The 54,671-nt window shown below is 70.2% G+C and carries 56 protein-coding genes and 4 tRNA genes (2 of these 60 running past the window's edge); 38 read left to right on the top strand and 22 right to left on the bottom strand.

Features of this window, described 5'->3' with window-relative positions:
* A protein-coding gene (locus B4V04_RS15385; RefSeq protein WP_498232601.1) for a histone deacetylase family protein crosses the window boundary here: on the top strand, positions 1–469 show its 3' portion. It extends 536 nt beyond the left edge of the window; 469 of the gene's 1,005 nt are visible here — the last part of the coding sequence; its start codon lies off the left edge, out of view; it ends in the stop codon at positions 467–469.
* A 367-nt stretch (positions 470–836) separates the two neighbouring features.
* Here B4V04_RS15385 and B4V04_RS15390 read toward each other — a convergent pair.
* Positions 837–909, bottom strand: a tRNA-Asp gene (locus tag B4V04_RS15390).
* Positions 910–939: 30 nt separating this feature from the next.
* Positions 940–1,012, bottom strand: a tRNA-Asp gene (locus B4V04_RS15395).
* A gap of 263 nt (positions 1,013–1,275) precedes the next feature.
* Here B4V04_RS15395 and B4V04_RS15400 point away from each other — a divergent pair.
* The 9 genes from B4V04_RS15400 (at position 1,276) to B4V04_RS15440 (ending at position 11,629) form a co-directional block, all read left to right on the top strand.
* On the top strand, positions 1,276–1,503 hold the full coding sequence (locus B4V04_RS15400; protein WP_094522283.1) for a DNA-directed RNA polymerase subunit H: 228 nt from the start codon (positions 1,276–1,278) through the stop codon (positions 1,501–1,503).
* On the top strand, positions 1,500–3,065 hold the full coding sequence (locus B4V04_RS15405; RefSeq protein WP_123113667.1) for a DNA-directed RNA polymerase subunit B'': 1,566 nt from the start codon (positions 1,500–1,502) through the stop codon (positions 3,063–3,065). The genes B4V04_RS15400 and B4V04_RS15405 overlap by 4 nt, the downstream gene beginning before the upstream one ends.
* Position 3,066: 1 nt before the next feature.
* Positions 3,067–4,896 (top strand): DNA-directed RNA polymerase subunit B, encoded by a 1,830-nt coding sequence (gene rpoB / locus B4V04_RS15410; RefSeq protein ID WP_498232602.1) that lies wholly within the window; start codon positions 3,067–3,069, stop codon positions 4,894–4,896.
* Between the two features lie 6 nt (positions 4,897–4,902).
* Positions 4,903–7,824 (top strand): DNA-directed RNA polymerase subunit A', encoded by a 2,922-nt coding sequence (locus B4V04_RS15415; protein ID WP_498232603.1) that lies wholly within the window; start codon positions 4,903–4,905, stop codon positions 7,822–7,824.
* Entirely contained in the window at positions 7,817–9,031 is a 1,215-nt protein-coding gene (gene rpoA2 / locus B4V04_RS15420; protein WP_498232604.1) for a DNA-directed RNA polymerase subunit A'', read from the top strand. Before B4V04_RS15415 ends, rpoA2 begins: the two co-directional genes overlap by 8 nt.
* Positions 9,031–9,450, top strand: a complete 420-nt coding sequence (locus B4V04_RS15425) for a NusA-like transcription termination signal-binding factor (RefSeq protein WP_144800054.1) — start codon at positions 9,031–9,033, stop codon at positions 9,448–9,450. Before rpoA2 ends, B4V04_RS15425 begins: the two co-directional genes overlap by 1 nt.
* A gap of 44 nt (positions 9,451–9,494) precedes the next feature.
* Positions 9,495–10,334, top strand: coding sequence for a hypothetical protein (locus B4V04_RS15430; RefSeq protein WP_498232605.1), 840 nt, complete (start codon positions 9,495–9,497; stop codon positions 10,332–10,334).
* A 216-nt stretch (positions 10,335–10,550) separates the two neighbouring features.
* A complete protein-coding gene (locus tag B4V04_RS15435; protein WP_004048726.1) occupies positions 10,551–10,979 on the top strand; it encodes a 30S ribosomal protein S12 in 429 nt (142 codons plus the stop codon).
* Positions 10,976–11,629 (top strand): 30S ribosomal protein S7, encoded by a 654-nt coding sequence (locus tag B4V04_RS15440; RefSeq protein ID WP_498232606.1) that lies wholly within the window; start codon positions 10,976–10,978, stop codon positions 11,627–11,629. Before B4V04_RS15435 ends, B4V04_RS15440 begins: the two co-directional genes overlap by 4 nt.
* Before the next feature lie 193 nt (positions 11,630–11,822).
* Here B4V04_RS15440 and B4V04_RS15445 read toward each other — a convergent pair whose 3' ends face one another.
* Entirely contained in the window at positions 11,823–13,808 is a 1,986-nt protein-coding gene (locus tag B4V04_RS15445; protein WP_498232607.1) for an aconitate hydratase, read from the bottom strand.
* 265 nt (positions 13,809–14,073) lie between these two features.
* On the opposite strand from B4V04_RS15445, the gene B4V04_RS15450 reads away from it, so the two are divergent.
* Complete coding sequence (locus tag B4V04_RS15450; protein WP_498232608.1) at positions 14,074–14,547, top strand: deoxyuridine 5'-triphosphate nucleotidohydrolase; 474 nt, start codon at positions 14,074–14,076, stop codon at positions 14,545–14,547.
* Between the two features lie 226 nt (positions 14,548–14,773).
* Here the strand turns inward: B4V04_RS15450 and B4V04_RS15455 are convergent, their stop codons facing one another.
* From B4V04_RS15455 to B4V04_RS15465, 3 genes are all read right to left on the bottom strand, one after another.
* A complete protein-coding gene (locus B4V04_RS15455; protein WP_498232609.1) occupies positions 14,774–16,144 on the bottom strand; it encodes an LLM class flavin-dependent oxidoreductase in 1,371 nt (456 codons plus the stop codon).
* Between the two features lie 102 nt (positions 16,145–16,246).
* Entirely contained in the window at positions 16,247–16,654 is a 408-nt protein-coding gene (locus tag B4V04_RS15460; protein WP_498232610.1) for a CBS domain-containing protein, read from the bottom strand.
* A 56-nt stretch (positions 16,655–16,710) separates the two neighbouring features.
* On the bottom strand, positions 16,711–17,667 hold the full coding sequence (locus B4V04_RS15465) for a DUF5787 family protein (RefSeq protein WP_498232611.1): 957 nt from the start codon (positions 17,665–17,667) through the stop codon (positions 16,711–16,713).
* An 80-nt stretch (positions 17,668–17,747) separates the two neighbouring features.
* On the opposite strand from B4V04_RS15465, the gene B4V04_RS15470 reads away from it, so the two are divergent.
* The 3 genes from B4V04_RS15470 to B4V04_RS15480 all read left to right on the top strand — a co-directional run bounded on the left by B4V04_RS15470 (position 17,748) and on the right by B4V04_RS15480 (position 19,692).
* Positions 17,748–18,131, top strand: a complete 384-nt coding sequence (locus B4V04_RS15470) for a hypothetical protein (protein WP_498232612.1) — start codon at positions 17,748–17,750, stop codon at positions 18,129–18,131.
* Complete coding sequence (locus B4V04_RS15475) at positions 18,128–18,760, top strand: NUDIX hydrolase (protein ID WP_498232613.1); 633 nt, start codon at positions 18,128–18,130, stop codon at positions 18,758–18,760. The genes B4V04_RS15470 and B4V04_RS15475 overlap by 4 nt, the downstream gene beginning before the upstream one ends.
* A gap of 98 nt (positions 18,761–18,858) precedes the next feature.
* Positions 18,859–19,692 carry an NAD+ synthase gene (locus B4V04_RS15480; RefSeq protein ID WP_498232614.1) on the top strand — a complete coding sequence of 278 codons (834 nt, stop codon included), beginning with the start codon at positions 18,859–18,861 and terminating at the stop codon, positions 19,690–19,692.
* Between the two features lie 37 nt (positions 19,693–19,729).
* Here the strand turns inward: B4V04_RS15480 and B4V04_RS15485 are convergent, their stop codons facing one another.
* Together B4V04_RS15485 and B4V04_RS15490 are read right to left on the bottom strand one after the other, a co-directional pair.
* Complete coding sequence (locus B4V04_RS15485; protein WP_498232615.1) at positions 19,730–19,879, bottom strand: DUF7563 family protein; 150 nt, start codon at positions 19,877–19,879, stop codon at positions 19,730–19,732.
* Positions 19,880–20,035: 156 nt separating this feature from the next.
* On the bottom strand, positions 20,036–21,148 hold the full coding sequence (locus B4V04_RS15490; RefSeq protein ID WP_498232616.1) for an anthranilate phosphoribosyltransferase: 1,113 nt from the start codon (positions 21,146–21,148) through the stop codon (positions 20,036–20,038).
* Between the two features lie 341 nt (positions 21,149–21,489).
* Here B4V04_RS15490 and B4V04_RS15495 point away from each other — a divergent pair, with 341 nt between their 5' ends.
* Both B4V04_RS15495 and ahbB read left to right on the top strand, forming a co-directional pair.
* Positions 21,490–21,648 (top strand): DUF7317 family protein, encoded by a 159-nt coding sequence (locus B4V04_RS15495; RefSeq protein ID WP_498232617.1) that lies wholly within the window; start codon positions 21,490–21,492, stop codon positions 21,646–21,648.
* 100 nt (positions 21,649–21,748) lie between these two features.
* Positions 21,749–22,810 carry a siroheme decarboxylase subunit beta gene (gene ahbB, locus B4V04_RS15500; RefSeq protein ID WP_498232618.1) on the top strand — a complete coding sequence of 354 codons (1,062 nt, stop codon included), beginning with the start codon at positions 21,749–21,751 and terminating at the stop codon, positions 22,808–22,810.
* A gap of 35 nt (positions 22,811–22,845) precedes the next feature.
* On the opposite strand, the gene B4V04_RS15505 is transcribed toward ahbB, so the two are convergent.
* The 3 genes from B4V04_RS15505 to B4V04_RS15515 all read right to left on the bottom strand — a co-directional run bounded on the left by B4V04_RS15505 (position 22,846) and on the right by B4V04_RS15515 (position 25,965).
* A complete protein-coding gene (locus B4V04_RS15505; RefSeq protein ID WP_498232619.1) occupies positions 22,846–23,610 on the bottom strand; it encodes a bacteriorhodopsin in 765 nt (254 codons plus the stop codon).
* Between the two features lies 1 nt (position 23,611).
* On the bottom strand, positions 23,612–25,312 hold the full coding sequence (locus B4V04_RS15510; RefSeq protein ID WP_498232620.1) for a methyl-accepting chemotaxis protein: 1,701 nt from the start codon (positions 25,310–25,312) through the stop codon (positions 23,612–23,614).
* A 98-nt stretch (positions 25,313–25,410) separates the two neighbouring features.
* A complete protein-coding gene (locus B4V04_RS15515; RefSeq protein ID WP_498232621.1) occupies positions 25,411–25,965 on the bottom strand; it encodes a DoxX family protein in 555 nt (184 codons plus the stop codon).
* Between the two features lie 116 nt (positions 25,966–26,081).
* Here B4V04_RS15515 and B4V04_RS15520 point away from each other — a divergent pair, with 116 nt between their 5' ends.
* The 3 genes from B4V04_RS15520 to B4V04_RS15530 all read left to right on the top strand — a co-directional run bounded on the left by B4V04_RS15520 (position 26,082) and on the right by B4V04_RS15530 (position 27,849).
* Positions 26,082–26,888, top strand: coding sequence for an aldo/keto reductase (locus B4V04_RS15520; protein ID WP_498232622.1), 807 nt, complete (start codon positions 26,082–26,084; stop codon positions 26,886–26,888).
* A gap of 151 nt (positions 26,889–27,039) precedes the next feature.
* On the top strand, positions 27,040–27,453 hold the full coding sequence (locus B4V04_RS15525) for a DUF5790 family protein (RefSeq protein ID WP_498232623.1): 414 nt from the start codon (positions 27,040–27,042) through the stop codon (positions 27,451–27,453).
* A 186-nt stretch (positions 27,454–27,639) separates the two neighbouring features.
* A complete protein-coding gene (locus tag B4V04_RS15530) occupies positions 27,640–27,849 on the top strand; it encodes a hypothetical protein (RefSeq protein WP_498232624.1) in 210 nt (69 codons plus the stop codon).
* A gap of 21 nt (positions 27,850–27,870) precedes the next feature.
* On the opposite strand, the gene B4V04_RS15535 is transcribed toward B4V04_RS15530, so the two are convergent.
* Positions 27,871–28,626 (bottom strand): creatininase family protein, encoded by a 756-nt coding sequence (locus tag B4V04_RS15535; protein ID WP_498232625.1) that lies wholly within the window; start codon positions 28,624–28,626, stop codon positions 27,871–27,873.
* A gap of 113 nt (positions 28,627–28,739) precedes the next feature.
* On the opposite strand from B4V04_RS15535, the gene B4V04_RS15540 reads away from it, so the two are divergent.
* Positions 28,740–29,072, top strand: coding sequence for a DUF5789 family protein (locus B4V04_RS15540; protein WP_498232626.1), 333 nt, complete (start codon positions 28,740–28,742; stop codon positions 29,070–29,072).
* A 39-nt stretch (positions 29,073–29,111) separates the two neighbouring features.
* Here the strand turns inward: B4V04_RS15540 and B4V04_RS15545 are convergent, their stop codons facing one another.
* Positions 29,112–31,055, bottom strand: coding sequence for an ABC transporter ATP-binding protein (locus B4V04_RS15545; protein ID WP_498232627.1), 1,944 nt, complete (start codon positions 31,053–31,055; stop codon positions 29,112–29,114).
* 130 nt (positions 31,056–31,185) lie between these two features.
* Entirely contained in the window at positions 31,186–31,509 is a 324-nt protein-coding gene (locus B4V04_RS15550) for a DUF7538 family protein (RefSeq protein ID WP_498232628.1), read from the bottom strand.
* A gap of 94 nt (positions 31,510–31,603) precedes the next feature.
* Between B4V04_RS15550 and rnz the strand changes: the two genes are divergently transcribed.
* The 3 genes from rnz to B4V04_RS15565 all read left to right on the top strand — a co-directional run bounded on the left by rnz (position 31,604) and on the right by B4V04_RS15565 (position 33,931).
* Positions 31,604–32,536 (top strand): ribonuclease Z, encoded by a 933-nt coding sequence (gene rnz / locus B4V04_RS15555; protein ID WP_498232629.1) that lies wholly within the window; start codon positions 31,604–31,606, stop codon positions 32,534–32,536.
* A 75-nt stretch (positions 32,537–32,611) separates the two neighbouring features.
* On the top strand, positions 32,612–33,031 hold the full coding sequence (locus B4V04_RS15560) for an HIT family protein (RefSeq protein ID WP_498232630.1): 420 nt from the start codon (positions 32,612–32,614) through the stop codon (positions 33,029–33,031).
* 96 nt (positions 33,032–33,127) lie between these two features.
* On the top strand, positions 33,128–33,931 hold the full coding sequence (locus tag B4V04_RS15565; protein WP_498232631.1) for a P-loop NTPase family protein: 804 nt from the start codon (positions 33,128–33,130) through the stop codon (positions 33,929–33,931).
* Positions 33,932–33,979: 48 nt separating this feature from the next.
* On the opposite strand, the gene B4V04_RS15570 is transcribed toward B4V04_RS15565, so the two are convergent.
* Positions 33,980–34,504, bottom strand: coding sequence for a DUF7858 family protein (locus B4V04_RS15570; protein WP_498232632.1), 525 nt, complete (start codon positions 34,502–34,504; stop codon positions 33,980–33,982).
* Positions 34,505–34,667: 163 nt separating this feature from the next.
* On the opposite strand from B4V04_RS15570, the gene B4V04_RS15575 reads away from it, so the two are divergent.
* Both B4V04_RS15575 and B4V04_RS15580 read left to right on the top strand, forming a co-directional pair.
* Positions 34,668–35,642: a transcription initiation factor IIB gene (locus B4V04_RS15575; protein WP_498232633.1), complete on the top strand. Its 975-nt coding sequence runs from the start codon at positions 34,668–34,670 to the stop codon at positions 35,640–35,642.
* Between the two features lie 132 nt (positions 35,643–35,774).
* Positions 35,775–37,406, top strand: coding sequence for a GTPBP1 family GTP-binding protein (locus tag B4V04_RS15580; protein ID WP_498232634.1), 1,632 nt, complete (start codon positions 35,775–35,777; stop codon positions 37,404–37,406).
* A 36-nt stretch (positions 37,407–37,442) separates the two neighbouring features.
* Here the strand turns inward: B4V04_RS15580 and B4V04_RS15585 are convergent, their stop codons facing one another.
* On the bottom strand, positions 37,443–37,787 hold the full coding sequence (locus tag B4V04_RS15585; RefSeq protein WP_498232635.1) for a dihydroneopterin aldolase family protein: 345 nt from the start codon (positions 37,785–37,787) through the stop codon (positions 37,443–37,445).
* Between the two features lie 143 nt (positions 37,788–37,930).
* Between B4V04_RS15585 and B4V04_RS15590 the strand changes: the two genes are divergently transcribed.
* The 7 genes from B4V04_RS15590 to B4V04_RS15620 all read left to right on the top strand — a co-directional run bounded on the left by B4V04_RS15590 (position 37,931) and on the right by B4V04_RS15620 (position 46,339).
* Positions 37,931–39,262, top strand: a complete 1,332-nt coding sequence (locus B4V04_RS15590) for an amidohydrolase (protein ID WP_498232636.1) — start codon at positions 37,931–37,933, stop codon at positions 39,260–39,262.
* A gap of 212 nt (positions 39,263–39,474) precedes the next feature.
* Positions 39,475–40,803 (top strand): DNA primase, encoded by a 1,329-nt coding sequence (locus tag B4V04_RS15595; RefSeq protein WP_498232637.1) that lies wholly within the window; start codon positions 39,475–39,477, stop codon positions 40,801–40,803.
* A gap of 115 nt (positions 40,804–40,918) precedes the next feature.
* Positions 40,919–42,208: an adenosylhomocysteinase gene (locus B4V04_RS15600; RefSeq protein WP_498232638.1), complete on the top strand. Its 1,290-nt coding sequence runs from the start codon at positions 40,919–40,921 to the stop codon at positions 42,206–42,208.
* A gap of 360 nt (positions 42,209–42,568) precedes the next feature.
* Positions 42,569–43,366 (top strand): endonuclease NucS, encoded by a 798-nt coding sequence (gene nucS, locus B4V04_RS15605; protein WP_498232639.1) that lies wholly within the window; start codon positions 42,569–42,571, stop codon positions 43,364–43,366.
* Positions 43,367–43,452: 86 nt separating this feature from the next.
* Positions 43,453–43,983, top strand: a complete 531-nt coding sequence (locus B4V04_RS15610; RefSeq protein ID WP_144800087.1) for a 50S ribosomal protein L16 — start codon at positions 43,453–43,455, stop codon at positions 43,981–43,983.
* A 130-nt stretch (positions 43,984–44,113) separates the two neighbouring features.
* Positions 44,114–46,168, top strand: a complete 2,055-nt coding sequence (locus B4V04_RS15615; RefSeq protein ID WP_498232640.1) for a DEAD/DEAH box helicase — start codon at positions 44,114–44,116, stop codon at positions 46,166–46,168.
* 100 nt (positions 46,169–46,268) lie between these two features.
* Positions 46,269–46,339, top strand: a tRNA-Pro gene (locus tag B4V04_RS15620).
* A 243-nt stretch (positions 46,340–46,582) separates the two neighbouring features.
* Here the strand turns inward: B4V04_RS15620 and B4V04_RS15625 are convergent.
* The gene (locus B4V04_RS15625; RefSeq protein ID WP_498232641.1) at positions 46,583–46,852 is read right to left on the bottom strand and encodes a hypothetical protein; all 270 of its coding nucleotides are present in this window, start codon (positions 46,850–46,852) and stop codon (positions 46,583–46,585) included.
* A gap of 295 nt (positions 46,853–47,147) precedes the next feature.
* On the opposite strand from B4V04_RS15625, the gene B4V04_RS15630 reads away from it, so the two are divergent.
* Positions 47,148–47,221: transfer RNA gene (locus B4V04_RS15630), tRNA-Phe, on the top strand.
* Positions 47,222–47,588: 367 nt separating this feature from the next.
* On the opposite strand, the gene B4V04_RS15635 is transcribed toward B4V04_RS15630, so the two are convergent.
* The gene (locus B4V04_RS15635; protein ID WP_498232642.1) at positions 47,589–48,839 is read right to left on the bottom strand and encodes a vWA domain-containing protein; all 1,251 of its coding nucleotides are present in this window, start codon (positions 48,837–48,839) and stop codon (positions 47,589–47,591) included.
* 361 nt (positions 48,840–49,200) lie between these two features.
* Between B4V04_RS15635 and B4V04_RS15640 the strand changes: the two genes are divergently transcribed.
* Entirely contained in the window at positions 49,201–49,683 is a 483-nt protein-coding gene (locus B4V04_RS15640; RefSeq protein WP_498232643.1) for a DoxX family protein, read from the top strand.
* Positions 49,684–49,695: 12 nt separating this feature from the next.
* Here B4V04_RS15640 and B4V04_RS15645 read toward each other — a convergent pair whose 3' ends face one another.
* Together B4V04_RS15645 and B4V04_RS15650 are read right to left on the bottom strand one after the other, a co-directional pair.
* Positions 49,696–50,052 carry a DUF7577 domain-containing protein gene (locus B4V04_RS15645; protein ID WP_498232644.1) on the bottom strand — a complete coding sequence of 119 codons (357 nt, stop codon included), beginning with the start codon at positions 50,050–50,052 and terminating at the stop codon, positions 49,696–49,698.
* Between the two features lie 78 nt (positions 50,053–50,130).
* Positions 50,131–50,643 (bottom strand): hypothetical protein, encoded by a 513-nt coding sequence (locus tag B4V04_RS15650; RefSeq protein ID WP_498232645.1) that lies wholly within the window; start codon positions 50,641–50,643, stop codon positions 50,131–50,133.
* A gap of 214 nt (positions 50,644–50,857) precedes the next feature.
* Between B4V04_RS15650 and B4V04_RS15655 the strand changes: the two genes are divergently transcribed.
* The gene (locus B4V04_RS15655) at positions 50,858–51,052 is read left to right on the top strand and encodes a cold-shock protein (RefSeq protein ID WP_004048101.1); all 195 of its coding nucleotides are present in this window, start codon (positions 50,858–50,860) and stop codon (positions 51,050–51,052) included.
* Between the two features lie 210 nt (positions 51,053–51,262).
* Here the strand turns inward: B4V04_RS15655 and B4V04_RS15660 are convergent, their stop codons facing one another.
* Positions 51,263–51,577, bottom strand: a complete 315-nt coding sequence (locus B4V04_RS15660; RefSeq protein ID WP_498232646.1) for a 2Fe-2S iron-sulfur cluster-binding protein — start codon at positions 51,575–51,577, stop codon at positions 51,263–51,265.
* 171 nt (positions 51,578–51,748) lie between these two features.
* Between B4V04_RS15660 and B4V04_RS15665 the strand changes: the two genes are divergently transcribed.
* On the top strand, positions 51,749–52,858 hold the full coding sequence (locus B4V04_RS15665; protein WP_498232647.1) for a DUF7093 family protein: 1,110 nt from the start codon (positions 51,749–51,751) through the stop codon (positions 52,856–52,858).
* A 78-nt stretch (positions 52,859–52,936) separates the two neighbouring features.
* The gene (locus B4V04_RS15670; protein ID WP_498232648.1) at positions 52,937–53,320 is read left to right on the top strand and encodes a DUF5611 family protein; all 384 of its coding nucleotides are present in this window, start codon (positions 52,937–52,939) and stop codon (positions 53,318–53,320) included.
* A 21-nt stretch (positions 53,321–53,341) separates the two neighbouring features.
* Here the strand turns inward: B4V04_RS15670 and B4V04_RS15675 are convergent, their stop codons facing one another.
* Positions 53,342–53,935 carry a histidine phosphatase family protein gene (locus tag B4V04_RS15675; RefSeq protein ID WP_498232649.1) on the bottom strand — a complete coding sequence of 198 codons (594 nt, stop codon included), beginning with the start codon at positions 53,933–53,935 and terminating at the stop codon, positions 53,342–53,344.
* A gap of 115 nt (positions 53,936–54,050) precedes the next feature.
* Between B4V04_RS15675 and B4V04_RS15680 the strand changes: the two genes are divergently transcribed.
* Positions 54,051–54,671: the 5' portion of a hypothetical protein gene (locus B4V04_RS15680; RefSeq protein WP_498232650.1), read on the top strand. Its footprint extends 207 nt past the window's final position; 621 of the gene's 828 nt are visible here — the first part of the coding sequence; its start codon is at positions 54,051–54,053; the stop codon falls past the right edge of the window.

Raw genomic sequence — 54,671 nt, forward strand, 5'->3', positions numbered from 1 at the left:
GTCGATCCACGAGGACGGGCTCTACCCGGACACCGGCGACCTCGAGGAGACCGGCCGCGGCGAGGGGGAGGGGGCCACGGTGAACCTCCCGCTGGCCGCCGGCGCCGGCGACGCCGACTACCGCTACGCCATCGACGAGGCGATCGGGCCGGCGATCGACCGGTTCGACCCCGATCTGCTGATCGTCTCCGCGGGGTTCGACGCCCACCGCCACGACCCGATCTCGCGGATGCGCGTCTCCTCGGAGGGGTACGCGATGATGACCGATCGGATCCGGTCGGTCGCCGACGACGTCGGCGCGGCGGAGGCCTACGTGCTCGAAGGCGGCTACGGGCTCGACACCCTCGCCGAGGGCGTCTCGATGGTTCACGAGACGTACGACGGGCGAACCCCGGTCACCGACGACGAGGAGCCGGACGCGAAGACGGAGACGCGGGTGGCGGAGCTGCGGGAGCTGCTCGACCTGTAGGCGGGGGTCGACCGCGACGGTCGCCCGCGGTGAGGGTACGACCGAATCGACGCTCCGACCGCTCCGCTCGTCGATTGGCGACGACAGAAACGCCCGGAGCGGGATTTGAACCACAGTCGTTCCGCTCGTTTCACTCGCTTCACTCCCTGATTCAAACCCTCAGCGATCGTTTTCGACGAACGGCTCGCTGCGCTCGCCGTGTTGTTCGTCGAAAACGCCCGGAGCGGGATTTGAACCGGGATCAGACGTGCTCGCTCCCGTCGGTCGCTGCGCGCGACTGATAGGGTTCAAATCCTTCTGTCTGAGTTCGTCGTCGCCGGACTCGCTCGTCGCTTCGCTCCTCGCTCGTAGTCGGCGACGACAGAAGCGCCCGGAGCGGGATTTGAACCCGCGTCACGACCGTGACAGGGTCGTATGATGGGCCACTACACCATCCGGGCAAACAGCGACAAAAGCCCCGAACAGGGGGACGCCCGGAGCGGGATTTGAACCCGCGTCACGACCGTGACAGGGTCGTATGATGGGCCACTACACCATCCGGGCTTGTCGCAGTCATTGGTACCCCTGTCTGGCAAATAAGGCTTGTCATCGCCGGCGACGGTGGGGACGGGTGACAGGGGAGAGACGGCCGACCTCGTCGCCGATCGCGGCGGTAGTCTTTTGTACGATACCCGCATGAGTGTGAGTATCGCACGCCCCCGTCGTCGTGAGCCGCGCGCGGCGGAGTCGGTTGGCAAGTCTTATGCCGCTGGCCCATATAGCGATCTGTAGTATCTCGTGATAGCTTCTTTCAATAACCACCACCCATGGTAGACGTAAGCCAACACGAACTCGTCCCGGATCACGTCCTCCTCGACGACGACGAGGTCGACGAGGTTCTGGCGGAGTACGACGTGAAACGGACGAACCTACCGAAGATCAAACGCACGGATCCCGCGATCCCCGACGAGGCCGAGGTCGGCGACGTGGTGAAGATCGTTCGAAACTCCCGCACGACCGAGGAAGCGGTCGTGTACCGATTAGTCGTCTCATGAACAGGCAAGACCGACGCGTGGTCTCACGCGAGTACTTCTCGGACGAACGGCTCGCCGAACATCACTTCCGCTCGTTCAACAACTTCCTGGACCGCGGCATGCAGGAGGTCGTCGACGAGAAGGAGACGATCGAGACCGACATCGGCGACAAGGAGGGCCAAGAGCCCGTCTACGTCGAGCTCGGCGACGTGCGGATGGTCACCCCGCGCGTCCGCGAGGCCGACGGCTCCGAGGAGCTGCTGTACCCCCAGGAGGCGCGGCTCCGGAACATCACTTACTCGGCGCCCGTCTTCATGGAGATGTCCATCGTCCGCGGCGGCGAGGACGAGCCGGAGCAGGTCGTCGACACGACCGAGACGAAGGTCGGCCGGATGCCGATCATGGTCGGCTCGGACAAGTGTAACATGGCCGGCTTCTCCGACGAGGAGCTCATCGACATCGGCGAGGACCCCGTCGACCCCGGCGGCTACTTCATCGTCAACGGCTCCGAGCGCGTGCTGATGACCTCGGAGGACCTGGCGCCGAACAAGATCCTCGCGGAGTACGACTCGAAGTACGGCGACGAGATCCAGGTCGCCAAGACGTTCTCCCAGCGCCGCGGCTACCGCGCGCTGGTGCTGTGCGAGCGCAACCGCGAGGGGCTGCTCGAAGTGTCGTTCCCGTCCGTTTCGGGCTCGATCGACTTCGTGACGCTCGTCCGCGCGCTCGGCTTAGAGTCGGACGAGGAGATCGTCCACCGCGTCTCGGACGACCCCGAGATCGTGAAGTTCATGCTGGAGAACTTAGAGGAGGCGGAGGTGCAGACGACCGAGGAGGCCATCGAGACCCTCGGCGAGCGCGTCGCCTCCGGCCAGGGGAAGAACTACCAGCTCAAGCGGGCGAACTACGTCATCGACCGCTACCTGCTCCCGCACCTCCACGAGGAGGGCGTCGAGGAGGAGGACGTGCGGATCAACAAGGCGTACTACCTCTGCCGGATGGCCGAGGCGTGCTTCGAGCTCGCCTTGGACCGCCGCGAGTCCGACGACAAGGACCACTACGCCAACAAGCGCCTGAAGGTCTCCGGCGACCTGATGCGCGACCTGTTCCGGACCGCCCTGAACAAGCTGGCGCGCGACGTGAAGTACCAGCTGGAGCGCGCGAACATGCGGAACCGGCAGCTCACCGTCAACACGGTCGTCCGCTCGGACGTGCTGACCGAGCGGCTCGAACACCCGATCGCGACGGGGAACTGGGTGGGCGGCCGCTCGGGCGTCTCCCAGCTCGTCGACCGGACGGACTACATGGGCGTGCTCTCGCACCTGCGGCGCCTGCGCTCGCCGCTGTCGCGGTCGCAGCCGCACTTCGAGGCGCGGGACCTCCACGCGACCCAGTGGGGTCGCATCTGTCCCTCCGAGACGCCGGAGGGCCCGAACTGCGGGCTTGTGAAGAACTTCGCGCAGTCGATGGAGCTGTCGCAGACGGTCGAGGACGAACAGGGGCTGAAACGAGAACTGGCGTCGATGGGTGTCGAGGGAATTCCCGGCATCGAGGGCGTCGAACGACAGACGGCGGACGACTAACATGGCACAGGCAGAACGCGAAGCGAAGGTGTACGTCAACGGGAGCCTCGTCGGGACCCATCCGGACCCCGAGGCCCTCGCCGAACAGATCCGCGAGGCGCGCCGCCGAGGCGACGTCTCCGACATGGTGAACGTCTCGGTCAGAGACCGGACCCAGGAAGTGATCGTCAACGCGGACGCGGGGCGGGCCCGCCGACCGCTGATCGTCGTCGAGAACGGCGAGCCCCTGCTGGGCGACGAGGAGGTCGAGGCGCTCGAGCGCGGCGACGTCGAGTTCGACGACCTCATCGACCGCGGCTACGTCGAGTTCATCGACGCCGAGGAGGAGGAGGACATCCTCGTCGCCGTCGACGAGGAGGACGTGACCGAGGACCACACGCACCTCGAGATCGACCCGCAGCTCGTGTTCGGTATCGGCGCGGGGATGATCCCGTACCCCGAGCACAACGCGAGCCCGCGGATCACGATGGGCGCGGGGATGATGAAGCAGTCGCTCGGACTTCCCTCCGCCAACTACCGGATCCGGCCGGACACGCGCCAGCACCTGCTGCACTACCCGCAGCTGGCGATGGTGAAGACGCAGACGTCCGACCAGATCAGCTTCGACAAGCGGCCGGCGGCGCAGAACTTCGTCGTCGCCGTGATGTCCTACGAGGGGTTCAACATCGAGGACGCGCTGGTGATGAACCAGGGCTCCGTCGACCGCGCGCTCACCCGCTCGCACTTCTTCCGGACCTACGAGGGCGAGGAGCGCCGGTACCCCGGCGGCCAGGAGGACCGCTTCGAGATTCCCGACCAGGACGTCCGCGGCGCGCGCGGCGAGGACGCGTACACCCACCTCGACGAGGACGGCCTCGTCAACCCGGAGACGAAGGTGGACGAGTCCTCGGTGCTGCTCGGCAAGACCAGTCCGCCGCGCTTCCTCGAGGAGCCGGACGACATGGGCGGGCTCTCCCCGCAGAAGCGCCGGGAGACCTCGGTCACGATGCGCTCGGGCGAGTCGGGCGTCGTCGACACGGTGACGCTGATGGAGGGCGAGGACGGCTCCAAGCTCTCGAAGGTGAAGGTGCGCGACCAGCGCGTCCCCGAGCTGGGCGACAAGTTCGCGTCGCGACACGGCCAGAAGGGCGTCGTCGGCCACCTCGCCCCGCAGGAGGACATGCCGTTCACCGAGGAGGGGGTCGTCCCCGACCTCGTGATGAACCCGCACGCGCTGCCGTCGCGGATGACGGTCGGCCACGTGCTGGAGATGCTTGGCGGCAAGGTCGGCTCGCTGCGCGGCTCGCGCGTCGACGGCACGCCGTTCCAGGGCGAAGACGAGGAGGAGCTCCGCGGGGGGCTCGAGGAGCACGGCTTCAAGTCCTCCGGCAAGGAGGTCATGTACTCCGGCGTCACCGGCGAGAAGATCGACGCGGAGATCTTCGTCGGGACGATCTTCTACCACAAGCTGTACCACATGGTGTCGAACAAGCTCCACGCCCGCTCGCGCGGGCCGGTCCAGGTGCTCACGCGCCAGCCGACCGAGGGGCGGGCCCGCGAGGGCGGCCTGCGCGTCGGAGAGATGGAGCGCGACACGATCATCGGCCACGGCGCGTCGATGGTGCTCAACGAGCGGCTGCTGGAGTCGTCCGACGCCGAGACGGTCCACGTCTCCGCGGAGACGGGGCTCGTCGCCGTCGAGGACCGCGAGCAGCGCCGCGTGTACGACCCGGTCACGGGCGACGAGGACGACATCCACGAGCTCGAGGTGAGCTACGCGTTCAAGCTCCTCCTCGACGAGATGATCGCGCTCGGCATCCGACCGAAGCTCGAACTGGAGGACGCTATTTAAATGTCAATGCAAACACCGAAAGTGCTCGGCGGCATCGACTTCGGCCTCATGGACCCGGAGACGTACCGGGACATGTCGGCGACGAAGGTTATCACGGCCGACACGTACGACGACGACGGCTACCCGATCGACATGGGGCTGATGGACCCGCGGCTGGGCGTCATCGACCCCGGCCTGGAGTGCCGGACCTGCGGCTCCCACTCCGGCTCCTGTAACGGCCACTTCGGCCACATCGAGCTGGCCGCGCCCGTCATCCACGTGGGCTTCACGAAGCTCATCCGGCGGCTGCTCCGCTCGACGTGCCGGGAGTGCGGTCGGCTCGCCTTGGACGAGGCGCAGCGCGACGAGTTCCGCGACCGCTACGAGCGCGCGAAGGAACTCGGCGACGACGAGCACGACGTGCTGAAGGCCGCCGTCCGGCAGGCCCGGAAGGCGTCGACCTGCCCGTTCTGCGGCGAGCCGCAGGCGGACATCAAACACGAGAAGCCGACCACCTACTACGAGGTCCAGGACGTGCTCTCGGGCGACTACTCCGAGCGCATCGCGGCCGCGATGCAGCCCGACGAGGAGGAGGACGACCCGGGCACCTCGCCGCAGGAGCTCGCCGAGGAGACCGACATCGCCTTAGACCGGATCAACGAGATCATGGCCGGCGAGTTCCGCCCGCGCAAGGAGGACCGCCGCGCCATCGAGAAGGCGCTCGACGTCGACCTCACGGAGGAGGACATGAACAAGCTGATGCCCTCGGACGTCCGCGACTGGTTCGAGGACATCCCGAACGAGGACTTAGAGGTCCTCGGCATCGACGCGGAGGACTCCCGGCCGGAGTGGATGATCCTGACGGTCCTCCCCGTCCCGCCGGTGACCACGCGCCCCTCCATCACGCTCGACAACGGCCAGCGCTCCGAGGACGACCTCACGCACAAGCTGGTCGACATCATCCGGATCAACCAGCGGTTCATGGAGAACCGCGAGGCGGGCGCCCCGCAGCTGATCATCGAGGACCTCTGGGAGCTGCTCCAGTACCACGTCACCACGTTCGTCGACAACGAGATCAGCGGGACGCCGCCGGCGCGACACCGCTCCGGACGGCCTCTCAAGACCCTCAGCCAGCGGCTGAAGGGGAAGGAGGGCCGCTTCCGCGGCTCGCTGTCCGGCAAGCGCGTCAACTTCTCCGCCCGGACCGTCATCTCGCCGGACCCGACCCTCTCGCTGAACGAGGTCGGCGTCCCGGACCGCGTCGCGAAGGAGATGACCCAGACGCTCAACGTCACCGAGCGTAACGTCGAAGAGGCGCGCCAGTACGTCCGGAACGGCCCGGAGGCGCACCCCGGCGCGAACTACGTGCGTCGTCCCGACGGACGTCGCCTGAAGGTGACCGAGAAGAACTGCGAGGAGCTCGCCGAGAAGGTCGAGGCCGACTGGGAGGTCAACCGCCACCTCGTCGACGGCGACATCGTGATCTTCAACCGGCAGCCCTCGCTGCACCGGATGTCCATCATGGCCCACGAGGTCGTGGTGATGCCGTACAAGACGTTCCGGCTCAACACCGTCGTCTGTCCGCCGTACAACGCCGACTTCGACGGCGACGAGATGAACATGCACGCGCTCCAGAACGAGGAGGCCCGCGCCGAGGCCCGCGTCCTCATGCGCGTCCAAGAGCAGATCCTCTCGCCGCGGTTCGGCGGGAACATCATCGGCGCGATCCAGGACCACATCTCCGGGACGTACCTGCTCACGCACTCGAACCCCGAGTTCACCGAGACGCAGGCGCTCGACCTGCTCCGGGCGACCCGAGTGGACGAGCTGCCCGAGGCGGACGGCGTCGACGACGACGGCCGCGAGTTCTGGACCGGTCGGACGCTGTTCTCCGAGCTGCTGCCCGACGACCTCACCCTGCGCTTCTCGTCGTCGACCGGCGACGACGTCGTCATCGAGAACGGCCAGCTGATCGAGGGGACGATCGACGAGGACGCGGTCGGCGCGTTCGGCGGCGAGGTCGTCGACACCCTCACGAAGGAGTACGGCGAGACGCGCTCGCGCGTGTTCATCAACGAGATCGCGTCGCTGGCGATGCGCGCGATCATGCACTTCGGCTTCTCGATCGGGATCGACGACGAGTCGATCCCGCCGGAGGCCGAAGAGCAGGTCGACGACGCGATCGACAGCGCCTACGAGCGGGTCCAGGAGCTGATCTCGACGTACGAGGCCGGTGAGCTGGAGTCGCTTCCCGGCCGCGGCGTCGACGAGACGCTGGAGATGAAGATCATGCAGACGCTCGGGAAGGCCCGCGACTCGGCCGGGGAGATCGCCGACCAGCACTTCGGCGACGACAACCCCGCGGTCGTGATGGCCCGCTCCGGCGCGCGTGGCTCGATGCTGAACCTGACGCAGATGGCCGGCTCCGTCGGCCAGCAGGCGGTTCGGGGAGAGCGCATCAACCGCGGCTACGAGGACCGGACGCTCTCGCACTACAAGGAGAACGACCTCTCCGCGGAGGCGCACGGCTTCGTGGAGAACTCCTACCGCGGCGGGCTCACGCCCGAGGAGTTCTTCTTCCACGCGATGGGCGGCCGCGAGGGACTGGTCGACACGGCGGTCCGGACCTCCAAGTCCGGCTACCTGCAGCGCCGCCTCATCAACGCGCTCTCCGAGCTGGAGGCGCAGTACGACGGCACGGTCCGGGACACCTCGGGCCGGATCGTCCAGTTCGAGTTCGGCGAGGACGGCACCTCGCCGGTGAAGGTGTCCTCGGGAGAGGGCGACGGCATCGACGTCGACGACATCGTCGACCGCGTCGTCGACTCGGAGTTCGACTCCGACGACGAGAAGGAGCGGTTCCTCGGCGAGCGCACGCCGCCGACGAACCTGTCGGAGCACGCGGGGCCCGGCCTGAACAAGGCCTCGGGGGTGGAGTCGGATGACTGAGTACGACCACGTCACCGACGACATGGAGGCGGTCGTGGAGGCGACCGAGCTGCCCAGCCGCCTCAAGAGCGAGGTGTACGAGGCGCTCGAACGGAAGGCCGAGGAGGCCGGCGAGATCACCGTCGAGCAGGCCACCGAGGTCGCGACGGGCGTCGAGAACCGGTACCGCGAGACGCGCGTGGACCCGCTCGACCCCGTCGGCACCGTCTCCGCGCAGTCGATCGGCGAGCCCGGGACGCAGATGACGATGAACACGTTCCACTACGCCGGCGTCGCGGAGATCGACGTCACCCAGGGGCTCCCCCGGCTCATCGAGCTGGTGGACGCCCGGAAGACGCCGGACACGCCGATGATGACCGTCCACCTCGAGGGCGAGTACGCGACGGACCGCGAGAAGGCCCACGAGGTCGTCTGGTCCATCGAGGCGACGCGCATCCTCGCGCTCGGCGACGTGTCGACGAACGTCGCCGACATGCTGGTGCGCATCGACCTGAACGACGACACCCTCCTCGAGCGGTGGCCGACCCACTCCGATCCCTCCGAGGTCGCCGAGATCATCGCCGAGACGATCGAGGACTCGCTCGGCGTCGACGCCCGGCAGTCGGGCACCGTCATCGAGTTCGGTCCGGGAGAGCCGAGCTACCGCGAGCTGCTCCAGCTCGTCGAGCGGCTCCGCGAGATCGTGTTCAAGGGGATCGAGGAGATCGAGCGCGTCGTCATCCGGAAAGAGGAGATCGACGGCGAGGAGGAGTTCGTCCTCTACACCGAGGGGTCGGCGTTCGGCGACACCCTCGACATCGAGGGCGTCGACGCCTCGCGGACGACGTGTAACAACATCCACGAGATCTACCGCAACCTCGGCGTCGAGGCGGCCCGCGAGACGATCATCGACGAGACGAAGAACACGCTCGAAGAGCAGGGGCTCGACGACGTGAACGTCCGCCACCTGATGTTAGTGGCCGACATCATGACGAACAACGGCGAGATCGAGTCGATCGGCCGCCACGGCATCTCGGGGTCGAAGGACTCCGTGCTCGCGCGCGCGGCGTTCGAGGTGACGGTCAACCACCTGCTCGACGCCGCGATCCACGGCGAGTACGACGAGCTCGACGGCGTCATCGAGAACGTCATCGCCGGCAAACCGATCTCGCTCGGCACCGGCGACGTCGACCTGCGGATGGGGTCGCGCGTCGTGGGCGACGACTGATGTACGTCGAGCTCTCCGACGAGGCGCGGCGCTACATCGGTCGCTTCGACGAGCTGACCGGGGTCGCGCCGAAGGACTGCCTCGTGGAGGGCGACCGGCTCGTGTTCCTCGTGCCGGCCGGCGAGATGGCCGCCGCGATCGGACAGGCGGGCGAGACCGTCGAGGAGGCGGAGCGGCGGCTCGGCAAGTCCGTCGAGCTGGTGGAGGACGCGGACACGCCGGAGGCGTTCGTCGCGAGCGCGCTCGCGCCCGCGGCAGTCAACGCCGTGACGATCTCGGAGCAGAACGACCGCGTCGCGTACGTCGAGGTGCCGGAGCCGGACCGCGGTGTCGCCATCGGCGCCGACGGAGTCAACATCGAGACGGCCCGGACGCTGGCGAAGCGTCACCACGACATCGACGACGTGCAGCTGACCTGAGCCGGAATCCGCGCGCTTTTGCCGACGGACTCGCTTTTGAACCCATGAACCGCAGACGCGTCCTCGCGAGTCTCGGAACCGCAGCCGCGGTCGGGATCGCCGGCTGTTCCGGCGACGACGGCGGCGACGGCTCCGACAGCTCCGACGGCCCCGAGCGCCCGTTCGCCGACGCGGAGTGGCGCGACGGCGACGGGCTCGCGCTCGACGCGCTCGCCGAGTCGCACACGCAGGCGTTCGTCGACGCGGGCGGCTTCACGCTGTTCTCGACGGCCGAGACGAGCCACGACGGAGACGGGGAGCCGACGCCGTGGCTCCCGTCGCAGGAGTACGAGTCGAGCTACGACCTCGCGAACGGTCGTCAGTACGTGAGACAGGAGCTGACGGAGACGTCGGAGACGGAGGTCACGGAGCTGTACGTCGCCGACGGCGAGCTGCTGTTCCGCCAGCGGGTCGGCGACGAGACGCGGTACGACCGGCAGTCGGTGGACCGCTCCGAGGCCGAACTGGAGGAGTCGATGCGACAGGAGGCGCTGACGGGGATCCGCGTCGAGGGCGAGACGGAGACCGGCGAGACGCGGTACCAGGGCCTGAGTCAGTGGAATCCGACGAGCGACGGGGAAGGCGAGGTCCGCGGCGAGGCGACCGCCCGGTTCGCCGCCGACGAGTTCGACGGCGACCGGAACATCCCCGAGACCGTCGAGACCGCGTCGGCGACGGCGCACGTGTACGAGTCCGGCGTCGTCCCGGGGCTCGAACAGTCGTGGGCCGGCGAACACGACGAGGGAGAGGCGACGGTCGACGTCGACATCGACTACCGCGATCCCGGCGCGGAGATCGCCGAGCCCGACTGGGTCGCCGAGGCCCGCGAGGCGACGAGCGAGTGAGGGCGACCGGCGGCGACGGCGGCCCGCGGCCGGCGACGAACGACGGGCGCTCGCGCCGGCTTACCGGCTCAGCGGTGACGAGCGGCGGTCGTTTTGATCTTCTTCTCACGAGAAACACTCTCAGAACGGACGAGAGGTACCGCTCGGACGATCTGAGGCCGTTTCGTCGCGTCGAAAGACGACGCTTAAGTAGCTCCGTTCGGAAGTAGACGTACGATGGCGAACGGCAAATACGCGGCCCGTAAGCTCAAGCAGGACCGGCAGAAGCGCCGCTGGTCCGACTCCGAGTACGCTCGGCGAGAGCGCGGGCTCAAGAAGAAGTCCGACCCCCTCGAGGGCGCCCCGCAGGCTCGCGGGATCGTCTTGGAGAAGGTCGGGATCGAGGCAAAGCAGCCGAACTCGGCGATCCGAAAGTGCGTCCGCGTCCAGCTCATCAAGAACGGGAAGCAGGTCACCGCGTTCTGTCCCGGTGACGGCGCCATCTCGTTCATCGACGAGCACGACGAGGTCACGATCGCCGGGATCGGCGGGGCCAAGGGTCGAGCGATGGGCGACCTCTCCGGCGTCAACTACAAGGTCGAGAAGGTCAACGGCGTCTCGATGATCGAACTGGTTCGCGGAAACGCGGAGAAGCCCGTCAGATGAGCGGTGAGGAGACCGAGGCGCCGTCCGACGAGGACGTCGCCGCCGACGAGCCGGAGCCGGACGCGCCCGCCGCCAGCGAGGCCGCCAACGAGAACGCCGAGCTGTTCGGCGTCTGGGACGTCACCGAGATCGCCTACGAGGACCCCTCGACGAAGCGGTACATGACCGTGACGCCCATCGCCCACACCATGGGCCGCCACGCGTCGAAGCAGTTCAAGAAGTCCGAGATCTCCCTGGTCGAGCGGCTGATCAACCGCCTGATGCAGACCGACGAGAACACGGGCAAGAAACAGCAGGCGACGCGGATCGTCCGCGACGCCTTCGACATCGTCCACGACCGGACCGAGGAGAACCCGGTACAGGTCCTCGTGACGGCCGTGGAGAACGCCGCGCCGCGGGAGGAGACCGTCCGCCTGAAGTACGGCGGCATCTCCGTCCCCAAGGCCGTCGACGTCGCCCCCCAGCGCCGCGTCGACCAGGCGCTGCTGTTCATCTCCGACGGCGTCGCCAGCGCGACGTACAAGTCGAGCACCGCCGCCGCCGAGGCGCTCGCCAACGAGCTGATCGCCGCGGCCGACTACGACGCCGACCGCTCCTACTCCATCTCGCAGAAGGAGGAGCGCGAGCGCGTCGCCGCCGCGGCCCGCTGACGCCGGTTCGACGAGCGAACCGACGGGTCGCGTTTTTCCGACCGAACCGTCCGCGCGAGCGACGGCGCCGTCGGTTTCGACGCCGTCCGCCGAGAGCGACGGCGCCTCCGCTCCGCATCGGTGAGCGCGCGAAAGCGGAGAGAAGAACCGGAAGAGAAGAAACGCAGAGAGAGCCGCGGGGCCGCGAGCCGCCTCAGTCGTCGGCCGGCGCCGCGCCGGAGCCGCCGTCCGAGTGCTGCTGTTTGACCCACGAGAGCTTGCCGCCGGCCGCGAGGATGTCGCGCTCGCGCTCGGAGGCGTCGAGGTCGGCGGTGAACTCCCACTCGCCGTTGACGCTCACGGTGAACTCCTCCTGGCCGGAGCGGACGCCCGCGGGCACGTCGTCGACGATCGCGAGGTCGTCGCCCTGCTCGATCTTCTCGTACGTCTCCGCGTCGATCGCCAGCGGGACGATGCCGAAGTTGAACAGGTTCGCCTTGTGGATGCGGGCGAAGCTCTGCGCGAAGACGGCCTCGATGCCGAGGTACATCGGACAGAGGGCCGCGTGCTCGCGCGAGGAGCCCTGCCCGTAGTTCTCGCCGGCGACGAGGACGCCGCCGTCGGCGTCGAGCGAGCGCTGCGCGAAGGTGTCGTCGACGCGCGAGAGCGTGAACTCGGAGAGCTTCTCGATGTTCGAGCGGAACTTCAGGATGTCCGCCGTCGCCGGGATGATGTGGTCGGTGGTGATGTTGTCCTCCATCTTGAGGAGCGCCTCGCCGCCGTCCACGTCGATCCCGTCCTTGAGCGGCACGTCGCCGATGTTCGGGCCCTTGACGAGGCCGTCGTCGATCGCCTCGTCGGGCGAGATGATGTCGGAGTCGGACTCGCCCATGCCGGGGCCGTACTTCGTTCCCATCTCGAAACCGGGCTCTTCGAGGTCGCCGAGGTCGTCCGCGAGGTCACGCGGGTCGACGATCTCGCCGGTGATGGCCGCCGCGGTGGCGACCTCGGGCGAGCAGAGGAAGACGGAGTCGTCCTCGATGCCCGAGCGGCCCTCGAAGTTGCGGTTGAAGGTGCGCAGCGAGACGGAGTCGGAGGCGGGCACGTGACCGATGCCGATACACGCGCCGCAGGTCGCCTCGGAGAAGTTGACGCCGGCCGCCATCATCTCCGCGGTCCAGCCCTCGCGGGCCAGCATCTCGGAGGCCTGCTTGGAGCCGGGCGCGACGATCATCTCGGTCTGCTTGGCGACCTCGCGGCCCTCCAGCATCTTCGCGCTGGGGAGGATGTCCTCGTAGGCGCCGTTGGTACAGGAGCCGATGATGACCTGCTCGACGTCGGTGCCCTCGTACTCGCTGACGGGCGCGACGTTGTCGGGCATCGACGGGGCGGCCACGAGCGGCTCGAGGCCGGAGAGGTCGACCTCGATCGTCTCCGCGTACTCCGCGTCGTCGTCGGGCTGGAGGTCGACGTACTCCTCCTCGCGGTCCTGGCGCGCGAGCCAGTCTTTCGTCTTCTCGTCGGTGGCGAAGATCGAGGAAGTGGCGCCGAGCTCGGTGCCGAGGTTGGTGATCGTGGTCCGCTCGGGGATCGAGAGGTTCTCGGCGCCGGGGCCGGTGTACTCGAAGATCTTGCCGACGCCGCCCTTGACGGTCAGCTCGCCGAGGAGGTGCAGCGCGATGTCCTTCGCGGTCGCCCACTCGGGGAGCTCCCCTTCGAGGTGGACGTTGACGACTTCCGGCATCTCGACGTAGTAGGGGCCGCCGCCCATCGCGACGGCGATGTCGAGCCCGCCCGCGCCGATCGCGAGCTGGCCGAGCCCGCCGGGGGTCGGCGTGTGCGAGTCGGAGCCGAGCAGCGTCTTACCGGGCGCGGCGAAGTTCTCCTTGTGGACCTGGTGGCAGATGCCGTTGCCGGGCCGCGAGAAGTAGGCGCCGTACGTGCCGGCCGCCGAGCGGAGGAACCGGTGGTCGTCGGTGTTCTTGAAGTCGAACTGGTACGTCTGGTGGTCGCAGTACTGCGCGGCGAGCTCCGTCTGGACCTCGTCGAGGTCCAGCGCCTCGAACTGGAGCCACACCATCGTCCCAGTCGTGTCCTGGGTCAGCACCTGGTCGATCTCGATGCCGATCTCCTCGCCGGGCGTCAGCTCGCCCTCGACGAGGTGGTCACCGAGGATCTTCTCCGTAATCGTTTGTCCCATATCATCCGCACGTCGCTCTCCCGTGGATATAAAACCCGCGAGTTTCCCGAAAGATCGACCGTGTAGGATCCGTCTCACCGGCAATTCTTGGCGGGAGATCGGCGAGATACCGTTCCCCGTGGGAGCAATAGTCGTAACGAGAGTATAAGGCTCATAAAGGCCGTATCGGCCGAATTATCCGGGTCTCACGGCGACCGGGAGGGGGTCGGTCCGCACCGCGACGGCGTGCGACACCGTTTAGTCTCGCCCGCGGATTCGTTCGGGCATGTTCGACTCGGGAGCGACGGTCGCGGCGGCGCTGGAAGCCGGCGACGCCGACCTCGACGACGCGCAGCGACAGCCGAACGGCGTCGACCTCACGGTCGGGGAGATATTCGAGCAGACGACCCCCGGACGGATCGGTCGCGACGGGAAGCGCGTGGGCGAGCGCGAGGCGGTGCCGATCGAGGACGGAGCGTACCGGCTGGACCCCGGAACGTACGTGGTCCGGTACGGCGAGCCGGTGCGGATCCCCAGCGAGCGGGTCGGGTTCGTGCTCCCGCGGTCGACGCTGCTGCGGAACTCCTGTACCCTCGACACCGCCGTCTGGGACGCCGGCTACGAGGGCGTCGGCGAGGGCCGCCTCGACGCCGGCCACGCGATCGAGATCGAGCCGGGAGCGCTGATCGCCCAGCTGGTGCTCGCCGAGGCCGACCACGACGGGACGTACGATGGGTCGTATCAGTCGGAGAATCTCTGAGAAGCGGTCGCTCGTCGGTGTGAAAGGACGAACGGCACGCCCGTGCCGGGAAAAGGTGGCACGGGCGTGCCGTTCAGTAGGTCCCCGCTGACGCTTCGGCCCTCCAAGCGAAGCGTCACGCGAAACAAGCGGTGGAACGTACTTAAGCGTAGCGGGGGCGGCAGCGCTGTCGGATTCGGATCCGATGAAGTCGGTCCGGAATCGCCCGACGCGAGCGGGAGGTCAGCTACTTCCTCGCCGGGTGGTCGGCGCGGAGCCGGGCCTGCCCCTCGCCGAGCAGTCGTTCGCGGAGGGTGCCGCCGGAGCGCGCACCGCCCTCGTCCGGGTCGGGGACGAGCCCGCGCTCGCGCAGCTCCGGGACGACGAGGTCGACGAAGTCCGTCAGCGAGTCGGGGCGGACGACCTCCTTCACGTTGAACCCGTGAACGCCGACCTCCTCGTGCCAGTACGCTAACTCGTCGGCGATCTCCTCGGGGGTGCCGACGATCTTCGGTGAAGTGGTGCCGAGCCCGCAGAACTCCGCGACCTCGCGGACGGTCCACTCGCGGTCCGGCTGGGCCTTCGTGAACGCGTTCATCGTCCCCTGGATCGCGTCCGTCTCGATGTGCTCGACCTTCTGGTCGGGGTCGAGCTCCGAGAGGTCCATGTCGAGGAAGCCCGAGAGGAGCGCGAGCGTCGCCTCGACGTCGACGTGGCGCTTGTACTCCTCGTACTTCGCCTCCGCGAGCGCCTGCGTCTCGCCGACGACGGGGACGACGCCGATGAAGAACTTCAGGCTCTCGGGGTCGCGGCCGCGGTCGGCCGCGCGCGACTTCACGTCCTCGATGTACTCCCGGACGCCCGCCTCGGTCGGCTGGCTGGCGAAGACGGCCTCGGCGTTCGCGGCCGCGAACTCCCGCCCGCGGTCGGAGGATCCGGCCTGGTAGACGACGGGGGTCCGCTGCGGCGAGGGCTCGCAGCCGTGGGGGCCGGGCACGGAGAAGTGCTCGCCCTCGTGGTCGATCGCCGAGACCTTCTCGGGGTCGGTGTACCGCCCCGCCTCGCGATCGATTTCGACCGCGTCGTCGTCCCACGACTCCTCCCACAGCTTGTAACAGACGTCGAGGAACTCGTCGGCGCGGTCGTAGCGCGTCTCCTTGTCCATCCGCTCGTCGAGCCCGAGGTTCTCGGCCGCCGACTGCAGGTAGGAGGTGACGACGTTGATCGCCACCCGCCCGTCGGTGAGGTGGTCGAGCGTGGAGAACTCCCGCGCGAGCTGGTACGGGTGGGTGTACGTCGTCGAGCGCGTCACGGCGAAGCCGAGGTCCTCGGTGACCTCGGCCATCGCGGGGACGACGAGCTGCGGGTCGCTCGCGGGGGTCTGGACCGCCTTCTCCACCGCGGTGTGGCGGTCGTCGCCGTACACGTCGTAGATCCCGCGCACGTCGGCGAAGAACACCGCGTCGAAGCCGCCTCGCTCGGCGGTCCTCGCGACCTCGGTCCAGTACTCCCGGTCGGTGTACTCCGGCGACCGGTCGCCGGGGTAGGTCCACGACCCCGGCGAGACGTGCTCGACGGAGGCCATGGTGAAGAGGTTGAGATGCAGGCGGTCGGGCATGGACGCGGATACGGGAGGCCCCGGTAATACCCCACAGAAAGGGGCGTCACTTGTCGGCGTCGCGGACGCGGCGGCGGGTCGACCGCGAGAAGCGGACGAGACCTACGGCGACGCCGTCTCCGGCGAGGAGACGTACGCGGCGAAGTCGGAGGTCGTGATGATCCCGATCGGCGTGTCGCCGTCGACGACGGGCACGTGGTGGAAGCCGTGCTCGACCATGAGCGAGGCCACCGCCGAGACGGAGTCCTGCGCGCCGGCCGTGATCGGGTCTCGCGTCATGTACCGCTCGACGGTCGTCTCCGCTTTCGGCTGGCTCTTCGCGACGATGTCGACGAAGTCGGTCGTGGTGAGGATACCGACCAGCGCGCCGTCGTCGTCGACGACCAGCGCCGAGCTGATGTCGTTGTCGAGCAGCACGGCGGCCGCGTCCTCGACCAGCGTGTCCGGCGTTACCGTGTGGAGCTCGCTCGTCATCAGCCGCGCGACGAACACGTCTTCGATGTCGTCCATACGTGTGAGTCCGTCGCTCGGGGTATAAGGATTCCCACAGCGAGCGTCGACGCCGGCTAGCGGAACCGCGAGAGCCCCGACTGCCGGCGCGGCCCGGTGCCGTCGGGGTCGGCCACCCACGCGGTCCGCGCGGCCCGGAGCCCGTCGCGGTCGACCGCCGGCGGATCGGCGGGGTCGTACGCGTCACAGCCCGCGCCGCAGTCGCGACCCGGGTCGACCACGCGGTCGAACCGCTCGCAGTACGGCCGGCCGTCGGCGGTTCCCGTCGCGTGCGCGCACCCCGGAGGCGACGGTCGCCACCCCTTCCCGTACGCGCGCTCCGCGATCCGGCGCCGCTTACGGGCCAGCGCGTCCGGATCGACGAGCGCAACGTCGGTCCGGAGCGACCGCTCGTCGCGGATCTCGACGCCGGGCGCGCCGGGGTCGAGGGGGGCGGGCTCCCGGACCACCTCGCGCTCGCCCGTGTCGGGGTCGAACCGCCAGACTCCGACCGGGTCGGGGATCCGGTTGAGGTGCGCGCGGGTGACGTACGAGGCGGTGGCGAGGATCGCCTCGTCGAACAGCCCGAGCGCGACGTCGTACCGCAGTTGGGCCGCCAGGTCGCCCGGCGTCCCGAGGTCCGGCTTGTTCTCGATCGCGGTCAGCGAGCCGATCCAGTCGTCGGGGTAGCGGGCGGTCGCGCGCACGACCGGGCGCCCGTCGCGGCGCTCGCGCTCGAGGTAGCCGACCTCGACCGCGCGCTCGACGACCGCGGCCGCGCGCTCGGGCGGGAGGTCGAACGCGTCCGCGACGGGGACCGCCTCGCCGGGACCGACCGCGGCCTCGATCGCGGGGTCCGGGATCCGCTCGGACGCGATCGCCGCCCGCCGGTCGAACCCCGGGCCGGGCTCTACCACGCAGACGTCGACGATCCGCCCGCCGGGGTTCGTGACCCCCGCGCCGAGCTGGCGGGCGACGACCCGGTCCGGCGATTCGAGCGCGGCGCATAAGGCCAGCTCGAACCGAAACTCCATGGGGGAGGGGAGGGGCGTCGACGAGTAAAGGGCATCGGCGCGGTCGAAACCGGTATTCCCCGGCGGCGCCAACGTCGACCATGCGCCGGGTCACCCGGAACCTCCTCGTCGCCATCGCGCTGGTCGTCGTCGCCCTGCTCGCGTTAGGGGCCCTCCCGAGCTACCTCGGCAGCGGCGACCCCTACTACCTGACCGCCGAGCCGATCGAGACCGACGAGCCGGCCGTGGACGCGAACAACGTCTCCGAGCGACGGTGGCCGTTTCTGACGAGCGCGCTAACGAGCGACGACGGCCGCTCCGACCCGTACCGGTCCGACTCCTACGGGATCAAAGAGTGGTTCACCCACACGCCGTTCGACGAGATGGACGCCCTCGCGCGGCAGACTCCCGAGGCCGCGACGGACGATGGGGTGCGCGTGCGGTACGAGGGAACCGTCTACCGCGTGGAGGTGGTGCGGCCGTGAGCGACGACGGGGAGCGATCGGGCGGCGGGGGAGACGCGCCCGCCGCCGACCTCCGCGACCTCCCGGCCTTCGCCGACGGCCGCAACCACTCGCTGCCGGGCGAGCCGGAGTGGCCGGTGCGGGAGGTCGCCGTCGAGTACGACGCCGGCTGGTTCGTCGGCGGGTACGACCGCGTCGAGCAGCCGGACGGGTCGGAGAAGAAGTACTACTGGGCGGAGCTGTCGCCCGCGACGGTCGTGGTCGCGGTCGCCGACGGCGACGTGCTGTTCGTCGAGCAGTACCGCCCGACGGTCCGGAACACCCAGCTGGAGCTGCCCGCCGGGATCGTCGAACGCGGCGAGTCGTACACCGCGGCCGGGGCGCGGGAGCTGGCCGAGGAGACCGGCTTCGCGCCGTCGTCGACGTCGCTGCTCCAGGAGGTGTGGTGTTCGACGGGCGTGCTCCGCCACAAGCGCGGCTACGTGTTCGCCGAGGGGCTCGAGCCTGTCGACGTCGACCACGACAGCAACGAGTTCCTCTCGCCGCGCGCGGTGCCGGTCGAGGAGGCGCTGGCGGTCGCCCGCGACCCCCCGACGAACGACGCGACGCTGGAGGGGCTGCTGCTCGCCGACCGGGAGGGGCTACTGTAGGGGGCGGCCCGACCGGGAGCGGTCTCCGAAACCCGACGAACGTCCAGATCACGGGCGAGAAGCGGAGGTATTAGTCGTCTCGGCCCCTGCCTCCCTCCATGAACCGGACCTCGGAGCAGTCGGTGTTGCTGTCGGACGACCCGCCGCTCGACCTCCGGCTCTCGGAGTCGGAGCTGGAGGCGACCCGCGCGCGCGTCGTTTCGTTCATTCGGGACGTCGTCGACGACGCCGGCGCGGAGGGCGCCGTCCTCGGTCTCTCGGGCGGGATCGACTCGACGCTGACCGCCCACCTCGCCGTCGAGGCGCTCGGCGAGGAGGGGCTCCACGGGATCACGATGCCCTCGGAGGTGAACGACCCGGACGTGATGAGCGACGCCGAGCGCGTCGCCCGCGAGCTCGGGATCGAGTACGACGTGGTCGAGATCCAGCCGATCGCGGAGTCCCTCTTCGACGCGTTTCCGGAGGCCGCGACCGATCAGACGGCGGCGGGGAACGTGTACGTCCGGACCCGCGCGGTCCTCAACTACCTCGTCGCCAACGCGGAGAACCGAGTGGTGCTCGGAACGGGGAACCGCGCGGAGGGGATGACCGGCTACTTCACGAAGTACGGCGACCAGGCGGTCGACTGCAACCCGATCGGGAACCTCTACAAACAGCAGGTCCGCCAGCTGGCGGCGCACGTCGGCGTCCCGCGCGACCTCGTGATGCAGGAGCCGACCGCGGGGATGTGGGAGGGCCAGACGGACGCCGAGGAGATGGGGCTGGACTACGACACCGTCGACGCGGTCCTCGCCGTCCACGTCGACGGCGGGCTCTCCCGGGCGGCGACGGCCCGCGAGCTCGGCGTACCGCTCGAAGCCGTCGACCGCGTCGTCGAGCTCCACGAGCGCAGCGCTCACAAGCGGTCGATGCCGCCGGCCCCGGAGCGGTAGGCGCGTCGGCGGGGGCCGCGAAAATCGGGACCGGGGCTCAGGCGTCGTGCGCCCGTCGTTTCGTGACCTCCGCGATACCGGCGTTGGCCGAGCAGTTCGGGCACGCGTGGATCCGGCCGCGCGCGTCGGAGAACACGCGGGCGAACCGGTCCGAGACGTGCGCGTCGCAGTGTTCACACGTGGGCATGGCGGGGACTCTCCTCGTGTGAGGTGGCGTCGTGTGTCATGGTGTTCTGTGCACGTGCGAGTTGGTCACGAACGCCTAAGTGGGCTTTCCGAACTCCGGCCCAAATTACGCCCAAAACTCCGACCGATCGTCGGAAAAGACGGGTCGCCGCCGCGGTCAGAACGCCCGCAGCTCCTCGAGCACGGCCAGCGCGGAGCCGTCGTCGACGGCCTCGCGGGCGGTCTCCAGTCCCTCCTCGATCGAGTCGGCGTCCTCGCGGGCGTAGATCCGGAGCGCGGCGTTGACCGCGACCGCGTCGGCGAAGGCGCCGTCGCGCTCGCCGGCCAGGACGTCCTCGGTGATGGCGGCCGACTCCGCGGCCACGTCGTCGACGGCGAGGTCCGCCTCCTCTAAGTCCATCCCGTACTCGGCGGTCTCGATCTCGAAGTCGTCGAAGGAGGCCCCCTCGCTGCCGGCCTCGTCGCCGTCGGCTCCTCCTTCCGCGTCGCCGGCCGCGTCCCACTCGGCGACCTTGGTGTAGCCGGGGCGCACGTCGTCGTACCCCTCCATCCCCTGGAACATCAGGACGCGGTCGAGGTCGTGGAACTCGCTTTCGACGAACGTGTCGACCACCTTCTTCGCGAACGCGAGGTGGTAGAAGGAGCCGAGGTGGACGGACGCGCCCGCGGGGTTCGCCAGCGTCTCGATCGTGTTGACGAACGTCCGGACCCCCATCATGTCCCGGCGGTCGAACAGGTCGTCGATCGCGGGGTTGAACGCCGGCTGGTAGTAGAAGCCGAAGCCGGTCTCGTCGACCATGTCGGCGGAGTCGCCGGGCGTCAGCTCGGTGTGGACGCCGAGCTCGTCTAAGACGTGCTTGTAGGCGTCCTGCTTCTGCGTGGGGACGCGGTCGCCCGAGTGCACGACGACGGGCGTCCCGGCCGCGGCCGCGACGACGCCGGCGGCGACGCCGAGGATCGCGGAGCGCCCCTTCCCGTCGTAGTTGGCGCCGCAGTCGACGGGGTCGGCGTCGGGCTCGACGTACTCGACGCGCTCGCACATCACGTCGACGTACGCCCCGAGCTCCTCGGGCGTGTTCCGCTTCCAGCGGTTCGCGAGCCAGAACGCCCCGAGCGTCGTCGGGTCGGGCTCGCCCGCGAGGATGCGCTCGAACGCCTCGGTCGCCTGCGCGCGCGTCAGGTCGTCGGCCGACTTGTGGCCGGAGCCGCAGACCTCGGTCATCAGCCGCTTGAGGGGCCAGTCGCCGAACTCCTGGGTCGCCTGAGCCATACGCGCCGTTCGGGTCCTCGAACGAAAAGTCCCTCGCTCGGCTCCCGTCCGACGGGAACGGACCGCTCGCGGACGGCCGCGGCGAGCGCGCGCGCGACGGGGCAGGCCCGGGCGCGGCGAGCCGGACCGGGCTCGGAAGGCGCGCGCGAGCCGCGGAGGCCGGCGACGGAATCCCTCGCGCCGGTTGCGTGCCAACCGTTCGCATAATACAATAGATCGATTAGAGCTTTCTATGCCAGTTTAGAATCGTATCGTCCAATTTCTATTCTCAGAAGAATTGTACTGGGGTGCAAAAAGCGTTAGAACTATATGTTCGTCTATCCGTTAGAGAAGCGTACCCGATGACGTCCAAATCCGTCGCCACCGCGCTCACGCTGTATCGCGCCCGCACGCTGACGCTCGAACAGGCCGCCACGATCGGCGGCTGCTCGGCGGCGCAGTTAGAGGAGAGCGCCCGGGCGTTCGCGCCGTCGTCGGGGCAGGCCCCCGCTGACGACTGACTCGGCCCGCCCGGAACCGCCTGCCCTCCGACCCGCCGACTCTCCGGAACCGCTGACCCCCTCCGAAACCCGTAGGTACGCGCGGCTCCAACCCGACGTAATGAGTCTGGACGCCGACTGGCGGGCCGACGTCGACGCGGTCGACGCCGCGCTCGTCGACGAGTACCAGAGCGGCTTCCCCGTCGAGCCGCGCCCGTTCGAGCGGGTCGCCCGGGAGATCGCCGCCGAGACGGGCGTCGACGTCGACGCCGACGAGGTCCTCGACCGCGTCCGCGACCTCCGGGAGCGGGGCGTGTTCCGGCGGTTCGGGGCGGTGCTCAACCCGCCCGTCATCGGCTCGTCGACACTGGCGGCGGTGCGAGCGCCCGAGGAGCGGTTCGACGAGGTCGCCGAGGTGATCAACGGCTACCGACAGGTGAACCACAACTACCGCCGCGACCACGCGTGGAACCAGTGGTTCGTCGTCACCGCGGGCTCGCGGGAGCGCCGGGACGAGATCCTCGCGGAGATCGAGGAGCGGACCGGCTGCGAGGTGCTGGCGCTCCCGATGCTCACGGACTACTACATCGACCTGGAGTTCCCCGTCGTCAACGCCGACCGGTTCGCGAGAGAATCCCTCGACGAGACGGCGGTCTCCGCCACCCGCATCTCAGAGGATGCCCGCGGCGACCTCTCGGCGCTCGAGGCCGACCTCCTCCTCGCGATCCAGGACGGCTTCCCGCTGTCGGCGACCCCCTACGCCGACGTGGCGGACGAGATCGGCGCCCCCATCGACGACGTCCTCGCGGCGGTCGATCGCCTGCTCGCGGACGGCTGCATCAAGCGAATCGGTTGCGTCGTCAACCACGTCGTCACCGGGTTCACGAACAACTGCATGGTGGTCTGGGACGTGCCAGACGACGAGCTCGACGAGCGCGGCGAGGCGGTCGGGAGCCTCCCGTACGTCACGCTGTGTTACCACCGCCCGCGCCGCCCCGAACAGGGGTGGGAGTACAACCTGTTCACGATGATCCACGGGCGCGAGGCCGAGGCGGTCGACGCGAAGATCGACGAGCTGGCGGCCGACCACCTCCCCGTCCCCCACGAGCGGCTCTACTCGACGGAGACGCTGAAACAGACCGGCGCGCGGTACGAGGACCTCGTCGCCGACGGGGAGGAGTAGCTGGGGAGAGATCGGAGAGAAACGGCGGGCGAGGCTCAGTCGTCGCCGAGCGACGCCGTCGGTTCGTCCGCGTCGAGCGCGCCGCCGGCGGGCGCGTCGCGGCCGCGAGCGTCCGCACCGAGGCCGTCGAGCGCGTCCGCGCCCGCGACCGCGACGACGACGAAGCCGACCTTCGAGACGACGTCGAGGTAGACGAACACGAGCATCTCCGTGGAGGCCGTCAGGAGCCCGAGGCCGGTGGGCGCCAGCACCCAGACGACCGGGTACAGCGTCCAGAGGACGACCGTGATGTTCCGGAGCGTCCCGAAGACGGCGCGGACGCGGTCGCCCTCGGCCGACGCCGAGCGCGGGAGCACGACGAGCAGGCCGTAGACGAGCGCGGCGTACGCCGTCGCGGCGACGCCGAACAGGGCCCACGAGAGCGTCCCGGCGGTGACGACCGCCGCGGTCCCGCCGGCGATGATCACCACGTCGACCGCGATCAGCCCGGCGAGCAGCCCGCGCGACGGGTGCGCGAGCAGGCCGAGGTACAGCAACAGCAGCGGGGTCGTGATCAGCCAGTCGAGGTAGCGCGCGACCGGGAGGTCGCCGCCGGGCGTCGCCACCGTGCCCAGCCCGAGCGCCATCGCGAGGTACGCGAGCGCCGCGACGCCGGTGACGCCGGCGAGGGTGGCGTAGTACCGCGCGTGCGACTCGCCGGTCTCGGACGACCCCGAGAGCCACGCCCACAGCGGCGGCACCGTCCCCGCGCCCATCGCGAGGACCCCGAGCCACGCCCATATCGTCGTGTCGGCGAGCATCTCAGTTCACCCCCTCCCCGGCGGCGCCGTCGGCACGCTCCCCGTGCGAGAAGTCGAAGGCGGTGTCGGAGTTGCTCCCGCGCCCGCCCGTTTCGGCGTCGGCACCGTCGCCCGCGGTCCCCCCGTCGGAGACCGCCGTGGCGGACCCGCCCGGAGCGCCCGAATCGCCCCCGAGCGCGTCGTCGGCCGCGAACTCGAAGCCGCCGACGGCGTCGCGCAGGCGGCCCGCGCGGTCGGAGAGCGACTCGGCGGCGGTCTCGACCGCCCCGAGGGTGCGCTCCTGCTCGTCGACCGCGCCGGTGACGTCGCCGGCCGCGCCGGCCGTCTGCGCGCTGATCGCGGAGACGTCCTCGACGTGGCCGACGACCGCGTCCACGGAGTCGGCCTGCGTCTCCGTGGCGCGGGTGATCTCGGTCATGCTGGTGTCGGTGCGCTCGGAGGCCTCCGCGAGGCGCTCCAGGGCGTCGATCGACGTCTCGACGGTCTCGACGCCGGCGGAGATCCGCTCTTCGGTGCGCTCCATCGCGTTCGCGCCCGTCTCCGCGCGCTCCTGTACGGAGTGGATCCGAGCCTCGATCTCGCTGGCCGACTCCTGGGTCTCCTCGGCCAGCGCCTTCACCTCCTCGGCGACGACCGCGAAGCCGGCGCCCTCCGCGCCGGACCGGGCCGCCTCGATCGACGCGTTGAGCGCGAGCAGGTTCGTCTGCTCGGCGATCTCCGAGATGGTGTCGACCACCTCGCCGATCTCCTCGACCTCCGCGGCCAGCGCCTCGACCTCGGCGGTCGTCTCCGCGGTCGTCTCCTCGACCGCGTCCATCTCCGCGAGCGCCTCCTCGGCGGCCTCGCGGCCCTCCTCGCCGACGCCCGCGGCGTGCTCCGCGGTCTCGGCCACGTCGGAGACGGTGGCGGCGACCTCCTCGGCCGACGACGCGAGGTTCTCCGCCTCGTCGGTCGCCGCCCGGAGGTCGTCGCGCTGGGTGCGCGCCCCCGCGGCGATCTCCTCGACCGCCTCGCTCACGGTCCCGGTCGTCGCCCGCAGGCTCTCCGTGCGGTCGTCGACGGTGCCCGCGACGTCGGCGGTGTCCTCGGCGACCGTCGCGACCGACGCCACCGTCCCCTCCAGCTCGTCGGCCATCTCGTTGAACGCGGCGCCGACGCGGGCCATCGCCTCGCTGTCGCTCTCGGGGTCGACGCGCCGCGTCAGGTCGCCGTCGGCGAGCGCCCGCATGGCCGATTCGTACTCGCTCGCCTTGCGCTCGACCGTCTCGGCGCGCTCGGTCGCCTCCCGGCGGGCCTCCTCGGCCTCACGGCGGGCGGTCTCCGCGTCGTCGATCTCGGCGCGGAGCGAGCCGCGCATGGCGTCGAACGCCTCGAACAGCCGGCCGATCTCGTCGGTCCGCCCCGTCTCGAGCGTCACGTCGAGGTCTCCGTCGGCCATGCGCTCCGCCTTCGCCGTGAGCTGGCGCAGCGAGATGACCGTGTTCGACCCGACCGTGACGCCGATGAGCGCGAGCCCGATCACCGTCAGCAGCGTCATCCCGACGAGGCCGGAGCGGATCTCCGCGCCGATCGCCCCGACGCCCTCCGTTCGGAGGTAGACGACCGCCCCGTACGCGACTGAGATCCCCGTGACGCCGATCAGCGACAGCGCGAGTTTCGCGCCGTAGCTCGACCGGACGCCGGAGAACGGTCCCTCTTGCATGATGTACCGATCGCCAGGGAAACGGCGACATTAATGACTGGGATGAAAATATCAGTTCTGAAAACCCTGTGCGGCGCGATCTCGGCCGAAGGCGGCGGTCAGCCGAGGAGGTAGCGCGTCCAGGGGTACCGCTCGACGAGCGGCTCGCCGCCGACCTCGTACTGCTCGACGTAGGCGTCGAGCCCGAGGATGCGCCCGGCGCCGAAGGCGGCGACCGAGAGGAACACGAGCATGTACGCGAAGTCGCCGTTGATGTAGCCGTGGCCGATGTCCCAGTTCCCGAGGTAGAACAGCACCATCATGAACGCGCCCCAGAATGCGGCGAACCGCGTGAGCAGGCCGACGATCACTCCGAGACCGATGAGGAGTTCCCCCCACGGCACCGCGACGTTCACGAACTCGACGAACCACGCGGTCTCGCCCATCGCGGTGAACAGCCCGGCGGCCGGACTCCCGTTCCCGGCCGGGGCGTTCAGGAGGTAGCCGGACGCGCTGAACTCCCCGCTCAGGACCTTATCGAGGCCGCTCTGGAAGAACGCCAGCCCGATCATCAGACGCAGCGCGAGGATGAACCAGACGCTGAGCGTGTGGAGTCTCCCCTCCACCGAGACGCCGCCGATCGTGCTCCGCAGTGAGACTTCTTTTGTCGACATACCGATACCGACTCGTCGTCGGGGGATAATTACCGGTCGGGATTCCCGGGAGGGGAGAGACCGACGGGAGCGGGCGGGACCGGTACGTTGACGGGGGCTCCGGCTCCCGACTACGTATGTCGGACGCGTTCGATCGGCTCGGATACGGGACGTACAGGCTGGCCCGCGGCGAGGAGTGCGTCGCCGGGGTCGCCCACGCGGTCGAGACGGGCTACCGCCACGTCGACACGGCGCAGGGGTACGACAACGAGGCGTCGGTCGGGACGGGGATCGACCGCACCGACGTCGACCGCGACGACCTGTTCGTCGCGACGAAGCTCTCGACGGACAACCTCTCGTACGACGACGCGGTCGCGACGGCGCGGGTGAGCCGCGACCGGCTCGGCGTCGACTCGATCGATCTGCTGTACGTCCACTGGCCGATACACACCTACGACCCCGAGGAGACGCTCCCCGCCCTCGACGCCCTCGTCGACGAGGGCGTAATCGACCGGATCGGGCTCTCGAACTTCCGGCCCGACCAGTTGGAGGAAGCGATCGACCGGCTCGACCACGACGTGTTCGCCCACCAGGTCGAGTGCCACCCGCTGCTCCAGCAGGAGGAGCTCCGCGAGATCGCGGTCGAGCGCGATCATTGGCTCGTCGCGTACTCGCCGATCGCTCGCAACCGCGTCGCCGACGTGGACGTGCTGCGAGAGGTCGCCGCGAAACACGACGCGAGCCCGGCGCAGGTGAGCCTCGCGTGGCTCCTCTCGAAGGAGCGGGTCGCGCCGATCCCGAAGGCCGCGAGCTTCGACCACGTCGAGGCGAACTGGGCGGCCCGCGACCTCGACCTCGACCGCGAGGACGTCGAGCGGATCGACGCGCTCGACCGCGGCGAGCGCGTCGTCGACTTCGACGAGGCGCCGTGGAACCGAGTGTGACGGATGGCCTCCCGGACGGGGAGTGTATCGCCGCCCGAAGCGGAACTGAACGCCGTCCCGCACCGGACCGCGACCCTGACGCCCCGTCGTCGGAGATTTCACTTCCGCTTTCGGGCGCGTTTTTAAAAGGCGTCGGCCCGACGACTCCGGTATGAGCCAGTCCACGTTCGACGACGACGACCTGTTCGGCGAGGCGGCCGAGGAGACCCGCGCCGAGGTCCGAGAGCACCTCGCGGCCGCTCGGGCCGAGCTCCCGGACCCGGACGACGTGTGGGAGACGGACGCGGACAACGTGCTCGGCGCCCTCAACGGGCTCAAATCCGCCCTCAACGTCGGCGACGCGATCGACTCCGTCCGGTCGGCGAAGAAGGCGTACGTGCTCGGCGAGCGCGCCGACGCCTTCGAGGACGCCGAGGATTTGAAAGCGGAGATCGAGGAGCTGGAGTCGCTCGTCGGCGACATCGAGAGCGCCGCCGAGGAGGTCGCCTCGCTCACGGGGACGATCCCCGCGATCCGCGGCGCCCTGCAGGACGCGGCGGAAGCCGACGACGAGGACGACGAGTAGTCGACATTCCGCTCCGTTGGCCCGTCGAAATCCGTAGCGAGAGGTTCGTTCAGAGCCAGTTCCACCAGTACGGGGGGAGCAACGTCCCCTACGACGGGCCGAGCATACGCTGATACGAGTAGTGTGCTGAACGGGGGAACTGTCGGGTACCAACGTCTCTTTAGTATTCGGTGGGTTATTCGTCGTATGGAGTGTCCCGTCTGCGGAAGCGCCGTCGTGGAGTTCAGCGAACTGCCAGACGAGCTGCGGGAGCGCTTGGAGGCGGATCCACAACGACAGCGACAGTCGGTCGCGCACCGCCGGGAGAAGCATACCGCCTGTCCCGGCTGCACGTTAGAGATACACGGGTGCGGCCAGCCCTACGCTATCCCCGAGGAAGCGACCCCGGCGCGCTGACGACCGACGGCGGGTCGCTTTTTAAATTGACTCCCGCTCGACGACCGCCGCCGCCAACTCCGCCAGCGCGTCGCTCGCGAGGGTCAGGAGCTCCTCGCCGCGCTCGGCGTCGCCGGCGGTCGGGTCGCCGACGACGCCGTTCTCCGTGAACTCGTCCGAGTCGTGCGCGAGGTTCACCCCCGAGACCCACTCGCCCCAGCGGTCGGCGGCCCCCTCGCTCGCGGCCGCGACGCGGTCCTCGCGGACGAGGTCGGGGTTCGTCGCGCGCAGCAGCGCCGTCTCCAGCGGGCCGGCGTGGCCCATGTCGCCCGCGTGCTCGCCGACCGCCTCGAACCAGGTGAACGCGACGGCGTAGCCGTCGTGGGCGCCGTCGCGGGAGAACCGGCGGGCGACCTCCGCGAGCGCCTCGACGTTGCCGCCGTGCCCGTTGACGAACACGACCCGGTCGATTCCGTGGTGCGGCAGCGATTCGGCCGCTTCGCGAACGTACGCGCGGAAGGCGTCCGGCGAAACCCACATCGTCCCGTCGAACGCGCGGTGCTCCTCGGCGACGCCGACGGGGATCGGCGGGGCGACCGCGGCTTCGGCGGTCCCCTCGTCTCGATCCCCCGTACCCCCGTACGCCGCCGCGCCCGCCTCCGCGACCGCGACGGCGTCGAGGGTGTCGGTCCCGAGCGGCGCGTGGGGGCCGTGCTGTTCGGTGCTGCCGACGGGGACGAACGCGACGTCGACGTCGGCGTCGCGCACGTCGGTCCAAGTGGCGTCAGCGAGTCGCATGCGGTCCCTTCGACGGGACGCGCCGTATAGCCGACGATCGGACGGGGGATCGACCGCGAACGGACCGCGAGTCGACACGGGGAATTATTCCGATCCGCGGTGACAGTCACCTCATGGGCAATGAGAACGATGAACAGGGTCGGACAGCGGGGGTGACGTTCGGACCGCTGAAGCGGGCGCTTCGCGAACACGCCTATCCGGTGTCGGTCGGGGAGCTGGTCGAGCAGTACGGCGGCTTCGAGCTGGAGACCGGGAGCGGGGGCGAGCGGCTCGAAACGACGCTGGAGCGGTGCGAGCGGACGCGGTTCCACGAGCCGCGCGAGGTGCGCGACGCGATCCTCGACGCGCTGGGCGAGGAGCCGAGGGGGGAGGCACCGACCGCGGGCGAACGCGGGGAGGAGAGCGAGGGCGACGGCGCGGACGACTGGAGCCGGCTGTCGACGTGAGCGGCCCGAGGGGAGAAGCCGGACGCGCCGGCGCGGCCCTCAGTCGTCGTCGGTCTCCGCGTCCTCGATCAGGCGCGCGGTGCGCTCCTGGGCGCGGTCGATGAACTCCTGCGGGAGCTCGTCGATCTCGCCGGCCTGCACGCCCCAGAGGTGGGCGTACAGCCCCCCGTTGTCGAGCAGCTCGCCGTGGGTCCCGCGCTCGACGACCTCGCCGCCCTCCAACACGAGGATGGTGTCGGCGTCCTTGATCGTGGAGAGCCGGTGCGCGATCGCGAACGTCGTCCGGTCGGCCGTGAGCCGGTCGAGCGAGCGCTGGATCAGCATCTCAGTCTCGGTGTCGACGTCGGAGGTCGCCTCGTCGAGGATGAGGATGTCGGGGTCCTTGAGGACCGCCCGCGCGATGGTGACGCGCTGGCGCTGCCCGCCGGAGAGCTTCACGCCGCGCTCGCCGACCATCGTGTCGTAGCCGTCCGGGAGGTTCTCGATGAACTCGTGGGCCTCCGCGGCCCGCGCGGCCTCGCGGACCTCCTCGTCGGTCGCGTCGAACGTGCCGTACGTGATGTTCTCGCGGACGGTGCCGTAGAACAGATACGACGACTGGCCGACGTAGCCGATCGACCGGCGGAGCGATTTGAGCGTCACGTCGCGGACGTCCTGCCCGTCGATCCGGATGGCGCCGTCGTCGACGTCGTACATCCGGAGCAGGAGCTTGAGCACCGTGGACTTCCCGGCGCCGGTCGGCCCCACCAGCGCGAGCGTCTCGCCGCCCTCGACCGCGAAGTCGACGTCGGAGACGATCGTCTCCTCGTCGTAGCCGAAGCTCACGTCGTCGTAGACGACGTCGCCGTCGCCGACGACCAGCTCCTCGGCGTCCGGGTCCTCGGCGAGCCGCGAGGGCTCGTCCATCAGGCCGAAGATCCGCGCGGAGGAGGCGCGGGCGCGCTGGTACATGTTGATGATCTGCCCGAACTGCGCCATCGGCCAGATGAACCGCTGGGTGTAGAGGATGAAGACGACGAACATCCCCTCGGAGAGCTCGCCGGAGAACGGGCCGGGCGGGCCCTGAAACACCCAGAGGCCGCCGACGACGAACGTGAGGACGAAACCGATGCCGGCGAGCACGCGGAGCGCCGGGAAGAACTTGATCCGGGTCGTGATCGCGTCCCAGTTGGCGCCGAAGTAGTCCATCGAGACGTCGTCGACGCGGTCGGACTCGTACGGCTCGGTGTTCGACGACTTGATCACCTGGATGCCGCCGAGGTTGTTCTCCAGCCGGGAGTTCATCTTGCCGACCGTCGACCGCACCTCAGCGTACTTCGGCTGGATGGTCTTGATGAACAGGTAGGTGAACCCGGCGATGATCGGGACCGGGAGCAGCGCGACCAAGGCGAGCTGCCAGTTGATCCAGAACAGCAGAACGCTGATCCCGACCACCATCACGGACAGGCGGAACACGGAGTTCATCCCGTCGTTGAGGAACCGCTCCAAGCGGTTCACGTCGTTCGAGAGGATGGACATCATCTCCCCGGTCTGCTTGTCCGAGAAGAACTCCATGTTCAGCCGCTGCATCTTGTCGTAGGTGTCCGTCCGGACGTCGTGCTGGATGTTCTGCGCGAACGCGTTGAACCCCCAGTTCCGGAGCCAGTGGAACGCCGCGCCGAAGGTGAACGCGCCGACGAGGACGGCGATCGTGAACCAGAACTGATCGGTCTGCGCGGTCGGGAGCCACGCGTCCGGCAGCAACACGAGCGGGATCTGCTCGTTGAACGGCGCCTCGCCGCGGAAGATCGCGTCGAGGGCGATCCCGAGCATCAGCGGCGGGAGGAGATCCAAGAGCCGCGCGAAGACGCTGGCGAGGATACCGACGGAGACCTGCGGGAGGTAGTCGCGACCGTACGCGAGGAACAGGCGTTTCATCGGGTTCTCGATCTTGTCCCGTTGTTCCTCGAAGGGGTCGTCTTCCTCCCATTCGACGCTACTCATTACCGTTTCATATCGTATCGCGCCGCAAATAGGTTTCCTTCGAATCGAAACATATCGGCGGAAATCTCCGGTATCGGGCGTCAACGACCGCGTTTCGCTCGTCGGGTACTCCCTCGAGCGCGGCGGCCCCTCACACCTCGCGACGCTCGACTGACGGGTCGACGCCGGCGGCGTCGAGGTCCTCTCGGATGCGCCGGCGGAGGGGGTCCGGAATCCGCTCGCGGGGAACGGGGACCGCCGTGGCGGCGCTCCCGTCGGATTCGGCGGACGGGTCCGGTTCGGTGGAAGCGTCCGACCCGGCGGCCGGCACCGTCCAGTAGAGGACGCGCTCGGCGTCCGCGTAGAACTCCACCGCGACCCGGTCCCCGCCGCCCCCGTCGTAGTGGACGCGCGCGGCGTCGCCCTCGGCGCGCCATCCCTCCCGTTCGACCAGCGCGGCGATCGAGTCGTGCATGGGCGCGCTCGGGGCGGCGGGCACATGTGCGTGTCGCCGCGCGGGCCGCGTCGTCATCGATACCGGTTTACAACCGCCGCACCGACGTGCGAGCATGTCCCTTCGCGTCACGTTCCTCGGCACGGGCGGCGCCGTCCCGACCACCGAGCGCGCGCCGAGCGCGCTGTTCGTCAACCGCGAGGGCGACCGCCTCCTCTTCGACTGCGGCGAGGGGACCCAGCGCGGCATGATGCGGCACGGCACCGGGTTCGGGATCGACCACGTGTTCGTCTCGCACCTCCACGGCGACCACGTGCTCGGGATCCCGGGCTTAGTCCAGACGCTCGGGTTCAACGACCGGGCGGCGCCGCTGACGGTCCACTGCCCGCCGGGGACGGCGGACGACCTCCACGAGTTGGTCCACGCGGTCGGCCACGACCCCGCGTTCCGGGTGCGCATCGAGGAGGCCGCGCCCGGCGAGGTCGCACTCGACGCCGACGGCTACGCGGTCCGCGCGTTCGAGACGGAACACCGGACCGTCTCGCAGGGGTACGTCCTCGACGAGGACGACCGGCCCGGCCGGTTCGACCGCCCGAAGGCGGAGGAGCTCGGCGTCCCCGTCGGCCCGAAGTTCGGCCGGCTCCACGCCGGCGAACCCGTCGAGGCGGAGGACGGGACGGTCGTCGAGCCGGCGCAGGTCGTCGGCCCGCCGCGGCCCGGGCGGACGCTCGTCTACACCGCCGACACGCGCCCGCGAGAGCGGACGGTCGAGGCCGCCGCCGGCGCCGACCTCCTCGTCCACGACGCGACCTTCGCCGACGACATGGCCGACCGCGCCCGCGACACGGCCCACTCGACCGGGCGCGAGGCCGGAGAGATCGCCGCGCGCGCCGACGCGAAGCGGCTGGCGCTCGTCCACATCTCCTCGCGGTACGCCGCCGACGCCTCGCCGATCCGCCGGGAGGCGCGGGAGGCGTTCGACGGCGACGTCGTCCTCCCCGACGACGGCGACCTGATCGACGTGCCGTTCCCCGACGCGGAGGAGTAGGTCGCGGCCGGAGTCAGAAGGGGAGGACCGCCGCCCCGGGAAACCTTGATGGGCCGCGCCGCCGACCCCTCGAACATGTCCGACGACTGCATCTTCTGTTCGATCGCCGCCGGCGACATCCCGGCGCGGACCGTCCACGAGACCGACGACGTGCTGGCGTTCCTCGACGCCAACCCGCTCGCGCGCGGCCACACCCTCGTGATACCGAAGTCGCACGCGCAGCACGTGGGCGACCTCGACGGCGACCTCGCGAGCGAGCTGTTCGCGGTCGTGACCGAGCTCACCCCGAAGGTCCAGGCCGCGGTCGACGCCGACGGCGCCAACGTCGGGATCAACGACGGCGAGGCGGCCGGCCAGGAGGTCCCGCACGTCCACGTCCACGTCATCCCGCGGTTCGAGGGCGACGGCGGCGCGCCGCTCCACGCCGTCGGCGGGAAGCGGCCGGACCTCTCCGACGACGAACTGGACGCCGTCGCCGACGCGATCGCGGAGTGAGCGGTCGGGGTCGGCGACGCTCCCCTCGGGCGAGGGAACCGCGCCGGCGACCGCCGTGCAACAGAGTTAACAGCGAAACCCCGAGTAGCGGAGCGCATGCAGGCGACGACGCTCGCGCTCGTCGGGGCGACCGGCGGCGCGGGGACGACGCGAACCGCCGTCGAGCTGGCCGCGCTGGGCGCTCGCGACGGCCGCGACGTGGCCGTGATCGACGCCGCGTTCACGACGCAGGGGCTCTCCGAGCACGTCGCGGGCCGGATCGGCACCGACCTCACGGCGCTGCTCACCGACGAGACCGACGCGTCGCTGTCGGCGGCGACGTACCCCGTCGGAGGCGGTGAGGGTGCCGACGAGGGAGAGGCGGGAGACGGCGACGCGTCTGCCCTTCCGGGGCGCGCCGACGCGGTGCCGGCCCGCGCGCCGTTCGAGCGCGTCGCCCGCGCGAAGACGGCGGAGGCCGCGCGGAAGCTGGAGGGACGGATCGGCGAGGCAGCGACCGCGTACGACGCCGTGGTCGTCGACGCCGCCCCCGTCGGGTCGAACGAGGCGGTCGCGGCGGTGACGGCCGCCGACCGCGTCGAGGCGGTGACCCCCGCGACGGCGCACGGCCGCGACGCGCTCCAGCGGCTCCGCGGCCGGGTCGCAGACGTCGGCGGGAGCGTCGACGGGACGATAGCGGTGGCCCGCGCCGGCGGCTCCGACGCCGAGCGCGACCAGGCCGAGACGGCCGCCGACGCCCGGCTCCCCGCCGTCGACCCCGCGGTCCGTAACGCTCCCGCGGCGGCGGCGGGGACCGGCGCGTACGTCGAGGCGCTGGCGGAGACGTACGAGCGCGCGTTCGACGCGTCGCTCGGGATCGAGTTCGAGGAGCCGGGACTGGTCGATCGGATTCGGTCCTGAAACGGTCGGACGGACGGCGAGAAACGGAGCCGCGGCCGGTCGAGACGGTCAGCGCAGCCCGTCTGGCGACCCCAGCGCGCCGCCGAGGGCGTCGCCGTCACCTCGGAGGCCGTCGCCGAGCGGCGCGGAGCCCGCGACGTGCGCGTCGACGGCCTCGGCGACCGCGGGGACCGGCTCGTGGGTCTCGACGTACGTCGCGAGCGCGAAGTCGGCCCCGTCGCCGCCGGCGAGCGCGACCGCCTCGCTGCGCGCGATCCGACCGTCGAGCCAGTCGCGGACGACGCTCCGGCGGCTCGGGGCGAGCGGGCAGACGCCCTCGACGCCGCAGCTGTGCAGCGCCTTCGCGCCCGTCATCGGCGTCACGCCGGCCTCGCGGGCGGCGTCGCCGACGCTCCGCCCGGCCGTGTACGCGTCGACCAGCGTCGCGGTCGCGGCCGGGGTACACGGCAGGTCGTCCGCGTGCGCCGCGAGCCGGTCGACGAGCGGCGTCTCCGTGTCGTCGGCGACGGCGACCCCGCGCTCGCGCTGGCTCGCGGTCACCTCCAGCCCGTCCGCGATCTCCGACAGCGTCATGCGAACGGGTAGCTCGCTCGGGTGGTTAAAACCACCGTACTGCGGCGTGACGAGCGCCGATATCACCGACCGGTTACCGGTCGGTTCGAGCGCGCCGACCCGGGCGATCGACCCCGAATTCTCCCGGGTTTAAGTAAGGGATCGGGCCCGAGTTCGACGTGTGATGAGTCAGGCACGCTCGACCCGCGCCCGTTCGCACCGCACCGAGACGACCGATCGCTCCGCGGAGACGACAGACACGGAGGGAACGGCGGGGACCGCGACCGCCGAGGAGACGGCGACCGCCGTCGACGAGTGCCCCGAGTGCGGCGGCCGGACCCGCGTCGACTCCGCCGAGCGCGTCTGCGCCGACTGCGGGCTCGTCGTCGAGGCCGACCGGATCGACCACGGCCCGGAGTGGCGATCGTTCGACGACGACGACGCGAACCCCAAACGCACCGGCGCGCCGCTGACGCGCTCCCGGCACGACCGCGGGCTCTCGACGGAGATCGGCCGGTCGACCCGCGTGAAGGGGCGCAAGCGCCGGCGGCTCGCTCGGATGCGGACGCAGCACAACCGCGCGCAGATCTCGACCAAGCGGGACCGCAACAAGGTGTACGCGTACACCGAGATCCGCCGGCTGACCGGCGTCTTGGAGCTCCCCGACAGCGTCCGAGACACGGCCTGCGCGCTGTTCGACTCCGCGCAGGACGAGAGCCTGCTGCGCGGCCGGTCGCTGGAGGGCTTTTCGGCCGCCTGCGTCTACGTCGCCTGCCGCACCGCGGACGTCGCCCGGACCGTCGGGGAGGTCTGCGCCGAGGCGAAGGCGACCGAGGACGAGCATCAAGCCGCCTTCGACGCGATGAACCGCGAGCTCGGGCTCCCGATCGGCCCGACCGGACCCGCGGAGTACCTCCCGCGGTTCGCGAGCGACCTCGGCTGCTCGGCCGACGTGGAGCGCCGCGCGGGCGAGCTCGCTGAGCGCGCCGTGAGCGAGGGGATCGCCAACGGCCGCAACCCGGTCGGCGTCGCCGCCGCCTGCCTGTACACGGCGGCCCGCGAGCTGGACGCCGACTGCACGCAGCGGGAGGCGGCCGACGTCGCCGACGTGACGCCCGTGACGGTCCGCCGGACCTACGTCGACCTGACCGGGGAGTGACCGATCGCGGCACCCGCACGCCGGGGCGACCCGCACCGCTCGGGAGTTCTCCCGAGCGCTCGGTACCGATCGCGTGACGTGGGGACGGATCGCACGAAAACCGTTAAGCCCGGCTGTCGCCTACGAACCGGTATGAGCGCTGACCGGTCCGCCCTCCGGCGGGCCATCGAGCGCGGCGAGCGCGACGGCGGGGCGATAGAGTTCAAGGAGCGACTGACCCGCGAGGTCCACTTAGCCGAGGGTCGGATGGAGTCGCTCGTGGCCCAGCTCCGTCACCGGGTGCTCTCCGGGGACGGCGAGGCGACGTACGTCCTCGGCGTCACCGACGACGGCGGGCTGGCCGGGATCGCGCCGGAGGCCTTCTCCGAGACGATGGACGTCCTCTCGCTGCTGGCCGACGAGGCCGACGCCCACATCGCCGACGCCGAGACGTGGAGCGCCGGCACCGACGGGAACGGAGCGGACGCCGGGCTCGTCGGGCTCGCCACCCTCCGCGACGGCGGGATGTTCGAGACGGACGACGACCACCTCGTGGTGGGCACGGCCGGCCACGTCGACCACGGGAAGTCGACGCTCGTCGGCACCCTCGTCACGGGGCGGGCCGACGACGGGCAGGGCGGCACGCGCGGCTTCCTCGACGTCCAGCCCCACGAGGTCGAGCGGGGGCTCTCCGCCGACCTCTCGTACGCGGTCTACGGCTTCGAGGACGGCGGCGACGAGCCGGTCCGGATGGACAACCCGCACCGCAAGTCCGACCGCGCCCGCATCGTCGAGGAGGCCGACCGGCTGGTCTCGTTCGTCGACACGGTCGGCCACGAGCCGTGGCTCCGGACGACGATCCGCGGCCTCGTCGGCCAGAAGCTCGACTACGGACTCTTAGTCGTCGCCGCCGACGACGGGCCGACGAAGACGACCCGCGAGCACCTCGGCATCCTGCTCGCGACCGAGCTGCCGACGATCGTCGCGATCACGAAGGCGGACGCCGTGAGCGACGAGCGCCTCGCCGAGGTCGAGCGCGAGGTCGAGTCGATGCTGCGGGACGCCGGGCAGACCCCGCTGCTCGTCGACCGCCACGGGATCGACGCGGCGGTCGCGGAGGTCGGCGACGGCGTCGTCCCCCTCCTCCGCACCAGCGCGGTGACGAAGGAGGGGGTCGAGACGCTCGACCGGCTGTTCGAGACCCTCCCGAAGCGGGCGACACCGGAGCGCGCGGAGTTCCGGATGTACGTCGACCGGAGCTACAAGGTGACCGGCGTCGGCGCGGTCGCGTCCGGCACGGTCAACTCCGGCACCGTGGAGGCCGGCGACGAGCTCCTGCTCGGCCCGATGGCGGACGGCTCCTTCCGCGAGGTGGAGGCGCGCTCGATCGAGATGCACTACCACCGGGTCGACAAGGCGACCGCCGGCCGGATCGTCGGCATCGCGCTGAAGGGCGTCGACGAGGAGGAGATCGAGCGCGGGATGGCCCTCGTGCCGCGCGGGAGCGACCCCGACCCGATCCGCGAGTTCGAGGCCGAGGTGATGGTGCTGAACCACCCGACTCGGATTCAGGAGGGGTACGAGCCGGTCGTCCACGTCGAGACCGTCTCCGAGGCGGCCGTCTTCGCGCCCGAGGGGGGGCGGCTCCTCCCCGGCGACACCGGCCGGACGCGGGTCCGGTTCAAGTTCCGGCCGTACCTCGTCGAGGAGGGCCAGCGGTTCGTCTTCCGCGAGGGGTCGAGCAAGGGCGTGGGGACCATCCGGGACGTGGACCCGGCGGAGTGAGGCGACGGGGGCGGGTGGGTCGGGGAGCGACGCGGCTCAGTCGCCCTCGACCGACACGATCTCCATCAGCGGGTAGCCGTCGCGCATCTCCATCCGGGTGCGGACCGTCACTCCCTCGTGTTCGATCCGCATCTCGACGTCCATCAGCGAGCCGGTGAGTTCGGTGTAGCCGTTCTCGTGGTCGATCGCGTCGGCGACGCGGTCGTCGTGGATGGCGACGGTCACCGACTCGCAGAACGGCTGGTTCTCGATCGACTCCGCCATCGCGGCCTCCAGGCTCCGCGCGCTCGACGGGCTGACGGGCGTCCCGGCGAACTGGTGGTAGAGGGATCCGAACTTGATGCCGGCCTCGAAACACGCCTGCTGGGCGTCGGTTGCCATGCTCGCACTGCGGCGGGAGCGGCCTAAGGGGCTTCGGAGGCGCGGGACGGTCGGCTCCGATCGCGCTCCCGGCCCCGAGGTCGTGACCCGTCTCGCCGCACCCGAACCGAAGCCGTTTGGTTCGGGGGGCTGAATCCGTCAGTATGAACGCGCTTCGCGTGACGGGCGGCCGCGTCCTCCGCCCGGACGGCTCCGTGACCGAGGCCGACGTGACGATCGACCGCGACGCGGGGACGATCCTCGCGGTGGGTGACGACGCGGCGACCGACGAGACGGGAGCGAACGCCGGGGAGGTTCCCGACGCCGACGAGACCCTCGACGCGACGGGGTCGCTCGTGATCCCCGGGCTCGTCAACGCGCACACCCACGTCGCGATGACGCTGCTCCGCGGGTACGCCGACGACAAGCCGCTGGACGCGTGGCTCCGGGAGGACGTCTGGCCGGCGGAGGCGGAGCTGACGCCCGACGACGTCGAGGCCGGCGCCGCGCTCGGGGCGCTGGAGATGATCCGCTCGGGGACGACCGCGTTCGCGGACATGTACTTCGCGATGGACCGGGTCGCCGACGTCGTCGACCGCGCCGGCCTGCGCGCGCGGCTCGGCCACGGCGTCGTGACGGTCGGGAAGGACGAGGCCGACGCCCGCGCCGACGTCGCGGAGAGCCTCGCGGTCGCCCGCGAGTTCGACGGCGCCGCCGGCGGGCGGATCCGGACCGCCTTCATGCCGCACTCGCTGACGACCGTCGGCGAGGAGTACCTGCGCGAGGGGGTCGCCGAGGCGCGCGAGGCGGGCGTTCCGGTCCACCTCCACGCGAACGAGACCACCGACGAGGTCGACCCCATCGTTGACGAGCGCGGCGAGCGCCCGATCGCGTACGCGGCCGACCTCGACGCGCTCGGCCCGGACGACTTCTTCGCGCACGGCGTCCACCTCGAGGGCTCCGAGATCGGCCGGCTCGCAGACGCGGGGACCGCGGTCGTCCACTGCCCGGCCTCGAATATGAAGCTCGCCAGCGGGATGGCGCCCGTCCAGCGGCTCCGCGAGGCGGGCGTCACGGTCGCACTCGGCACCGACGGGGCGGCCTCGAACAACGACCTCGACGTCTTCGACGAGATGCGCGACGCCGCGATGCTCGGGAAGCTCGCCGCGGACGACGCAGCGGCGGTCCCGGCCGAGGCCGTCGTGGAGATGGCGACCGCGGCGGGTGCCGACGCGCTCGGGCTCCCCGGCGGCCGGATCGAGCCGGGGGCGGCAGCGGACCTCGCCGTCGTCGACCTCGACGCGCCGCACCTGACGCCGGTCCACGACCCGGTCTCGCATCTCGCGTACGCGGCGCGCGGGAGCGACGTGCGCCACACGGTCTGCGACGGCGAGGTCCTCATGCGCGACCGCGAGGTCCTGACGCTCGACGCCGAGGCGGTTCAGGAACGCGCCGCGAGCGCCGCCGCCGACCTCGTCGATCGCGTCGACGGGTAACCGGCGACGAGCGGTCGCGCTCGGAGCGCGCCCGAGCCGCGGATCCGCTTGCTTCGAGCCCGGACCACGTTGATTCGGATCGATTAACGGTCGAAACCCCGCTCGATCCCGAAACGACCGTTGCAGCGTCTGAAACCCGGCCACAATTTGGTTAAATCCGGCTTAACCGAGTTCTCTTTTTATGTGGTAAGGGCGGCTGGACCCGAGTGGACATGAAAGGACGCACGACAGCAATCCTACTGGTCGCGGTCGTCGCGCTCGGCGCGATGACCGGCGTCGCTGCCGCCGACGGACACCTCGAGGTGGCCGTCGAGCAAGAAGCGGACGGGACATCGACAGTCACGGTGACCGAGAACGACACCGCGGTCGAGAACGCCACGGTCGACGTGAGCGTGGTCGACGCGGAGAACGAGTCGTACGGCGGGGCGGGCGAGTACGAGACGGACGCGAACGGGACCGTCGATCTCCCCGCTCCCGAGGAGGACGTGACGGTGAACGTGACCGCCGCCTCCGATAACGAGACCGCGTCCGCTGACGAGGTCCTGCTCGAGGCGCCCGATGGGCTCGAAGTCGCCGTCGACGACACCGACGGCGAGCCCGTCGTCACGGTCACCGACAACGACACCGCGGTCGAGAACGCCTCGGTGAACGTCACGACCGCCGACGAGAACGCCACCTACGACGGCGAGGGCGACTACACCACCGACGCGAACGGCACGGTGTCGCTGCCGGCCGCCGCGGAGGACGTCGCGATCGACGTGACCGCCGAGTACGAGAACGACTCCGTCTCGACGACGGTCGACCTCGAGGCCCCCGCCGAGGGACTCGCGCTCGACGTGTCGAACACCGACGGTGAGCCCGTCGTCACGGTCACCGACGACGGCGAGGCCGCCGAGAACGCCTCGGTGAACGTCACGACCGCCGACGGTCAGAACGTCACCTACGAGGGCGAGGGCAGCTACGAGACCGACGAGAACGGCACCGTCACCCTCGACGCCGCCGAGGAGAACGTCACGGTCGACGTGACCGCCGAGTACGAGAACGACACCGTCTCGACGACGGTCGACCTGACGACCGGCGATGAGGCCGCGGAGGACCGGCCGTTCGGACAGCTCGTCCGCGAGTTCATCGAGCAGATCGGCGACCGCGAGGGCGGCATCGGCGACGCGGTCTCGGACTTCGTGACGGAGAACAACCCGGGTAACGCGCCGGACCACGCGGGCGGCCCCGGCGGCCCGGACGACGCGGGTAACGACAGCGCCGAGAACGAGAGCGACGCGCCCGGTAACGGGAACGGCAACGCGCCGGACCGCGCGGGCCAGGGCAACGGTAACGACGGCGAACAGGGCCCTCCGAGCCACGCCGGTAACGGCGACGACGGCGACGACGGCGAGGAGGTCGACACGGACGAAGAGGAAGAGGCCGAGGACGGAGACGACGGTGACGACGAGGACGAAGGCGACGAGAGCGATGACGACGAGGGCGATGACGACGACAGCGCGGGCGGCCCCGGTAACGGCAACGGCAACGGCCCGCCGTAACTGACGGACGACCGAAGTCGTAACCGACGCGCGGGCGGCGCGGTTTCCGTTTCTGTTTTTCTCGACGCGACCCGGTGTCGGCAGGGTTTAGTGCGCCGTGAGCGAACCGAGTGACATGAGCGAAACCGCGTATCCGCCGGTGTCGAAGCACCTCTCGGACGTCGAAGCGGCCCGAGAGGAGGGGCGCCGGAAGATGGACTGGGCGCTCCAGCATATGCCAATTTTGAACGCGCTCCGCGAGGAGTTCGTGAACGAGCAGCCGCTCGCCGGCGAGACGATCGCGATGGCGATGCACGTCGAGGCGAAGACGGCGAACCTCGTCGAGCTGCTCGCCGACGGCGGCGCCGAGGTCGCGATCACCGGGTGTAACCCGCTGTCGACCCACGACGACGTGTCGGCCGCGCTCGACACCCACGAGTCGATCACCTCCTACGCGGTCCGGGGCGTCGACGACGACGAGTACTACGACGCGATGCACGCCTGTATCGCCCACGACCCCACCATCACCGTCGACGACGGGATGGACATGGTGAAGCTCGTCCACGAGGAGTACCCCGACCTCATCGACTCCATCGTCGGCGGCGCCGAGGAGACGACCACGGGCGTCCACCGCCTGCGCGCGATGGACGCCGACGGGGAGCTCAACTATCCCGTCTTCGCGGTGAACGACACGCCGATGAAGCAGCTGTTCGACAACGTCCACGGGACGGGAGAGTCGTCGCTGGCGACCATCGCGATGACGACGAACCTCTCGTGGGCCGGCAAGAACGTCGTCGTCGGCGGCTACGGCCAGTGCGGGAAGGGCGTCGCGAAGAAGGCGTCCGGCCAGAACGCGAACGTCATCGTCTGCGAGGTCGACCCGCGGAAGGCCCTCGAAGCGCACATGGAGGGGTACGAGGTCCTCCCGATGGCCGAGGCCGCCGAGAAGGGCGACGTGTTCATCACGACGACGGGGAACCGCGACGTGATCACCCGCGAGCACTTCGAGCGAATGGAGGACGGCGTCCTCCTCGCGAACGCCGGTCACTTCGACGTGGAGGTGAACTTAGAGGACCTCGACGACCTCGCCGTCGACCGCTACGAGGTCCGCGACGGCGTCGAGGGGTTCGAGCTGGCGGACGGCCGCGTCCTGAACGTGCTCGCCGAGGGCCGGCTCGTCAACCTCGCCGCGCCCATCTCGCTCGGCCACCCGGTCGAGGTGATGGACCAGAGCTTCGGCGTCCAGGCGGTCGTCGTCCGCGAGCTCGCGGAGAACGGCGAGAGCTACGAGCCCGGCGTCCACGACGTGCCGGATGCGCTCGACCGCGAGGTCGCCGAGATCAAGCTCGCCGCCGAGGGCGTCGAACACGACGCGCTCACCGACGAGCAGCGCGAGTACATGGACAGCTGGGAGCACGGGACGTAACGCGGCGGCGGCGTTTATAATCAGATTTGTGCGGTGGCGCGCGCCTCCGAGTGGCCGACAGGCCACGAGGAGCGCGTGCGAGGGACGCGGCGAACGCGAGCGGCGAAGCCGCGAGCCGTGAGCCGCGAGGCTGGGGAGGCGTGAGGTGCGGTGCCGTGCGGGCGGGACTCAAAGGGGCAGCCGCGAGGACGAAGCACGCTGCAGCAAGCACCGCAGCGAGCAACGCGAGCGAGGAGCGCAGCAATGCGCGCGAGTCCTCGCGGCTGGGGCTTTGGAGACGTTCTCCACCGATCCACTCCCGACCATTTATAAACAATCGACCGCGCTTCCTTTTTGAGCGACAACCACGTACGAGTAGTAGTGACAGTCACGAGCGTCCACGACCCGAGCCACCGCGAGGCCCTCTGGGAGCTCGAGGACGCCTTCGAGCGCGGCGACCTGATCAGCGTCTTCGGGCGCTGTACGGTCAGATACGAGGGCCGCGCCGCCTCCGACCTCGGCGCGGGCGACCGGCTGCTCGTGTTGAAGCCCGACGGGGCCGCCCTCGTGCACACCGACGAGGGCCGCCAGCCCGTCAACTGGCAGCCGCCGGGGTCGGAGCACCGCGCCGCGGTCCGCGAGGGGCGGCTCCGGGTGCGCTCGACCCGAACGAATCCCGACGAGACGCTCACGGTGCGGTTCGAGCGGGTCCACCAGCTCTCCGCGATGGCGGTCACCGGCGGGCGAGACCTCACCCTGCACGGCAGCGAGGAGGACCTCCGGACCCGAATCCTAGAGCGTCCCGAACTCGTCGAGCCGGGGTTCGAACCCCGGGAGACCGAGCGCCCCTCCAGCGCCGGTCCGATGGACGTGTTCGGCGTCGACGCCGACGGCACCCCCGTCGTCGTCGAACTGAAGCGCCGGCGCGTCGGCCCGGACGCGGTCGGCCAGCTCGCGCGGTACGTGCGGGCGCTCCGCGAGGAGCTGAGGGCGGCGGGATCGGAGGGAGACGGCGACGGGGACGGGGACAGCAACGGCGACGGCGACAGCAACGACGACGGGACCGACCCCGTCGTTCGCGGCGTCCTCGTCGCGCCCTCGGTCACGGACCGGGCCGCCGAGCGGCTGGCGGACCGGGGGTTCGACCACGTCGCGCTCGGACCGACGCCCGAGGAGTGAGGCGGTGAGGGCCGCGAAACGCGGCGACAACGCCGCGGTATCGAAGGGTTTATCGCCGCAGCGCGGGCTACATCGGGCAAGTAGCCATGTCTGACAAACCCGCCTCTATGTATCGGACGATCGACAAGCCGTCGTACACCCGCCGCGAATACATCACCGGGATCCCCGGCTCGAAGATCGCCCAGCACAACATGGGCGACCTCTCCTCGGAGCCCGACGACTACCCCGTCCAGATCAGCCTCCGCGTCGAGGAGGAGCTCCAGATCCGCCACGGCTCGCTGGAGAGCGCGCGCCTCTCGGCGAACCGCCACCTGATCAAGGAGCTCGGCGAGGGCAACTACAAGATGACCCTCCGCAAGTTCCCCCACCAGGTCATCCGGGAGAACAAGCAGGCGACCGGCGCCGGCGCGGACCGCGTCTCTGACGGGATGCGGCAGGCGTTCGGCAAGCCGGTCGGGACGGCCGCCCGCCTGAACGCGGACGACGTCGTCTTCACCGCGTACTGCGACGTCGAGCAGGCGCCCGCGGTGAAGGAGGCGTTCCGCCGCGCGTACAACAAGCTCTCGCCCCCGTGCCGGATCACGGTCGACCGCGGCGAGGAGCTCCTCGTCTCGTAACCCACCGACCCTTTTCGAGGCGCGGTTCTCGCGGCCGCGAGCGACGCGGCCGACGTCGAAGCGCGACGCCGCGAACCCGCCGCACGGCGAGCCGAACCCCTGAAATACCTTCCTCGCGTACCGACGGGCAGTGTCACAGCAGTTGGCCGAGGTCGAGACGCTGTTCCTCCACGAGGCGCGGAGCGACTACACCGTCGTCGCGAACCGGGACGGGAACCGGGTGCTCCGCGGGCGGCTCGAGCTCAAGGAGACCTCCGCGGGCCCGCGCCCGGGGAAGTTCCGCGTGGTCCGCGACGGCGAGGACCACCCCCGCCAGCCCGGCGAGTTCGTCGACCTCGCCCGCGCGGCCGACCGGATCCGCATCTCCGAGCAGACGTCGCCGGAGAACCGGAAGCGGCTGGAGGCGATGCTCGACGGCTACCAGCTGGAGGCGACGGCCGTCCGGACCTGCCGGCGCTGCGCGAACGACGGCCGATACGGCCCGATCACGAGCGAGAGCGCGGTCGAGCACAACGACGAGCTGATCTGCCGCGACTGCGCCCGCAGGGAGCTGGAGCGGGAGCTCTCGTACAAAGGCGAGTTCACCGGCGCCGCCGAGGAGCGGTTGGAGGAGCTGCTGTACGAGTCCGGAGACTTGGACCGGATCGTCAACCTCCTGCAGGGCGGGCTCGACCCCGACCTCACGAAGTACGACGAGGTCTCCGCCAACGTCGACGACGTGAGCCCCGTGCGCACCGAGGACCTCGACCTCCACCCGGACCTCTCCGCGCACCTCCGGGGCCGCTTCGAGGAGCTGCTCCCGGTCCAGAGCCTCTCGGTGCGGAACGGCCTCCTCGACGGCGACGACCAGCTCGTCGTGAGCGCGACCGCGACCGGGAAGACCCTCGTGGGCGAGCTGACCGGAATCGACCGGGCGCTGAAGGGAGAGGGGAAGCTCCTCTTCTTGGTTCCCCTCGTCGCGCTCGCCAACCAGAAGCACGAGGACTTCAGGGACCGCTACGGCGACCGGCTGAACGTCTCTATCCGCGTCGGCTCCTCGCGGGTGAACGACGACGGCAACCGCTTCGACCCGAACGCCGACGTGATCGTCGGCACCTACGAGGGGATCGACCACGCGCTCCGGACCGGGAAGGACCTCGGCGACGTCGGCACCGTCGTCATCGACGAGGTCCACACGCTGAAGGAGGGCGAGCGGGGCCACCGGCTCGACGGGCTCATCTCCCGGCTGAAGTACTACAGCGAGGAGCGGATGGCGACCCACGAGGGGTACGGCGGCACGCAGTTCGTCTACCTCTCCGCGACCGTCGGGAACCCGGAGTGGCTCGCCGAGAAGCTCCGGGCGACGCTCATCGAGTACGAGGAGCGTCCCGTCCCGATCGAGCGCCACGTCACCTTCGCGGACAGCCGCGAGAAGGCGCAGATCGCCGACAAGCTGGTCAAGCGGGAGTTCGACACGAAGTCGTCGAAGGGGTACCGCGGCCAGACGATCGTCTTCACGAACTCCCGGCGGCGCTGCCACGAGATCAGCCGGAAGCTCCGGTACGACTCCGCGCCGTACCACGCCGGGCTCGACTACAAGCGCCGGAAGAAGGTGGAACGCCAGTTCGGGAACCAGGACCTCTCCGCGGTCGTCACCACCGCGGCGCTCGCCGCCGGCGTCGACTTCCCCGCCTCGCAGGTGATCTTCGACTCGCTGGCGATGGGGATCGAGTGGCTCTCGGTCCAGGAGTTCTCGCAGATGCTCGGGCGCGCCGGGCGCCCGGACTACCACGACCGCGGGCGCGTCTACCTCCTCGTCGAGCCCGACGGCGTCTACCACAACTCCATGGACCGCACCGAGGACGAGGTCGCCTTCACCCTGCTCAAGGGGGAGATGGAGGACGTCGCGACCCACTACGACGAGGCGGCCGCCGTCGAGGAGACGCTGGCGAACGTCGTCGTCGCGGGCAAGAAGGCCAAGCGACTCAACGACCGGATGATCGGCGAGGTGCCGACGAAACACGCGATCGGGAAGCTGCTGGAGTGGGAGTTCATCGACGGCTTCGAGCCGACGCCGCTGGGCCGCGGCGTCACGCGGCACTTCCTCGCGCCCGACGAGGCGTTCTTCATCCTCGACGCGATCCGGAAGGGAACGGACCCGTACCAGATCGTCGCCGACCTCGAACTGCGCGACGACGAGGAGTGAGGCGGGGTCGCCGCAGGGCGACCGGCACGGCGGGGCGACCGAACGCGGCCCGACCGCGCAACGAAACGCTTTACCGGCCGATGCGGGTACGTATAGGCGCGGGACCGTGGGTTAGTGGTATACTCCGGGCCTTGGGTGCCCGTGACCCCGGTTCGAATCCGGGCGGTCCCATCCTGCTGCTGCGAGCACCGTCGCGAGCAGCAGCAGTGGAGCGGATTCGAACCCTACCGAGCGCGCGTAGCGATGGAGGAGCGAGCACGTTCGGTTCCGGTTCGAATCCGGGCGGTCCCACTTTCGCGGCGCGAGCAACACCGCGAGCGCCGCGGCTGTGAGCCGGATTCGAAGCAGGGAGCGAAACGGAGTGGAGCGACCGAGGTTCGAATCCGGGCGGTCCCATATCGTTACTTCTCGCCGCTACCGCTCCAGCACCGTCCCGCTGGCGCCGACGGCGTAGTCGCGGTCGCCGTCGAACGCCGCGACGGCGCGGAGGTTCTGCCCGGAGGGCGTGTCGACCACGGTCCAGACGCCGTCCTCGCGCTCGGCGACGGTGCCGCTCCCGCCGACCGCGACGCCGCCGGCGTCGCTCGTGATCACGTCGAGGAGGTCGTTCTCGGCGATCCGGTCCGAGCGCCACTCGACTCGGTCGTAGACATAGAGGGGGCCGCTCCCGCCGACCACGGTCACGTCGTCGGGGGCGCCGGCGTCGAGCCCGGCGAAGGTGGTGTCGGCGCCCTCGATGCCGAACGCCTCCCACGTCGTGCCGTCGTCAGTGGCGAAGGCCTTCCCGTTCGTGTCGATCAGGGTACCCGCGCGGGCGTCGTAGAACTCGACCGCGAGGATCCCGGAGCCGGAGCCGGGCGTGAGGGAGTTCCAGGTGCCCTCCGGGGCGGGCCGAGTCGCGCACGCCGAGGCGGCGAGGCGATCGGACCGCCGCCTTTCGAAATCCTTTTGTCTCGAATCGGCGTTGGTCCGAGTGCGAGCCGCCTTAGCTCAGACTGGGAGAGCACTCGACTGAAGATCGAGCTGTCCCCCGTTCAAATCGGGGAGGCGGCATAGTTTTTTGTGCGGACCAAGTTCGTAAGCGTTGACTGAAGATCGAGCTGTCCCCCGTCCCCGCGAGCGCAGCGAGCGGGGAACAGTGAGACGACCGCAGGGAGTCTCACGCGTTTCAAATCGGGGAGGCGGCATTTTCCTGCGAACTCGTGAGGGAGCGAAGCGACTGAACCGTGAACAGTGAAAATGTTCCCGACCCGATTTGAGCAGACGAGTCGCGAGCCCGAACGAAGTGAGGCGAGCGTCTCGGCGAGTTCAAATCGGGGAGGCGGCATTCCTTTTCAGCGCGATCGGCATGCGTACCACTCCGTCATCGAAAACCCGAGAACCGCCGCGTCGCGTGGCCGTCACGCGACGACGCTATCGACTACCGCCCGCCGCGGGACGGGAAGCTCTCCAGCGCCTCGAGCGCCGCCGCCTCGGTGCAGTAGAACGCCACGAAGCTGATCGCGAACTTCCCGTCGTTCGCGGTTTCGACCGTGACGCTCCCGTCGATCCCCTCGAAGGACTGCACTTCCAGCTCCCGGCCGCTCTTGACCAGCGCGTAGAGCTCGCAGTACTCCGTGTCGAAGGAGGCGGTCATCGGCTCGAACGCCTCGTCCTCCTTGCTCTCGAAAGAGCCGGCGGTGTACGCGACGTTGTCGTCGGCGTCCCCCTCCGGAACGAAGTCGTACGCGATGCACTCGCCGGTGTCGGGATCGGTCTCGACGCAGGCGAACTCGTACTTCGCGAGCTGACCGTCGACGGAGCAGTCGACGCACTCCTCGCAGACCTCGCTGATGAGCGCTTCCAGCTCCGAACCCAGGTTCGACGCGTCCTGGACCGCGACGAAGTCGTCGGTGCTGCTGGCGATCTCGTCCCGGAGATAGCCGTCGAAGCCGGCGACGTTCTCGCCGACGCCGACGGCGATGACGCGGCGACCGGCGTTCTTGATCGCGGTCGCGGTGGCGGTGGTCTCGGTCAGTTCACCGGGTTCGCCGGCGATGCCGTTCTCGCCGCCCGTCGACCCGCCGGTGTACTCGAACGTCCCGTAGGGGAACGTCGTGTCGTCTGCGGGCGGCGCGGCGCCGTCGCCGACGACGCCGTTCTCGTAGTTCGGCCCGCCGTCGGTGATCAGAACGACAATTTCCTTCCCGCCGCGGCCCTCCTGCTCGAGGATCGCGTTGGAGAAGTCCAGCGCGCCGGGCATGTGCGTCGCGTTCTCCCCGGGCGGGGTGCTCGCGGGCACGCCGGCCTGAACCGCCGAGACGTTGCCCGCGGTCGCGAAGTCCAGGAGGTTCCCCGTCCCGTACTCGAACGCGGCGGGGGCGTCACCGAACGTGACGAGACCCAGCTGGACGTCGGCCGGGACGACGCCGAGGAAGCTGTCCACGCCGCTCTGGATGTCGCCCCAGGTGCCGGCGGACCGTATCGAGCCCGAATAGTCGAGCGCGACGACGACGTCGACCTCGCCGCCGCAGGTCTCGATGAGGTGCTCGTCGGCGGCGGCGATCCCGGTGAAGAGCGGCAGACCGGATCCCCCGACCGCGAGCGCGCCGGCCGCGCCCGTCGCGCGGAGGACGCTGCGCCGCGAGATGGGAACGGTCCGGCTCGATTCGTTGTTTCTATTTGTTGTCATTAGATGCCGATCTACTGTGTAACTCTGCTGCAAACTCGGCACGGAGATCACTCGCAGACGCGTGTCACCGTCGAATTAGATCGCTCCGAGAGCGGCAAGGGACAGTAGTCACCCACGTATAAGGCTCGTGACAATATAGGTATGATCCGACGGCCGGGTTCAACCGGTCGCGCTCCGACCGGTCGCGAAATCGGTATGCGCGGCGCCGGTAGGAAGTAGATAACGGTCACTGGCGACGTGCGGCGAGTACAAATCGGCGAGTCGGCGTATTCCGCGTCCGCGAGCGGAGCGAATCGGCGAGAAAGCGACGTCGTTCGAAGCCGGGCGAACCCTCATTAGCCGGCCGTCGTTACCCCTTCGGATGACGGGTGACGCCGACACCGACCTCGACGGCTCCGCCGACCGCACCGGTCCGCTCGCGCGACGGAAGCGGCCCCTGCGCCGCGCGATGGGCGCGAACTACGTCGTCGCCGGCGCAGTGCACTTCCTCGCACCGGACTCGTTCGCCCGGGCCGTCCCGCCGGAGTTTCCGCATCCGAAGATGCTCGTCTACCTCTCCGGGATCGCCGAGATACTCCTCGGGCTCGGGATGCAGTTCGAGCGAACGAGACGCGCGTCGGCGTGGGGGATCGTCGCGCTGCTGGTCGCCGTCTTCCCGGCGAACGTCTACGTGGCGACCGACGACGCCGCGACCGAGTTCGTCCCCGAGCGGCTCGCGGACGTCGCGCGGGCTGCCGCGTGGGCGCGGCTTCCGTTGCAGGCCGCGCTGGTGCTGTGGGCGTGGTGGCACACGCTCCCGGATGCCGAGTCCGGGAGCGACGCGGAAGTCGAGACGGGGCGGTGACCGAGCGGTGAGCTAGGCGCCGGGCCGGAGCGGCGCCGCGCAGCGCCGGCAGTAGCTGAACTCCGACTCGTTGGCCGCGCCGCACTGGGGGCACGTCGCGGTCGGGTCGCCGCGGTCGTCCGGGTCGCCGCGGTCGTCCGGGTCGCCGTCCGGCCCTTCCGCATCGCCACGGTCGTCGGCGGCGGGGGCCGGCGGTCCCCGCCCGTACTCCTCGTCGTCCGTGTACGTCTCCACCTCGCCGGCCCGCCGACGCCGCCGCCGGTCGCGCCCCTCGCGGACGATCTCCCGGAGCACGCGGAGTCCGAGCCCCAACGCGACGAGCAGCAGCGCCCCCGCGATCGCGAGGTAGACCGGGCCGGCGTCGATCATGCGAGCGCTACGGACCGGAGGCTTAGGTATTGTGGGGCGATCGCACGGAACACGGGCGGTGGTCCCGGGGCCGACCCCTCAGTAGCGCAGCGTGGCGTCGAGGATGCCGGCGGTCTGGCCGACGCCGACGACGCCGATCCCGACCGCCGTCCACGTCGCCGAGGGCGCGACCGCGATCGCGACCGCGCCGGCGACGCAGCAGGCGACGCCGGCGTCGTAGACCCGGGCGCCCGCCCCGACGCGGCGGCCGGTGTACGCGAACCCGGCCGCGGGGAGGAGCGCCCAGCCGTACAGCGAGACGGCAAGCAGGGCGTCCGGCGGGATCCCGGGCCCGCCGAGCGCGAGGAACCCCGCGACGCCCGCGAGCGTGGCGGGCGTGCCCGCTAAGATCACGAGCTTCCACGCCCGGAGCACGCCGGTCGCCATATCGCGCCACGAGGCGACGACGAAGGCGACGAGCAGGGCGCTCATGACGACGTGGGCGACGAACAGCGCGCGCGTCGAGACGACGCCGAGAACCGTCGCGGCGGCGACGGTCCACGCGGCGGGGACGAGCAGCGCCGGCCCGTTCTCTCTGAGCGACCGGAACACGACGGACCGATCGCGGCGGGCGACAATAAACGTCCCTCCGGCGACGACTGAAACCGGAGAAGCGACGGATCGGTCGGTTCGATCCGATATCTTCGGAAGTACGGCCACCGATCGTCTCGATAATCGCCGATAGCCGCGGCGATCGTTCGCCTACAGCCGTGGTAACTGTACACTCGCAATCCTTATCCCCGAACGGGGCGTCCGTTAGGATGCAATGGCGACCGGAAAGGTTGATTTCTTCAACGACACTGGCGGCTACGGATTTATTGAGACTGACGACGCTGACGACGACGTGTTCTTCCACATGGAAGACGTCGAAGGGCCGGACCTCGAAGAGGGCCAGGAGCTCGAGTTCGACATCGAGTCCTCGCCCAAGGGGCCGCGCGCGTCCAACGTCGTTCGGCAGTAAGCCGATCCGATAAGGTGGGTCGGTCCGGCTGACGCCGAACGCGACTCTGACACGCGACAACGAGACTTTTGCCCGCTTCCGGACTCACGTCCGACGCGGGTTCTTATCACGACACCGAGCGTCGCCGCCGCCGATCGGTCCGGCCGGCGACGACGAGCGGCGGCGCCGATAGCGTCGAGGTATCGGCGTTAAAAGAGGGAGACGGCCGAATCAGATGTGCTGACCGAAGAGCCCGCGGCCCTTCCGCACCTCGACGTCGCCCTCGACCTTCGTCTGACAGGCGAGGCGGACGTCGTGGCTGGGGTGGTGCGGCGGGAACCAGAGGCGAGCCTTCTCCTTCTTGCCGGGCTCGCTCACCTCGCCGTCGACCTGGACCGCACAGGAGCCGCACGACCCCGCGCCCCGGCAGTTGAGCTGTTTCATCTTGCCGTTGTACACGGAGAGGCCGGCCTCCGCCAACACGTCGCGCAACACGGCGCCCTTCTCGCACTCGATCTCCTCTCCCTGGTAAGATACGGTCGGCATAGACGATCGAAGGTACGGGACCGATCCACAAAGAGTCTGGGTACCGCGGTCGGGCGACGGCGGCCCCCGAGCCGTCGCCCGCGCGACCGACGCGCGGCCGGGACGGGCGTGCGCCGGGCGTCAGACGCCGGACGGGGCGTTTTTTACCCTCGGCACCGCAGGACGGACATAATGGGACTCAGGTGTCTGCTCGGGCACGACTTCGACGAGCCCGAACTACGGCGCGAGCGCGAGGAGGACGGGAACGAGGTCGTCACGACAGTCACCGAGGTGAAGACCTGCGCTCGCTGCGGTGAGACGCAGGTCGTGAGCGAGAACACCGAGGTCACGACGATGGAGCAACTGACCGACGAGGCCGCCGCGGGCGCCGGAACGGCGGAGACCGACCCGACCGCGACCACGCCGAACGCCGACGACGACCGCGGTCCGACGGACGGAGTCGGCCCGGACGCCGTCTCGACGGGCGCCGCGCCGACGGACGAGGGAGCGGACGGGGCGGGCCCGACCGTCGACGCGACCGACGACGTCGACGACGCCGTGATCATCGACGACGGACCGACCGCGGCGGCCGACGACCTTCCCGAAGGCGACGCCGCGGACGCGGACGACGAGGGCGCCGCGGCGGACGCCGCCGACGAGACCCCGGACGACGAGGGCGCGGAGCTCCTCGAGTCGGGGCCGGACGACGATGCGGGGTCGCTCGGGGGCGGCGAGGAGTACGCGGAGTACCCCGAGGTCGAGACCGCGGAGTCGCCGGGAGACGACGAGCGGGACGCGGCGACGGACGACGGGGTGATCCTCGACGAGGAGGAGCCGGCGGCCGACCGCGAGCGCGGGGCGTGGCCGGAGGTCGACGAGGCGGACGAGCCGGAGACGTCGGCGACGGCGTGGCCCGAGCAGCGCGGGGAGGACGAGGGGTTCAGCGCTGAGATCGGCGACGGCGACGCGGGCGGCGTCGAGTTCGGCGGCGGCCTCACCCCCGAGGCGGCCGAGCCGGCCGCGGAGGACGGAGACGCGGAGTACGTCGAGGCCCCGGACCGGGACGCCGACGAGGTCGACGGGACGGTCGAACCGCGGGACGACGAGGCGGAGCCGGCCGACGCGGGCTCGGGGATCACCCGCGCCGAGACCCCCGACCTGCAGACGTCGACCTCCGAGACGCCGACGGAGTACCACTGCCCCGAGTGCGGGATGACCCGCGACGCGGACGGAAACTCGATGCGCGCGGGCGACATCTGCCCCGAGTGCAAGCGCGGCTACGTCACCGAGCGCCCGGTCTGATCGGCCGACGGGATCGCTCAACGGGCTGGAGACCCCGTGACGAAACTGGTTTACGCCCCCCTGTCGAACGGTCGCGGCATGAAGGAGTACAAGATGCGCCGCGGCGAGCATCTGGACGACCGCATGCCCGACCTGAAAGGCTCCGTCGAGGACTACTTCGGCGAGATTTCCGGTACGGAGGAGTGGCAGGGCCACGAGCTGTACGTCGTCGAGGACCCCGACAACCCCGTCTTCGAGCGGATCGTGGCCGGCGCCGCCGAGTACGGGAGCAAGAAGGACAAGCTCGCGGTCCACTTCGAGGAGCGTCCCGCGGAGGACGTCATCGCCGAGGGGAACGCCGACGCCGCCGCCGACGCGGTCGACGCGAAGAACGAGTTCCTGCTGGAGGCGACGGGCCGCGACGCGAAGTCCCGCCGCGACTCGCTGAAGCGCGAGGTCGAGGACGACGCGCCCGACTACTGAGCCGGGCCCCGACCGCCGACGCTATTTGTACGAGCGGTCGTCCTCGCGGGCGACCGCGCCGCTCCCGTCGATCTCGGTCACCGAGCAGTTGCCGGTCGAAAGCTCCGTGAGCGACTCGACGACCGAGAGCTCGCGGCGCTCGCCGACGACGAGCCGGATCGGGTTCACGTGGGTGACGGCCACCACGGTCCCCTCGCGGGCGCGCAGGTCCGCGGCCGCGTCGAGCACTCGATCGCGGACGGCGAGCCAGCTCTCGCCGCTCTCCGGGGCGCGCTCGGCCGCCGCCCGCCCGCTCTCCAGCAGGTCGAAGTCGGGGAAGCGCTCGAAGAAGTCGTCGGACGGGAGCCCCTGAAAGACGCCGAAGTCGCGCTCGCGGAGCCGCGGGTCGGTCTCCACGTCGACGCCGGCCGCCGCGGCGACCGGTTCGGCGGTCTCGACGGTCCGCGCGAGGTCCGAGGCGACGACCGCGTCGACCGCGTGACGTTCGGCGATGGCGTCGGCGACCGTCGCGGCCTCCTCGCGCCCGCGGTCGGAGAGCCCGACCGGCGCCCACCCCTGGATCCGGCCCGCCTCGTTCCACTCGGTCGTCCCGTGTCTGACGAACAGCGTGCTCACGGTCGAGCGTCGGGAGCGCGCGGCAAGGAGGTTTCGCCGGGAAGCGGATGAGACGAGAGGCGAGCGCCCCCGACCGACGACAGGCTATTGGCGACCGGCCGGGAAGGGAGACCGAATGCGACAGGACCCGATCCCGCCCGCGGTCGCCGACCGGCTGTCGACCGCGGCCCGTCGCCTGCGGGCGGCCCGCCGGAGCGCGCTCGACCGCGTCGCCGTCGCGGAGACGGAGTGGGAGTACGCGGGCCGGACGTGGTCGTGGCCGGCGGGCGAGGAGATGACCTACTTCCGCGAGCTCGCACCGGGGGAGTGCGAGGTCCTCGACGGGCTGCGAGCCGACCTCGACGCGCTCGCCGAGGGCGACGGAGCGCGGTCGGAGCCGGCGGCTGAGATCCTCGGGGTTGGGACGGGCCGCGTCGCCATCGCGGTCCCCGCGTCGGTCCGCGAGGGGGTGACCGAGCGCGAGAACGCGGAGGCGACCGCCGGCGGCCCCCTCGTCGCGAAGCTGGCGCGGTACGGTCCCTCGGCGGAGATGGGCGACGGGCGCCCGCAGAACCGCCGGGAGCGCCGGATCTGGTCGGCGGTCGAGTCGCACCCGTTCCTCCCCGTCCTCGACGGCGACGCCGACGGCGACTGGATCGTCATGCCGCAGGCGGAGGTCCCCCCGGACGAGTCGGTCCGCGAGGAGGCGCTCAACCGCGTCCGGCGGGCGCTGATGCCGCACCGCGAACGGTTCCAC

The organism is Halorubrum sp. B52, assembly GCF_059752555.1.

What these genes read in the sequence shown, in the direction of transcription:
- B4V04_RS15400 (WP_094522283.1), top strand. Translation starts at nt 1,276, where the DNA reads ATGGTAGACGTAAGCCAACACGAACTCGTCCCGGATCACGTCCTCCTC.
- B4V04_RS15405 (WP_123113667.1), top strand. Translation starts at nt 1,500, where the DNA reads ATGAACAGGCAAGACCGACGCGTGGTCTCACGCGAGTACTTCTCGGAC.
- rpoB (WP_498232602.1), top strand. Translation starts at nt 3,067, where the DNA reads ATGGCACAGGCAGAACGCGAAGCGAAGGTGTACGTCAACGGGAGCCTC.
- B4V04_RS15415 (WP_498232603.1), top strand. Translation starts at nt 4,903, where the DNA reads ATGCAAACACCGAAAGTGCTCGGCGGCATCGACTTCGGCCTCATGGAC.
- rpoA2 (WP_498232604.1), top strand. Translation starts at nt 7,817, where the DNA reads ATGACTGAGTACGACCACGTCACCGACGACATGGAGGCGGTCGTGGAG.
- B4V04_RS15425 (WP_144800054.1), top strand. Translation starts at nt 9,031, where the DNA reads ATGTACGTCGAGCTCTCCGACGAGGCGCGGCGCTACATCGGTCGCTTC.
- B4V04_RS15430 (WP_498232605.1), top strand. Translation starts at nt 9,495, where the DNA reads ATGAACCGCAGACGCGTCCTCGCGAGTCTCGGAACCGCAGCCGCGGTC.
- B4V04_RS15435 (WP_004048726.1), top strand. Translation starts at nt 10,551, where the DNA reads ATGGCGAACGGCAAATACGCGGCCCGTAAGCTCAAGCAGGACCGGCAG.
- B4V04_RS15440 (WP_498232606.1), top strand. Translation starts at nt 10,976, where the DNA reads ATGAGCGGTGAGGAGACCGAGGCGCCGTCCGACGAGGACGTCGCCGCC.
- B4V04_RS15445 (WP_498232607.1), bottom strand. Translation starts at nt 13,808, where the DNA reads ATGGGACAAACGATTACGGAGAAGATCCTCGGTGACCACCTCGTCGAG.
- B4V04_RS15450 (WP_498232608.1), top strand. Translation starts at nt 14,074, where the DNA reads ATGTTCGACTCGGGAGCGACGGTCGCGGCGGCGCTGGAAGCCGGCGAC.
- B4V04_RS15455 (WP_498232609.1), bottom strand. Translation starts at nt 16,144, where the DNA reads ATGCCCGACCGCCTGCATCTCAACCTCTTCACCATGGCCTCCGTCGAG.
- B4V04_RS15460 (WP_498232610.1), bottom strand. Translation starts at nt 16,654, where the DNA reads ATGGACGACATCGAAGACGTGTTCGTCGCGCGGCTGATGACGAGCGAG.
- B4V04_RS15465 (WP_498232611.1), bottom strand. Translation starts at nt 17,667, where the DNA reads ATGGAGTTTCGGTTCGAGCTGGCCTTATGCGCCGCGCTCGAATCGCCG.
- B4V04_RS15470 (WP_498232612.1), top strand. Translation starts at nt 17,748, where the DNA reads ATGCGCCGGGTCACCCGGAACCTCCTCGTCGCCATCGCGCTGGTCGTC.
- B4V04_RS15480 (WP_498232614.1), top strand. Translation starts at nt 18,859, where the DNA reads ATGAACCGGACCTCGGAGCAGTCGGTGTTGCTGTCGGACGACCCGCCG.
- B4V04_RS15485 (WP_498232615.1), bottom strand. Translation starts at nt 19,879, where the DNA reads ATGCCCACGTGTGAACACTGCGACGCGCACGTCTCGGACCGGTTCGCC.
- B4V04_RS15490 (WP_498232616.1), bottom strand. Translation starts at nt 21,148, where the DNA reads ATGGCTCAGGCGACCCAGGAGTTCGGCGACTGGCCCCTCAAGCGGCTG.
- B4V04_RS15495 (WP_498232617.1), top strand. Translation starts at nt 21,490, where the DNA reads ATGACGTCCAAATCCGTCGCCACCGCGCTCACGCTGTATCGCGCCCGC.
- ahbB (WP_498232618.1), top strand. Translation starts at nt 21,749, where the DNA reads ATGAGTCTGGACGCCGACTGGCGGGCCGACGTCGACGCGGTCGACGCC.
- B4V04_RS15505 (WP_498232619.1), bottom strand. Translation starts at nt 23,610, where the DNA reads ATGCTCGCCGACACGACGATATGGGCGTGGCTCGGGGTCCTCGCGATG.
- B4V04_RS15510 (WP_498232620.1), bottom strand. Translation starts at nt 25,312, where the DNA reads ATGCAAGAGGGACCGTTCTCCGGCGTCCGGTCGAGCTACGGCGCGAAA.
- B4V04_RS15515 (WP_498232621.1), bottom strand. Translation starts at nt 25,965, where the DNA reads ATGTCGACAAAAGAAGTCTCACTGCGGAGCACGATCGGCGGCGTCTCG.
- B4V04_RS15520 (WP_498232622.1), top strand. Translation starts at nt 26,082, where the DNA reads ATGTCGGACGCGTTCGATCGGCTCGGATACGGGACGTACAGGCTGGCC.
- B4V04_RS15525 (WP_498232623.1), top strand. Translation starts at nt 27,040, where the DNA reads ATGAGCCAGTCCACGTTCGACGACGACGACCTGTTCGGCGAGGCGGCC.
- B4V04_RS15530 (WP_498232624.1), top strand. Translation starts at nt 27,640, where the DNA reads ATGGAGTGTCCCGTCTGCGGAAGCGCCGTCGTGGAGTTCAGCGAACTG.
- B4V04_RS15535 (WP_498232625.1), bottom strand. Translation starts at nt 28,626, where the DNA reads ATGCGACTCGCTGACGCCACTTGGACCGACGTGCGCGACGCCGACGTC.
- B4V04_RS15540 (WP_498232626.1), top strand. Translation starts at nt 28,740, where the DNA reads ATGGGCAATGAGAACGATGAACAGGGTCGGACAGCGGGGGTGACGTTC.
- B4V04_RS15545 (WP_498232627.1), bottom strand. Translation starts at nt 31,055, where the DNA reads ATGAGTAGCGTCGAATGGGAGGAAGACGACCCCTTCGAGGAACAACGG.
- B4V04_RS15550 (WP_498232628.1), bottom strand. Translation starts at nt 31,509, where the DNA reads ATGCACGACTCGATCGCCGCGCTGGTCGAACGGGAGGGATGGCGCGCC.
- rnz (WP_498232629.1), top strand. Translation starts at nt 31,604, where the DNA reads ATGTCCCTTCGCGTCACGTTCCTCGGCACGGGCGGCGCCGTCCCGACC.
- B4V04_RS15560 (WP_498232630.1), top strand. Translation starts at nt 32,612, where the DNA reads ATGTCCGACGACTGCATCTTCTGTTCGATCGCCGCCGGCGACATCCCG.
- B4V04_RS15565 (WP_498232631.1), top strand. Translation starts at nt 33,128, where the DNA reads ATGCAGGCGACGACGCTCGCGCTCGTCGGGGCGACCGGCGGCGCGGGG.
- B4V04_RS15570 (WP_498232632.1), bottom strand. Translation starts at nt 34,504, where the DNA reads ATGACGCTGTCGGAGATCGCGGACGGGCTGGAGGTGACCGCGAGCCAG.
- B4V04_RS15575 (WP_498232633.1), top strand. Translation starts at nt 34,668, where the DNA reads ATGAGTCAGGCACGCTCGACCCGCGCCCGTTCGCACCGCACCGAGACG.
- B4V04_RS15580 (WP_498232634.1), top strand. Translation starts at nt 35,775, where the DNA reads ATGAGCGCTGACCGGTCCGCCCTCCGGCGGGCCATCGAGCGCGGCGAG.
- B4V04_RS15585 (WP_498232635.1), bottom strand. Translation starts at nt 37,787, where the DNA reads ATGGCAACCGACGCCCAGCAGGCGTGTTTCGAGGCCGGCATCAAGTTC.
- B4V04_RS15590 (WP_498232636.1), top strand. Translation starts at nt 37,931, where the DNA reads ATGAACGCGCTTCGCGTGACGGGCGGCCGCGTCCTCCGCCCGGACGGC.
- B4V04_RS15595 (WP_498232637.1), top strand. Translation starts at nt 39,475, where the DNA reads ATGAAAGGACGCACGACAGCAATCCTACTGGTCGCGGTCGTCGCGCTC.
- B4V04_RS15600 (WP_498232638.1), top strand. Translation starts at nt 40,919, where the DNA reads ATGAGCGAAACCGCGTATCCGCCGGTGTCGAAGCACCTCTCGGACGTC.
- B4V04_RS15610 (WP_144800087.1), top strand. Translation starts at nt 43,453, where the DNA reads ATGTCTGACAAACCCGCCTCTATGTATCGGACGATCGACAAGCCGTCG.
- B4V04_RS15635 (WP_498232642.1), bottom strand. Translation starts at nt 48,839, where the DNA reads ATGACAACAAATAGAAACAACGAATCGAGCCGGACCGTTCCCATCTCG.
- B4V04_RS15640 (WP_498232643.1), top strand. Translation starts at nt 49,201, where the DNA reads ATGACGGGTGACGCCGACACCGACCTCGACGGCTCCGCCGACCGCACC.
- B4V04_RS15645 (WP_498232644.1), bottom strand. Translation starts at nt 50,052, where the DNA reads ATGATCGACGCCGGCCCGGTCTACCTCGCGATCGCGGGGGCGCTGCTG.
- B4V04_RS15655 (WP_004048101.1), top strand. Translation starts at nt 50,858, where the DNA reads ATGGCGACCGGAAAGGTTGATTTCTTCAACGACACTGGCGGCTACGGA.
- B4V04_RS15660 (WP_498232646.1), bottom strand. Translation starts at nt 51,577, where the DNA reads ATGCCGACCGTATCTTACCAGGGAGAGGAGATCGAGTGCGAGAAGGGC.
- B4V04_RS15665 (WP_498232647.1), top strand. Translation starts at nt 51,749, where the DNA reads ATGGGACTCAGGTGTCTGCTCGGGCACGACTTCGACGAGCCCGAACTA.
- B4V04_RS15670 (WP_498232648.1), top strand. Translation starts at nt 52,937, where the DNA reads ATGAAGGAGTACAAGATGCGCCGCGGCGAGCATCTGGACGACCGCATG.